General features: G+C 64.2%; 60 protein-coding genes, 1 pseudogene and 1 riboswitch (1 of these 62 cut by a window edge). Of the genes and pseudogenes, 30 read left to right on the top strand and 31 right to left on the bottom strand.

Annotated features, from left to right (window positions below; genetic code table 11):
• The 4 genes from LRP30_RS26745 to LRP30_RS26730 all read left to right on the top strand — a co-directional run.
• On the top strand, positions 1–132 hold the 3' portion of the coding sequence (locus tag LRP30_RS26745; RefSeq protein WP_128932836.1) for a PAS domain-containing protein. The gene continues 2451 nt to the left of window position 1, outside the view; only the last 132 of its 2583 coding nucleotides appear in the window; its start codon lies off the left edge, out of view; its stop codon occupies positions 130–132.
• Positions 133–687: 555 nt separating this feature from the next.
• Positions 688–1677 carry a Tim44 domain-containing protein gene (locus LRP30_RS26740; protein WP_128932838.1) on the top strand — a complete coding sequence of 330 codons (990 nt, stop codon included), beginning with the start codon at positions 688–690 and terminating at the stop codon, positions 1675–1677.
• 160 nt (positions 1678–1837) lie between these two features.
• Positions 1838–2518 (top strand): lectin, encoded by a 681-nt coding sequence (locus tag LRP30_RS26735; RefSeq protein ID WP_128932839.1) that lies wholly within the window; start codon positions 1838–1840, stop codon positions 2516–2518.
• Between the two features lie 238 nt (positions 2519–2756).
• On the top strand, positions 2757–3464 hold the full coding sequence (locus tag LRP30_RS26730; RefSeq protein WP_128932841.1) for a glutathione S-transferase: 708 nt from the start codon (positions 2757–2759) through the stop codon (positions 3462–3464).
• A 28-nt stretch (positions 3465–3492) separates the two neighbouring features.
• Here the strand turns inward: LRP30_RS26730 and LRP30_RS26725 are convergent, their stop codons facing one another.
• The 3 genes from LRP30_RS26725 to LRP30_RS26715 form a co-directional block, all read right to left on the bottom strand.
• Positions 3493–4167 carry an isoprenylcysteine carboxylmethyltransferase family protein gene (locus LRP30_RS26725; RefSeq protein WP_128956100.1) on the bottom strand — a complete coding sequence of 225 codons (675 nt, stop codon included), beginning with the start codon at positions 4165–4167 and terminating at the stop codon, positions 3493–3495.
• A gap of 117 nt (positions 4168–4284) precedes the next feature.
• A complete protein-coding gene (locus LRP30_RS26720) occupies positions 4285–4458 on the bottom strand; it encodes a hypothetical protein (RefSeq protein WP_164934497.1) in 174 nt (57 codons plus the stop codon).
• Positions 4459–4805: 347 nt separating this feature from the next.
• Positions 4806–5279, bottom strand: a complete 474-nt coding sequence (locus tag LRP30_RS26715) for a hypothetical protein (protein ID WP_128932844.1) — start codon at positions 5277–5279, stop codon at positions 4806–4808.
• A gap of 212 nt (positions 5280–5491) precedes the next feature.
• Here LRP30_RS26715 and LRP30_RS26710 point away from each other — a divergent pair, with 212 nt between their 5' ends.
• Entirely contained in the window at positions 5492–7147 is a 1656-nt protein-coding gene (locus LRP30_RS26710) for a fumarate hydratase (protein ID WP_249756689.1), read from the top strand.
• A 149-nt stretch (positions 7148–7296) separates the two neighbouring features.
• Here LRP30_RS26710 and LRP30_RS26705 read toward each other — a convergent pair whose 3' ends face one another.
• The 6 genes from LRP30_RS26705 to LRP30_RS26680 all read right to left on the bottom strand — a co-directional run bounded on the left by LRP30_RS26705 (position 7297) and on the right by LRP30_RS26680 (position 11734).
• Positions 7297–8217 (bottom strand): SH3 domain-containing protein, encoded by a 921-nt coding sequence (locus tag LRP30_RS26705; RefSeq protein ID WP_128932846.1) that lies wholly within the window; start codon positions 8215–8217, stop codon positions 7297–7299.
• A gap of 15 nt (positions 8218–8232) precedes the next feature.
• Positions 8233–8529 carry a hypothetical protein gene (locus LRP30_RS26700; protein WP_128932847.1) on the bottom strand — a complete coding sequence of 99 codons (297 nt, stop codon included), beginning with the start codon at positions 8527–8529 and terminating at the stop codon, positions 8233–8235.
• A 190-nt stretch (positions 8530–8719) separates the two neighbouring features.
• Positions 8720–9274 carry a septation protein IspZ gene (locus LRP30_RS26695; RefSeq protein WP_128932848.1) on the bottom strand — a complete coding sequence of 185 codons (555 nt, stop codon included), beginning with the start codon at positions 9272–9274 and terminating at the stop codon, positions 8720–8722.
• Positions 9275–9286: 12 nt separating this feature from the next.
• Positions 9287–9862 carry a hypothetical protein gene (locus LRP30_RS26690; RefSeq protein WP_128932849.1) on the bottom strand — a complete coding sequence of 192 codons (576 nt, stop codon included), beginning with the start codon at positions 9860–9862 and terminating at the stop codon, positions 9287–9289.
• Between the two features lie 77 nt (positions 9863–9939).
• A complete protein-coding gene (locus LRP30_RS26685) occupies positions 9940–10203 on the bottom strand; it encodes a hypothetical protein (protein WP_249756688.1) in 264 nt (87 codons plus the stop codon).
• Between the two features lie 136 nt (positions 10204–10339).
• Complete coding sequence (locus LRP30_RS26680) at positions 10340–11734, bottom strand: carotenoid oxygenase family protein (RefSeq protein ID WP_128932851.1); 1395 nt, start codon at positions 11732–11734, stop codon at positions 10340–10342.
• Positions 11735–11840: 106 nt separating this feature from the next.
• On the opposite strand from LRP30_RS26680, the gene LRP30_RS26675 reads away from it, so the two are divergent.
• Positions 11841–12569: a WHG domain-containing protein gene (locus LRP30_RS26675; protein WP_128932852.1), complete on the top strand. Its 729-nt coding sequence runs from the start codon at positions 11841–11843 to the stop codon at positions 12567–12569.
• A gap of 238 nt (positions 12570–12807) precedes the next feature.
• Positions 12808–13383: an SET domain-containing protein gene (locus LRP30_RS26670; RefSeq protein ID WP_128932853.1), complete on the top strand. Its 576-nt coding sequence runs from the start codon at positions 12808–12810 to the stop codon at positions 13381–13383.
• Between the two features lie 207 nt (positions 13384–13590).
• On the opposite strand, the gene LRP30_RS26665 is transcribed toward LRP30_RS26670, so the two are convergent.
• Positions 13591–13989: a hypothetical protein gene (locus LRP30_RS26665; RefSeq protein WP_128932854.1), complete on the bottom strand. Its 399-nt coding sequence runs from the start codon at positions 13987–13989 to the stop codon at positions 13591–13593.
• A gap of 31 nt (positions 13990–14020) precedes the next feature.
• Positions 14021–14251, bottom strand: coding sequence for a hypothetical protein (locus tag LRP30_RS26660; protein ID WP_128932855.1), 231 nt, complete (start codon positions 14249–14251; stop codon positions 14021–14023).
• Positions 14252–14352: 101 nt separating this feature from the next.
• On the opposite strand from LRP30_RS26660, the gene LRP30_RS26655 reads away from it, so the two are divergent.
• Both LRP30_RS26655 and LRP30_RS26650 read left to right on the top strand, forming a co-directional pair.
• Entirely contained in the window at positions 14353–15174 is an 822-nt protein-coding gene (locus tag LRP30_RS26655; RefSeq protein ID WP_128932856.1) for a helix-turn-helix transcriptional regulator, read from the top strand.
• 40 nt (positions 15175–15214) lie between these two features.
• Positions 15215–16039, top strand: coding sequence for a helix-turn-helix transcriptional regulator (locus tag LRP30_RS26650; RefSeq protein ID WP_128932857.1), 825 nt, complete (start codon positions 15215–15217; stop codon positions 16037–16039).
• On the opposite strand, the gene LRP30_RS26645 is transcribed toward LRP30_RS26650, so the two are convergent.
• The gene (locus LRP30_RS26645; protein ID WP_128932858.1) at positions 16027–16827 is read right to left on the bottom strand and encodes a thioesterase family protein; all 801 of its coding nucleotides are present in this window, start codon (positions 16825–16827) and stop codon (positions 16027–16029) included. The genes LRP30_RS26650 and LRP30_RS26645 overlap by 13 nt on opposite strands.
• Positions 16828–16993: 166 nt before the next feature.
• Here LRP30_RS26645 and LRP30_RS26640 point away from each other — a divergent pair, with 166 nt between their 5' ends.
• Complete coding sequence (locus LRP30_RS26640; RefSeq protein ID WP_128932859.1) at positions 16994–17659, top strand: DsbA family oxidoreductase; 666 nt, start codon at positions 16994–16996, stop codon at positions 17657–17659.
• On the opposite strand, the gene LRP30_RS26635 is transcribed toward LRP30_RS26640, so the two are convergent.
• From LRP30_RS26635 to LRP30_RS26625, 3 genes and pseudogenes are all read right to left on the bottom strand, one after another.
• Complete coding sequence (locus LRP30_RS26635) at positions 17637–18827, bottom strand: GNAT family N-acetyltransferase (protein ID WP_128956104.1); 1191 nt, start codon at positions 18825–18827, stop codon at positions 17637–17639. The genes LRP30_RS26640 and LRP30_RS26635 overlap by 23 nt on opposite strands.
• A 164-nt stretch (positions 18828–18991) precedes the next feature.
• A pseudogene (gene ccoG / locus LRP30_RS26630) lies at positions 18992–20430 on the bottom strand (cytochrome c oxidase accessory protein CcoG).
• A gap of 32 nt (positions 20431–20462) precedes the next feature.
• Positions 20463–20783, bottom strand: coding sequence for a metalloregulator ArsR/SmtB family transcription factor (locus LRP30_RS26625; RefSeq protein ID WP_128932862.1), 321 nt, complete (start codon positions 20781–20783; stop codon positions 20463–20465).
• Positions 20784–20876: 93 nt separating this feature from the next.
• On the opposite strand from LRP30_RS26625, the gene LRP30_RS26620 reads away from it, so the two are divergent.
• Genes LRP30_RS26620 through LRP30_RS26610 form a run of 3 tightly spaced genes read left to right on the top strand, consistent with a single transcriptional unit; the run spans position 20877 to position 22155 of the window.
• Positions 20877–21305 carry a YeeE/YedE family protein gene (locus LRP30_RS26620; protein WP_249756687.1) on the top strand — a complete coding sequence of 143 codons (429 nt, stop codon included), beginning with the start codon at positions 20877–20879 and terminating at the stop codon, positions 21303–21305.
• 5 nt (positions 21306–21310) lie between these two features.
• A complete protein-coding gene (locus tag LRP30_RS26615; RefSeq protein WP_128932864.1) occupies positions 21311–21778 on the top strand; it encodes a DUF6691 family protein in 468 nt (155 codons plus the stop codon).
• 20 nt (positions 21779–21798) lie between these two features.
• Entirely contained in the window at positions 21799–22155 is a 357-nt protein-coding gene (locus LRP30_RS26610) for a carboxymuconolactone decarboxylase family protein (RefSeq protein ID WP_128956106.1), read from the top strand.
• Positions 22156–22234: 79 nt separating this feature from the next.
• On the opposite strand, the gene LRP30_RS26605 is transcribed toward LRP30_RS26610, so the two are convergent.
• A complete protein-coding gene (locus LRP30_RS26605) occupies positions 22235–22567 on the bottom strand; it encodes a hypothetical protein (protein WP_128932866.1) in 333 nt (110 codons plus the stop codon).
• A gap of 110 nt (positions 22568–22677) precedes the next feature.
• Complete coding sequence (locus LRP30_RS26600) at positions 22678–23082, bottom strand: hypothetical protein (RefSeq protein ID WP_128932867.1); 405 nt, start codon at positions 23080–23082, stop codon at positions 22678–22680.
• A 153-nt stretch (positions 23083–23235) separates the two neighbouring features.
• Between LRP30_RS26600 and LRP30_RS26595 the strand changes: the two genes are divergently transcribed.
• Complete coding sequence (locus LRP30_RS26595) at positions 23236–23466, top strand: hypothetical protein (RefSeq protein ID WP_249756686.1); 231 nt, start codon at positions 23236–23238, stop codon at positions 23464–23466.
• Positions 23467–23479: 13 nt separating this feature from the next.
• Entirely contained in the window at positions 23480–25516 is a 2037-nt protein-coding gene (locus LRP30_RS26590; RefSeq protein WP_245473421.1) for a pyrroloquinoline quinone-dependent dehydrogenase, read from the top strand.
• A 44-nt stretch (positions 25517–25560) separates the two neighbouring features.
• Here the strand turns inward: LRP30_RS26590 and LRP30_RS26585 are convergent, their stop codons facing one another.
• Positions 25561–25803: a PilZ domain-containing protein gene (locus LRP30_RS26585; protein WP_128932869.1), complete on the bottom strand. Its 243-nt coding sequence runs from the start codon at positions 25801–25803 to the stop codon at positions 25561–25563.
• 177 nt (positions 25804–25980) lie between these two features.
• Here LRP30_RS26585 and LRP30_RS26580 point away from each other — a divergent pair, with 177 nt between their 5' ends.
• Complete coding sequence (locus LRP30_RS26580; RefSeq protein ID WP_164940179.1) at positions 25981–26274, top strand: HdeA family protein; 294 nt, start codon at positions 25981–25983, stop codon at positions 26272–26274.
• Positions 26275–26391: 117 nt separating this feature from the next.
• On the opposite strand, the gene LRP30_RS26575 is transcribed toward LRP30_RS26580, so the two are convergent.
• On the bottom strand, positions 26392–26856 hold the full coding sequence (locus LRP30_RS26575; protein WP_128956108.1) for a PaaI family thioesterase: 465 nt from the start codon (positions 26854–26856) through the stop codon (positions 26392–26394).
• Positions 26857–26893: 37 nt separating this feature from the next.
• Positions 26894–27103: a hypothetical protein gene (locus tag LRP30_RS26570; protein WP_164939634.1), complete on the bottom strand. Its 210-nt coding sequence runs from the start codon at positions 27101–27103 to the stop codon at positions 26894–26896.
• A gap of 123 nt (positions 27104–27226) precedes the next feature.
• Between LRP30_RS26570 and LRP30_RS26565 the strand changes: the two genes are divergently transcribed.
• Together LRP30_RS26565 and LRP30_RS26560 are read left to right on the top strand one after the other, a co-directional pair.
• Complete coding sequence (locus tag LRP30_RS26565) at positions 27227–27520, top strand: hypothetical protein (protein WP_128956109.1); 294 nt, start codon at positions 27227–27229, stop codon at positions 27518–27520.
• Between the two features lie 99 nt (positions 27521–27619).
• On the top strand, positions 27620–27874 hold the full coding sequence (locus LRP30_RS26560) for a hypothetical protein (protein WP_164940180.1): 255 nt from the start codon (positions 27620–27622) through the stop codon (positions 27872–27874).
• A gap of 97 nt (positions 27875–27971) precedes the next feature.
• Here the strand turns inward: LRP30_RS26560 and LRP30_RS26555 are convergent, their stop codons facing one another.
• Together LRP30_RS26555 and LRP30_RS26550 are read right to left on the bottom strand one after the other, a co-directional pair.
• Positions 27972–28217, bottom strand: coding sequence for a hypothetical protein (locus tag LRP30_RS26555; RefSeq protein WP_128932872.1), 246 nt, complete (start codon positions 28215–28217; stop codon positions 27972–27974).
• Between the two features lie 162 nt (positions 28218–28379).
• Entirely contained in the window at positions 28380–28568 is a 189-nt protein-coding gene (locus LRP30_RS26550; protein ID WP_091889179.1) for a hypothetical protein, read from the bottom strand.
• Positions 28569–28830: 262 nt separating this feature from the next.
• On the opposite strand from LRP30_RS26550, the gene LRP30_RS26545 reads away from it, so the two are divergent.
• Entirely contained in the window at positions 28831–29136 is a 306-nt protein-coding gene (locus LRP30_RS26545; RefSeq protein ID WP_245473427.1) for a DUF2798 domain-containing protein, read from the top strand.
• Between the two features lie 790 nt (positions 29137–29926).
• On the opposite strand, the gene LRP30_RS26540 is transcribed toward LRP30_RS26545, so the two are convergent.
• Both LRP30_RS26540 and LRP30_RS26535 read right to left on the bottom strand, forming a co-directional pair.
• Positions 29927–30094 (bottom strand): hypothetical protein, encoded by a 168-nt coding sequence (locus tag LRP30_RS26540; RefSeq protein WP_164934493.1) that lies wholly within the window; start codon positions 30092–30094, stop codon positions 29927–29929.
• Between the two features lie 578 nt (positions 30095–30672).
• Positions 30673–30864 (bottom strand): hypothetical protein, encoded by a 192-nt coding sequence (locus tag LRP30_RS26535; RefSeq protein ID WP_128938709.1) that lies wholly within the window; start codon positions 30862–30864, stop codon positions 30673–30675.
• A 374-nt stretch (positions 30865–31238) separates the two neighbouring features.
• Between LRP30_RS26535 and recA the strand changes: the two genes are divergently transcribed.
• From recA to LRP30_RS26510, 5 genes are all read left to right on the top strand, one after another.
• Positions 31239–32324 (top strand): recombinase RecA, encoded by a 1086-nt coding sequence (recA, locus tag LRP30_RS26530; protein ID WP_128932875.1) that lies wholly within the window; start codon positions 31239–31241, stop codon positions 32322–32324.
• Positions 32325–32429: 105 nt separating this feature from the next.
• On the top strand, positions 32430–32795 hold the full coding sequence (locus LRP30_RS26525; RefSeq protein WP_245473423.1) for a hypothetical protein: 366 nt from the start codon (positions 32430–32432) through the stop codon (positions 32793–32795).
• A 66-nt stretch (positions 32796–32861) separates the two neighbouring features.
• Positions 32862–33767, top strand: a complete 906-nt coding sequence (locus tag LRP30_RS26520; RefSeq protein ID WP_249756685.1) for a hypothetical protein — start codon at positions 32862–32864, stop codon at positions 33765–33767.
• A gap of 301 nt (positions 33768–34068) precedes the next feature.
• Positions 34069–34743: a hypothetical protein gene (locus tag LRP30_RS26515; RefSeq protein WP_245473424.1), complete on the top strand. Its 675-nt coding sequence runs from the start codon at positions 34069–34071 to the stop codon at positions 34741–34743.
• A gap of 19 nt (positions 34744–34762) precedes the next feature.
• A complete protein-coding gene (locus tag LRP30_RS26510; protein ID WP_245473425.1) occupies positions 34763–35041 on the top strand; it encodes a hypothetical protein in 279 nt (92 codons plus the stop codon).
• A 143-nt stretch (positions 35042–35184) separates the two neighbouring features.
• Here the strand turns inward: LRP30_RS26510 and gcvP are convergent, their stop codons facing one another.
• The 3 genes from gcvP to gcvT all read right to left on the bottom strand — a co-directional run bounded on the left by gcvP (position 35185) and on the right by gcvT (position 39741).
• Positions 35185–38052 (bottom strand): aminomethyl-transferring glycine dehydrogenase, encoded by a 2868-nt coding sequence (gene gcvP / locus LRP30_RS26505; RefSeq protein ID WP_164940191.1) that lies wholly within the window; start codon positions 38050–38052, stop codon positions 35185–35187.
• Between the two features lie 161 nt (positions 38053–38213).
• Positions 38214–38582, bottom strand: a complete 369-nt coding sequence (gene gcvH, locus LRP30_RS26500) for a glycine cleavage system protein GcvH (RefSeq protein ID WP_091889091.1) — start codon at positions 38580–38582, stop codon at positions 38214–38216.
• 10 nt (positions 38583–38592) lie between these two features.
• Positions 38593–39741, bottom strand: a complete 1149-nt coding sequence (gcvT, locus tag LRP30_RS26495) for a glycine cleavage system aminomethyltransferase GcvT (RefSeq protein WP_249756684.1) — start codon at positions 39739–39741, stop codon at positions 38593–38595.
• 165 nt (positions 39742–39906) lie between these two features.
• A riboswitch (glycine riboswitch) is annotated at positions 39907–39997 on the bottom strand.
• A 232-nt stretch (positions 39998–40229) separates the two neighbouring features.
• Between gcvT and alaS the strand changes: the two genes are divergently transcribed.
• On the top strand, positions 40230–42908 hold the full coding sequence (gene alaS / locus LRP30_RS26490; protein WP_249756683.1) for an alanine--tRNA ligase: 2679 nt from the start codon (positions 40230–40232) through the stop codon (positions 42906–42908).
• Positions 42909–42914: 6 nt separating this feature from the next.
• On the top strand, positions 42915–44147 hold the full coding sequence (locus tag LRP30_RS26485) for a cyclic nucleotide-gated ion channel (protein ID WP_249756682.1): 1233 nt from the start codon (positions 42915–42917) through the stop codon (positions 44145–44147).
• 16 nt (positions 44148–44163) lie between these two features.
• On the opposite strand, the gene LRP30_RS26480 is transcribed toward LRP30_RS26485, so the two are convergent.
• Entirely contained in the window at positions 44164–44664 is a 501-nt protein-coding gene (locus LRP30_RS26480) for a DUF3455 domain-containing protein (protein WP_249756681.1), read from the bottom strand.
• A gap of 155 nt (positions 44665–44819) precedes the next feature.
• Positions 44820–46034, bottom strand: coding sequence for an NADP-dependent isocitrate dehydrogenase (locus LRP30_RS26475; protein WP_091889082.1), 1215 nt, complete (start codon positions 46032–46034; stop codon positions 44820–44822).
• A 334-nt stretch (positions 46035–46368) separates the two neighbouring features.
• Here LRP30_RS26475 and LRP30_RS26470 point away from each other — a divergent pair, with 334 nt between their 5' ends.
• Positions 46369–47568 carry a TrmJ/YjtD family RNA methyltransferase gene (locus tag LRP30_RS26470; protein ID WP_249761836.1) on the top strand — a complete coding sequence of 400 codons (1200 nt, stop codon included), beginning with the start codon at positions 46369–46371 and terminating at the stop codon, positions 47566–47568.
• Between the two features lie 125 nt (positions 47569–47693).
• On the opposite strand, the gene LRP30_RS26465 is transcribed toward LRP30_RS26470, so the two are convergent.
• On the bottom strand, positions 47694–48353 hold the full coding sequence (locus tag LRP30_RS26465) for a TetR/AcrR family transcriptional regulator (protein ID WP_249756680.1): 660 nt from the start codon (positions 48351–48353) through the stop codon (positions 47694–47696).
• A gap of 246 nt (positions 48354–48599) precedes the next feature.
• On the opposite strand from LRP30_RS26465, the gene LRP30_RS26460 reads away from it, so the two are divergent.
• The 3 genes from LRP30_RS26460 to LRP30_RS26450 all read left to right on the top strand — a co-directional run bounded on the left by LRP30_RS26460 (position 48600) and on the right by LRP30_RS26450 (position 51277).
• Positions 48600–49142: an OsmC family protein gene (locus LRP30_RS26460; RefSeq protein ID WP_157333756.1), complete on the top strand. Its 543-nt coding sequence runs from the start codon at positions 48600–48602 to the stop codon at positions 49140–49142.
• A gap of 35 nt (positions 49143–49177) precedes the next feature.
• Positions 49178–50311 (top strand): acyl-CoA dehydrogenase family protein, encoded by a 1134-nt coding sequence (locus LRP30_RS26455; RefSeq protein WP_249756679.1) that lies wholly within the window; start codon positions 49178–49180, stop codon positions 50309–50311.
• A gap of 87 nt (positions 50312–50398) precedes the next feature.
• On the top strand, positions 50399–51277 hold the full coding sequence (locus LRP30_RS26450) for a sulfurtransferase (protein ID WP_128956123.1): 879 nt from the start codon (positions 50399–50401) through the stop codon (positions 51275–51277).
• 194 nt (positions 51278–51471) lie between these two features.
• Here LRP30_RS26450 and LRP30_RS26445 read toward each other — a convergent pair whose 3' ends face one another.
• A complete protein-coding gene (locus LRP30_RS26445) occupies positions 51472–53406 on the bottom strand; it encodes a sigma 54-interacting transcriptional regulator (RefSeq protein ID WP_128956124.1) in 1935 nt (644 codons plus the stop codon).
• Positions 53407–53447: the final 41 nt, after the last annotated feature.

Genomic DNA, 53447 nt, shown 5'->3' with positions numbered 1-53447 from the left:
GTTTCCGGCTACGCCGAGGATGCGTTCGAGAAGAGCCTCCCCGAGGGCCAGCAGTTCGACTTCCTGCCAAAACCGTTTACGCTCAGCCAGCTCGTGGCGGCGGTGAAGGAGACGATGACGAAGGCGGGGTGAGCGTTGTGCCCGAGAGATTGCACTGACGCGCGACAACCTCGGCCGTCGTCCTGGCGAAAGCCAGGACCCATACCGCGTGATCTCTCGGTTGCGCACGCTGCCAATCCCGAACGACCAGCTTTCGCCAAATTGCCTCTCGGGGTAATGGGTCCTGGCTTTCGCCAGGACGACATCGGGAGTGTATGCGCGCGACTGCTTCAACACCGTCATTGCGAGCCACCGGGTCCGCGCAAAGCGCGGCCCGATGACAGGCTCCGCGAAGCAGTCCAGACTGTCTCTTTGGAAAGAGCCTGGATTGCTTCGTCGCAAGGGCTCGTCGCAATGACGTGGTGGGAGAGCTGCGCTCGCAATGGCGAGGAAAAGCGGAAATCCCGTCGCAAAGGCGCCGGTATCCCGCGACCTCGGTTCCCCGCGCGGCCAAACCCCCGCCAAATGCGGCCAAACCCCCGCCAAATATGGGATTTTGCCACATCCCCGCGACTGAGGGCCGCAGCAATAGGTTCCGAAATCGGCTTCACTTTTCGGGAAGTCTGCCCATCTTAAGCGCACGTCCCCATGCCGGGGATTTGGGAAACGCACATGACTTTCTCGCAACGCTCCCGCAGTCTCTTCAAGACCATTGCCGTCGTGCTGGCGCTTGCGCTGCCGACTGCACTGGCGATCTCGTCCGCTGACGCCCGCGTCGGCGGCGGCTTCTCGTCGGGTTCGCGCGGCTCGCGCACCTATTCGGCGCCGCCGTCGACCACGACTGCGCCGGGCTCGGCCTCGCAGTTCAACCGCACCTACACCCAGCCGGGCGCAGGCATGAATTCGGCCGCGACCGCGCCGGCGCGCGGCGGCCTGTTCGGCCGCGGCGGCGGCTTCCTGGGCGGCCTTGCGGCCGGCTTCCTCGGCGCCGGCCTGCTCGGCATGCTGTTCGGCGGCGGCCTGTTTGGCGGCCTCGGCGGCCTGTCCTCGATCCTGGGCCTGATCATTCAGATCGCGCTGGTGGTGCTCGTGGTGCGGCTGGCGATGTCCTGGTGGCAACGCCGCCACACGCCGCAGGCGGCCTATGCCAATGCTAATGCGGGCGCAGGTCAGGGACCGCAGCCGAACTATCGCAGTGGTCTTGGTGGCTTCGGCTTCGGCGCCAACAGCGCGCCGCTCGAGATCAAGCCCGACGACTATGAGGCGTTCGAGCGCCTGCTCGGCGAAATCCAGACCGCCTGGTCGAACGAGGACGTGGCCAAGCTGCACACGCTCGCGACGCCGGAGATGGTCTCCTATTTCGAGCAGGATCTGGCCCAGAACCGTTCGCGCAACGTCGTCAACAAGGTGACCAACGTCAAGCTGTTGCAGGGCGACCTCGCGGAAGCCTGGCGTGAAGGCGAGACCGACTACGCCACGGTGGCGCTGCGCTTCGGGCTCATCGACAAGACGGTCGACCGCAACACCGGCGCAGTCGTTGCCGGTAGCGAGCAGCCGGGCGAGGCGACCGAGATCTGGACGTTCGCCCGCCGGCCGAGCACCGGCTGGGAATTGTCGGCGATCCAGCAGACCAACTGATCGCTTGCGACACGAGGAACCAAGGCGTCGTGCTCCCGCACGGCGCCTTTTTCTTTTGGGCGCCTCTTCTTTTGGGTACCCCGCATCGCCGCATCGGAATAAGCGGGCGTGCGTTGGGTTGAAATCAGGCGGCCAACGACAAGCACAACCGGAGGACAACATGATCCGCACCGAGAGATCCGTGACGATTTCAGGCCTCGCGCTCGCAATGGCCTTGCTTGCGGCGCCATCGGCGCAGGCGCAATCGGCCGACATGACATTCTTCGTGACGTCCAACGGCCCCGGCAAGGGTGCCGATCTCGGCGGCCTCGAGGGAGCCGACGCGCAATGCCAGAAGCTTGCACAAGCCGCGGGCGCCGGCACCAAGACCTGGCGCGCCTATCTCTCGACACAGGCGGCGGACGGCAAGCCGGCGGTCAACGCCCGGGATCGCATCGGCAAGGGACCGTGGCAGAACGCCAAGGGCGCGGTGATCGCCAGGGATGTTGCCGACCTGCACGGCGCGGCCAACAACCTCACCAAGCAGACCGCGCTCAGCGAGAAGGGCGAGGGGATCAATGGTGTTGGCGACCAGCCAAACCGGCATGACGTGCTCACGGGATCGCAACCAGACGGCACCGCGTTTGCCGGTCCGGACGATCGCACCTGCAAGAACTGGACATCGAGCACGCAAGGCGCCGCAATGGTCGGCCATCTCGATCGACGGGGTCTGCGCGACGACGAGCCTTCGAAATCTTGGAACAGCTCTCACCCCTCGCGCGGTCCCGACGGCGGCTGCTCGCAGGCCGATCTGAAGAGCACAGGCGGCGACGGCCTGCTGTATTGTTTCGCGGCGAATTGAGGCGCGAGCTGTCTCTTCCATCATTGGGAGGAGCGTAGCGACAAAATTGCGTAGCAATTTTGCGCTGAAGCGACGAAGCAATCCAGAATCTCTCCGCGGAGACAGTCTGGATTGCTTCGTCGCAAGGGCTCCTCGCAATGACGGAGTGTGTGGTACCGCCGCTCCGTCTCACTCCGACGGAACTTTCGGCTACGTGTTACATTGGTCCCGTCGCCCGCAACGCTCACGGACACCTCCCATGAAATACGAGCTCTATTACTGGCCCGAGATCCAGGGCCGCGGCGAATATGTGCGGCTGGCGCTGGAGGAAGCGGGCGCCGCCTACGTCGATGTCGCGCGCGGACAGCGCGGGACAGCTGCGATGATAAAGATGATGGACGCGCATGGGGGCACGCCGCCCTTCGCCCCGCCATTCCTGAAGGCGGGCAAGCTCGTCATCGGCCAGACCGCCAACATCCTGCTCTATCTCGGCGCCCGCCATGGTCTTGCGCCGAAGACCGAAGGCGGCAGGCTTTGGGTGCACCAGCTCCAGCTCACCATCACCGACCTCGTCGTCGAGATCCACGACACCCATCACCCGCTCGGGCCCTCGCTCTATTACGAGGACCAGAAGCCGCCGGCGAAGAAGCGCACCGCCGATTTCTGGAGCGAGCGCGTGCCGAAATATCTCGGCTATTTCGAGCAGCTTCTCACCGAGAGTGGCGGCACCTATGTCACGGGACGCAGACTGACCTATGTCGATCTCTCGCTGTTCCAGATCGTCGCGGGGCTCCGCTATGCCTTCCCCAAGCGCATGAAGGCGTTCGAGACAGATATCCCGGGCCTCGTCGGCCTGCACGACCGCATCGCCGCACGGCCCAACATCAAGGCCTATCTCGACAGCGACCGCCGCATTGCCTTCAACGAGCAGGGCATCTTCCGCCGCTATCGCGAACTGGATGCTTAGCCGGCTCAGACGGGAGAGTGATCTGCCCTCACCAAACGCCCGGCACCAGGCGGTAGCGCACCCGCGCCGCATAGTCGGCATAGCCTCGAAGGCCCTCGCGCAAGGTGCGCTCCTCGATAGGGATGCGGACCGCGAACAAGGCAATGAAGAGCGGTATCATCGCAAGTCCCCACCACGACCCAAGCAACAACGGCACGCCGGTGAAGAACAGGACCATGCCGCTGTACATGGGATGGCGGACATAGGCGTAGGGACCGGTCGAGATCACGTGCTGCGCGCGCTCGGTTTGCAGCTTCACCACGGGCGCGGCGAACGAGTTCTCGCGGAAGACCCACATCGTGAACAGTGTCGAGGCCAGGAACAGCACGAGGCCGAGGACCTGGAACGCAACCGGCATCTCGGAGGATTGAATGCGCCGGTCGAGGCCCATCGCGCACAGCCAGGCCAGCATCGCCACGACAAAGACCGTCATGAACATTTTGTCGGCGGCGGGCTGATCCCGTTGCAGGACCGGCCGCAGACGTTCGGCGAGCAGAGCCGGATCGATCCGGTAGAGCCACCAGCCGCAGAGCGGACCGAGCAGGGCGGAGGTGGCGAGGAGCACCCAGGCCGAAGGCCAGTGCAGCGTTCCAGCGGACGCGAACAGCAACGCGCCCATGCCGACGACGAAGATCGTGTTCTGCAACAGGAGGCGTGCGATCATGCGCAGGGTCCCGGGATGACCGCGCACGACAGTGGTCCTGCTATCCGGCAAAGATGCGGCCGGATGCGCAAAAGGCCCGATCGACCGGATCGGGCGCTTCAGCTTTGGCAAGCCTGATCAGGCGAGCTGATCGATCCGCGTGCCCTGACCCGGGGGCAGCGGCGCGGGCGGCTGCGGCTTATAGGTCGGATCGTCGTCGTTGACCTTGGCCTGATCGTCCTGCTGCTTGGTCGTGTCGTAGCTCGGAACCACGATCGCGATCGGCGGCGGCGCAACGGTGGAAACCTTCATCCGCAAATCCTCACACATGGAGACAATTGAGCCTGCCCCGCGAGGAGCGAAGTTTCCTTCAAGGCAATCGTTAAAATGCGAGGGAATGAGTTAGGTGGGATTGGGGCTGCCTTTGCAGTGTCACTGCGCCCATCTGCGTGAGACGACGAGACCTCTCCACGTCATTGCGAGGAACTCGCGACAAAATTGCGTAGCAATTTTGCGCTGATGCGACAAAAGCAATCCAGTCTGTCTCCGCGGAAAGATCCTGGATTGCTTCGCTGCGCTCGCAATGACGGAGTACGTGGCCAGCTGCGTCGCGCCACATGAGCACTGCGTCCGTAGCAAGAGCGGGGGGAGCCTCGCGCCTATTCGTCCTTGCCGCGCGTGATCGCGATGGACGCATCCGCCTTTGTGCGGGTGCATTCCATGTTGAGCCGGCGGTAGCGCATGTTGATCTTGTCGCCGCGCAGGAGGCCCATACGCTTCAGGCAACGTGTCGCGCCCGACGTGGTGTCGTCCTTCGTCACGGTGAAAACAATCGCGGCCATCGACCCCACCAGCGCATAGAACTCCGGCTTGGGCTTGCGATCGCCCTTGGCATAGAGCTCGATGGAATATTTGTCGCCACGGCAGCCGACGGACAGCTCCTTGGCCGCCGGGTGTGTCAAATACACGATGTTGGCGGCCCGGAAATTCACCTTGAGCCGATCGATCTGGTTCGCCAGCTCCTTGGCGCTGTCGTCGCAGCGGTCGGCGCGCGCGGGGGAGGTGAGGGCCACAAGGCCGGTGATGGCGGCGGCGACCAGGATCGCGCCGCGGACGTTCAAGTTCAATGTCATGATGAAAAGCCCCTTAGGGCGCGCATTCAAGCGTCGGCGGACGCGAAGCGCAAGGGTGGGAACGGGCCTTTCCACGTGCTGTGCCAATGCCTTCCCGAGCCCTAGCCACCCTCTCCCATGCGCTCCGGTCCCTTTCTTTTCTGCCGGAAATGGGCTTAGAACGCTTCTACGCTGCGGACCCGCGCGAGGCCCCAAAACCCCGAGATCGACCCATGAACGCTCCCACCGCCTTTCCCGACCAGTCAAAGCCTGTTCCGCCCTACAAGCACACTCCGCTGTTCCCGCTGGGCAAGGACGAGACGCCTTACAAGAAGATTTCGTCCGAGGGTGTCAGGGTCGAGAAGGTCCTGGGCAAGGACATGCTGGTGGTGTCGCGCGAGGCGCTGCGGGCGCTGTCGGAGGCGGCTTTCGGCGACATCAACCATTACCTGCGGCCTGGCCATCTGAAGCAGCTTCGCGCGATCCTCGAGGACGGTGAGGCGAGCCCGAACGACAAGTTCGTTGCGCTCGACTTTTTGAAGAACGCCAACATCGCCGCCGGCGGCGTGTTGCCGATGTGTCAGGACACCGGCACTGCGATCATCATGGGCAAGAAGGGCTGTAACGTCATCACCGATGGTGACGACGAGGCGGCGCTGTCGGAGGGCGCGCGCGATGCCTATCTGCGCCGCAATCTGCGCTACTCGCAGGTCGCGCCGCTCTCGATGTACGAGGAGAAGAACACCGCCAACAACATGCCGGCGCAATGCGAGATCTACGCCGAAGGCGACGACGCCTACAAGTTCATGTTCATGGCGAAGGGCGGCGGCTCCGCCAACAAGAGCTTTCTGTTCCAGGCGACGCCTTCCGTCCTGACCAAGGACCGGCTCCTCGCGTTTCTCAAGGAGAAAATACTGACGCTAGGCACCGCGGCGTGCCCGCCCTATCACCTCGCGATCGTGATCGGCGGCACCTCGGCCGAGCTGTGCATGAAGACGGTGAAGCTCGCCTCGGCGCGCTATCTCGATGCGCTGCCGACGCACGGCTCGCCCGATGGCAACGCCTTCCGCGACGTCGAGATGGAGAAGGAAATCCACAAGATGACGCAGTCGCTCGGTGTCGGCGCGCAGTTCGGCGGAAAGTATTTCTGCCACGACGTCCGCGTGATCCGCATGCCGCGCCATGGCGCCTCGCTCCCGATCGGGCTTGGCGTGTCCTGCTCGGCCGACCGCCAGGTGCTCGGCAAGATCACGAGGGACGGCATCTATCTCGAGGAGCTCGAGCACAACCCGGCGCAATATCTGCCGCAGGTCGAGCAGTCGCTCGGCGGTGAGGTCGTCAAGATCGATCTCAACCAGCCGATGAAGGACATTCTGGCCACCTTCTCGAAATATCCGATCAAGACCCGGGTCTCGATGACCGGCACCATGATCGTCGCGCGCGATAGCGCCCATGCCAAGCTGCGCGAGCGGCTGGAGAGGGGCGAGCCGCTGCCGGATTACTTCAAGAACCATCCGGTGTATTACGCCGGTCCCGCCAAGACGCCCGACCGCTACGCCTCCGGCGCGTTCGGCCCGACCACGGCGGGTCGCATGGATTCCTTCGTCGACCAGTTCCAGGCTGCCGGCGGCTCGATGGTGATGGTCGCCAAGGGCAACCGGGCGCCTGCCGTGCGCGAGGCCTGCAAGAAGTATGGCGGCTTCTATCTCGGCTCGATCGGCGGCGCCGCGGCGAACCTTGCCGAGCACTGCATCAAGAAGGTTGAGGTGCTCGAATATCCCGAGCTCGGCATGGAAGCGATCTGGCGCATCGAAGTCGTCGACTTCCCCGCCTTCATCATCATCGACGACAAGGGCAACGACTTCTTCAAGGAATTGAATTTGGGCTAGCTGCTTCATCCCCACTTGCGTGCGGGTGATCGCAGCTGTGCTTTACGAAAGATCGTCATGCCCGGGCTTGTCCCGGGCATCCACGTTCTTGGTACGGCGAACAAGACATGGATTGCCGGGACAAGCCCGGCCATGACGATGCGGAAGCTTCAACTACAATTCGTAACCTGGTTGGAGCAGAGCGAACGCCACCAGCCGCGCACACCGTCGTGGCTCTCGACGAGACCCCAATATCCGCTACAGGCAAGCAGGCGCTTCGGGCCGCCGTCACCGTCAATCGGGCCGCCGAGCTCGCGTTGCGCCGGCATCCATTTGGCGTCGACGAAGGGGGCCTGGAACAGCCCGCCCGCGCGCGTGTAGCCGTTGGCGAAATTCGCGCCGACCTTGTTGGAGGCGACCCAGCCGCGTCCGGCATAGGGCTTTGGCGCATTGCGCGGATATTTTTTCTCGTCCTCGTAATCCTTGCCCGGCGGTTTCGCGCCTTCGATCAGAAACCAGCCGTCCTTGAAACCGACGATGCGGAATTCGGTGAGCCAGCCGCCCTCGGGCGTGTTCTCGCTGCCGCCAAGCCTTGGTCGATACGGCGGCGGCAGGGTGCCGAGCACGCGCGCCCTCACCGATGGCTCGGTCCGCACGTTGAGTCCGTTCGGATCCTTGTCGATGGACCAGGCGCCGAGATCGCAGGGCTCCGTGCCCTCGGGCAGGGGTGCGCGCTTGCCCGCCAGCTCGGCGTGGAGCTTTGCATAATCGCCGTCGTCATCGGCTGCATCGGCCTCGACGCGCGGTTTCAATTCGGCCGATACCGCGCGCTTCTCGTCTGGTGTCAGCGCGACCACGAGGGTCTGGCGCGCAGCGAACACGCTGGCCGGCGACTTCGGGTCATTCGACGTCGCCGGATAGACGGCGAGGTAACCAGTCGAGGCTTCGGTGCGGTAGGCCGTGCCGGCGACATAACCCGCCGGCACCAGGGCGAGCGCGCTTGCGCGCCACACCGGTTCGGTGTCATCCGCGCGCGCCGCTTGTGTCGCGACACACAGGATCGTTGCCGCGATGAGACGGAGCACGCGCATGATTGCTGCGCGGCCTTATGTCCGCGCGCCCGTGAACGGGAAGCTGCCCATCGGGCCGATGCCCATCTCGCCGCTGATGCTGTCGCCGGAGACGGTGCCGGTGAATTCGAGCGTGAGCGGCATCGGGTTGGTGATCGAGACCTTCCAGGAGACGTTGTCGCCGCTGACGGTGCCATCGAAAATCTCGGCGGTATTACCTTCCGCGCCTTGCGTGCCCGTGAGCGCGCCGCCCGCGGCCTTCAGGCTCAGCGTCGCCTGGCGCTCGCCCATCGGCGTCGTCATGGTCAGATTCCAGTTGCCGTCAACGGCCATTCCCATCTCCCGAACAAATCCCGGCGGGCCGCGACGATCCGCGGCCAGTCCTGGGCGAGCCTATAACCCAACTCGCAGCGCCTGCCTAACGCTGCATTGGAGGCGTAGAAGCATGATCCGGAAAAGTGTGTAGCGGTTTTCCGAAAAGATCATGCTCAAACGACAACCTAAAGCGCGGTCACATCGCGCTTTAGGCGCGGGCAGCGGCGCGCCGGCGACTGGTGACGATGAGGCGCAGAACGACGTACTGCACGGCAAAAGCCAGGATCTTGGCGCCGCCTGCGACGACCGTGAGGTAGAACGCCCACAGCTTCAGATCGCCGGTCGATGCGACGGCGATCACGCCGACGCCGATCACGAACATCAGCACCGCCCAGGCATAGCCCGCAGCCGTCACATATTCCGGAACGGTCTCGACGACGATCGGCGGCATGTAGCGCAGCATCCAGCCGCGCTTGAGCATGATGAGTCCGATCGCGAAATGCGCGATCGCGGGCTTTGCCAGCATAAAGCGGGGATCATTGGTCAACAGCGTGATCGCGCCCAGCACGACCACGAGCGCGAGGCTCGCATAGGTCATGTAGTTGAGCTCTCGTCCCTTGACGCGGGCATAGATCACCTGCGCAATTGCACCGGCAATCGCCACCGACGTCGCCAGGACGACGTTGTCGGTGATGAGGTAGATGATCAGGAAGACGATGGCGGAAAGGAAGTCGGAGGCGAGGCGGGCGAATACGCTCTTCATCGTCGATCCTGTTCAGCGGGCGTTGGGCAATGCGCGGGCGGGCGCACCGTACTTGATCTCGCGATACTCGGGATACCACTTTGTGAAGTACATTGCGCTGTTGCGGGCGGCGAAGGCGACCGCAAGGCTCGACCAGAGCGGCAGTCCGGGGACGTAGAGTAGCACGAGATTGGCGGCTGCCATCAACAGCGCGGCTGCGGTCCAGGCGCCGGTTATGACGTAATTGGCGCGGAGGAAGCCGGGCATCGCCGCGGTTTCGGCCGGGACCGATTCGAGCGCATATTGCAGCGTGAAGGGACGGCGGACCAGCATCGAGCCGAGTGAGATGATGAAGATGCCGAGATCGACCGACAGCTTGACGCCGAGCGTGCCGAGCGCGGGATCGAGCAGCGCGAGATAGAGGCCGATTGCGGCGAACACGATCGCCGAGCCCGTGGCCAGGATCTTCACCGAGCGGCCGCGCATGACATCGATTGCGACCGTGGCGAGGCAAATTGCAGCGGCCGCAAACACGCTGATCGTGGCGGAGGTCACCAGCATCAGCAACGCGAAGGCGCCGTAGGGCGCGAGGATCAGGAAAATCGCCATGAGCCGCCTCGATCGGGTCAAATCTTTACAGTGTAAAGATAAGTAATCGACGGCGAAGGTCGGGTCAAGCGAAATCTTTACAATGTCAAAATGACGTAAGCGACCTCTAAAAGATGAAGTCCTGCAACGACTTGGTCGGAGGCTTCGCCAGCCAATTCCGCCCAGGGCAGCCGCGACAGGATCGGCAGCGCGGAGGCGATCAAAAGGCCGATGGTGAGCAAGATGCCGCCGTTGAAGAAGGTAAGGCTGCTTCGCCGCAGCCGGATCGTCTGCAATGTGAATGCGGCGCAGGCCAGGGCCAGGACGGCGAGGCAGTCCGCGGTGATCGAGGGTATGTGCATGTGGAATCTCTTTGGTGACACATCCGCGCTGTCATTCCGGGGCGACGCGAAGCGTCGGAATCCATTGAGCGGCAGAACACGCGGCGAAATGGATTCCGGGCGCGCTAACGCGCGCCCCGGAATGACGAGGTGAGAACTACGCCCCCACCCAATTGCCGTGAAAGCCGTCGGGCACGCGGTGGCCGAGCTGCACCAGCGCGACGGGACCGGCCTCGACATCGGTGGCGTTGAACACGGCGAGGTCGCTGCGGTTCTCCCGCGCGCGCCAGACCACCGCGAGCAGCCAACCGTCGCCCTCGGCGGCATCCTTCGACCCCTCGACGAACACCGGCTCGGAGATGGTGTCGCCGGCCGGCAGTAGATAATGGCCGAGCCGTTTGCCGTTGCCGTCGACATGGACGACGCCCGAGAGCGCGCCGAACATCGGCAGCCTCGGATTGGCGCAGGCGTACCAGCCGTGGCGGCTCCTCAGCCCGGCGCGGCGATCGTCGATGCGGGGGAATTCGCCGGTGAGATCGTCGAGATAGGTTTGCTGGAAGCGGTCGGTATTGCCCGAGAGATCGAACGTCCAGCGGCAGTGGCGGGCGCGTGACTTCTCTGGATCCGTCGGCCGGCCGTCGGGATGCGGAAACAGCGGCGCCTCCTCGAACTGCATGACGTCGGCGATAATGCGGTGATCGTCTTCCCACGCATTCATGACGTGGAAGACGTAGCAGGCCTCAGCTCGAAACCAGACGATGTCCTTTGCCGTGCCGTTGCGCTTCATCACGCCGACATAGGCGCCTTTGTCCGGCTCCCAGGCATAGGGCGGCCGTCCACTCATCGCGCGCTCCACGCTGCCGGTGATGGGAAGGATCGGAAACAACACATGGTTCGCGGTGACGATGAAGTCATGCACCATGCTGGCATAGGGCGCTTCGAAACGCTCGAAGCGCGTCGCCTTGCCCGACGCATCGATCGATCCGTAGGAGAGGGCAGGCGTCAACGGTCCGGCGGCATTGTAGCCGAAGAACACCAGTTCGCCTGTGATGGGATCGATCTTCGGATGCGCGGTAAAGCTGCCGGCGACGCGGCCCTGGTAGTTGTGATAGCCGCGCGTTGCCAGCGTGCCAGGCTCGATCTCGGTCGGCAGATGCGCTTCTTCCAGCGCCAGCAGCTTGCCGGCATGGAAGATGATGTTGGTGTTGGCGACGCCGCCATCGGTGAGGTTGGCCGGGGCATCGGGCAGCTTGCGGCCGAAGCCGCCGAACAAGGCGCGGCCGGCGTCGTGCTCGGCCATCCATTTCGGGGTGCGGACCCAGCGATTGCGGTAGCTGGCGCGTCCGTTCTCGAGGTGGAAGGCGTGCAGCATGCCGTCGCCCACGAACCAGTGCGCACCGGGCGAAGAGAACTGCGGATTGGGGCCGTTGCGATAGAGCGTGCCGTTCAGCTCGCGCGGCAGTTCGCCGATGATGTTGAGGAATGGCGCGTCGGCCTCGAACGGGATCGGCGCGATGTTGTTGCGGCGCTCAATGACGGCGTCCTGCTGCACGGCGAATCCTTCCCTATCTTTACATCGTAAAGATTGGATAACGCTAATTGCCGTTCCGGTCAAGCGAAATCTTTACACTGTCAATATTGCGCTCTATAGCTTGTCCATGGGCAAGAGCGAAACCAGGGTCGCGCACGGCGTGCGCCCCCCGAAGAAGACACCATCGGCCTCGCGTGCGTCTCCGCGTCCCCCGCGGCGCCCGGCGGTGGCGAAGACCGAGACACCCTATCACCACGGCGCCTTGCGCGAGGCGTTGCTCCAGGCCGCCGAACGGGTGCTGGAGCGTGATGGGCTTGCCGGCCTGACATTGCGGGCGGTGGCGCGCGAGGCGGGCGTCTCGCATGCCGCGCCGACCCATCATTTCGGCGACCTCACCGGGCTGCTCAGCGAGCTTGCGGCCGTGGGCTTCCGCCAGTTCAACGCCGCGATGGCCTCGTCCTGCGATGCTGCCACCACGCCGCTAGAGCGCGCGCTGGCGCGGCCGAAGGCCTATGTCGCTTATGCGCAGGCCCATCCCGGCATGTACGGAATCATGTTCCGCACCGAACGGCTCGATTATTCGAGGCCCTCGCTGCATGAGGCCGCCGAGGCCTCCTTCGCCGGGCTTGCCAATGCGATCGGCATGATGCGGCAGGAGCAGATCAGCGAAGACGCGCTGACGCTGAACCAGGGCGCCGCGATCGCCCGCGCCTGGTCGATGGTGCACGGCTTCACCACGCTGCTGCTCGACGGGCGGCTCAAGGATATTTTGGAGCGGCTGCCCGAGGGCACGACGGCCGAACGGCTACTCGAGGCGATGCTGACGGCGCCTGTGACCACCAAACTTCCAGTGTAGCGGGCTGTGGAGCCGCAGAAGAGCCTAAATCGCGATGGGATTAGGATGAATCGTCATCGCGGTGAGGATGGGATCATGATGGCGGCTCGATGTAGCTGGAACTTCGTAGCATCAGACGCCTTGATTGTGGGCAAGGCTCAAAAGCGCCATCAGGCACCTGACAGCGGCGCGGAATCGTTCTAGAAGAGCGGCTTCGCTTGGGTCATCCGGCCTCGTTCGCGTCCATTTTCTCTTGATCATGCCAGCCATCTCTTCGAACAAACCCTATCGCGTCGGCCGCTCCAAAACCGGGCTCGGCCTTTTCGCCACCAAGCCGATCAAGAAGGGAACCCGGATCATCCGCTATTTCGGGCCGATCCTGGATTCGCGGATTCCGGCGCACGACGAGATCGAGAACAAATATCTGTTCGAGCTCAACGGCCGCTGGACCATCGACGGATCGGTGCGCAAGAACTTCGCCCGCTACATCAATCATTCCTGCCGGCCCAACGCCGAGTCCGATGTTCGCCCGCGCGAGCGCAAGGTCTTCATCCGCGCCATCAAGAACATCGAGCCGGGCGACGAGATCAACTACGACTACGGCACCGACTATTTCAAAGCCTATCTGAAGCCGATCGGCTGCAAGTGCGACTCCTGCGAGAAGAAGCGCAAGAAGCTGCGCGCCGAGGCGCGGGCCGAACGCGCCAAGGTGAAGGCGCGAGCCGAGCGCAAGGCCACGAAGGCGGGCGCCAGGAGTCCGAAAAGCAAGGCCGCGAAAAAGAAGAAGCTCAACGGCCACGCCATCGGCAAGGCGAACGGCCGCGCGCGGGCCTGAGCTTGGGCCTTCAACTCAGCTGTCATGCCCCCGGCTTGCCGCCTTCGCTAAAGCTTCGGCGGCCGAGCACCCTTGTGGCCCCGGCGTAGCCTTGGCGGAGCCGGGACCGGGGCATCCAGTACACGCCGCGGCGTCTCCGTATCCATTTACTGTCTCTGGAATACTGGGCGCCCGGTCAAGCCGGGCGACGACAGCATGTATGTGGCCTCACGCCGCCACCGCACTCGCGCTCCTTCGCAGCCCCACATATTGCAGCTCGGCGAACACGCCGGTCGCAATCGCCTGCGCCACGACCATAAGCTCGCCCGCGAGATTCGGCGACACCGCGCTCGAAAGCAGCAGCGCGATGCTGCCGGCTGTCCAGGCCGCGTTACCGATCACGACCAGCAGCACCAGCGCCTTGGATACGGATGCACGCGCGGCGAGCCAGCCGACCAGCGCGCTGTAGGCGATCAGGAACAGGCCGGTCTCACGCAGCAGCGCTTCCGGCAGGTTGAACAGCGAGGCGAACGCGCCTGCGCCGAAGGTGAAACCGAGCGCGGCGACGCTGCTGAAGAGGGCATCGGCGAGCAGTGCACGGCGCAGGAAAGTGGATGCTTCGATCATCGTGGTTCTCCTTGGTTGAGGTCGGGGGAAATCACCGCAATCCGCGCCACCAAGCGCGGACAATGCGGGCGAGGCGGAACGGGCACAGGCTCCTGCCGACGCCGTGCTCGAAAGCGATGACCTGCGCGACGACATAGTCGCCGGTCGAATGCACCAGCGGCTCCGGCATGTTGAGGCTGCGCGCCAGCATCCGGGTTGCGAAGGCCATGGCCCAGGGCAAGACGTGTTCTGCGATGGTCCGGTAGAGCAGCAGCGCGATCATGGTCATCTCCTGTTTCGACCGAGGATGCGCACGTCCGCGCGCCAATTCGATTACCTCGCGGGTAATGGAAGGGCCGAAATCGGCGTGCTAGGTTTTCGATCATGAACGCACATGCATCCACGGCACGCGCCGAACACAGCCAGCCGGTCCATATCGGCGACCATTTGCGCGAATGGCGGCAGCGCCGTCGCATGAGCCAGCTCGATCTCGCCGGCGAGGCCGAGGTCTCGGCGCGGCACTTGAGCTTCGTCGAGACCGGCCGCGCAGCGCCCTCGCGCGACATGGTGCTCAGGCTCGCCGAGCGTCTCGACGTGCCCTTGCGTGAACGCAACGTGCTGCTGGTCGCGGCCGGCTATGCGCCGGCCTTCCCGCAGCGCACCCTGGAGGATCCTGCCTTGAAATCAGCGCGCCAGGCGATCGACCTCGTTCTCAAGGCGCATGAGCCCAATCCGGCCGTGGCGGTGGACCGGCATTGGAACCTGGTGTCGGCCAATCGCATGGTGGCGCCGCTGCTCGACGGCATCCCGCAGCGCCTGCTCGGCCAGCCCTTCAACGTGCTGCGGCTCGCGTTCCATCCGGAGGCGCTGGCGCCGCGCACGGTCAATCTCGCGGAATGGTGCGGGCATCTGCTCGAGCGGCTGCACCGGCAATGCGAGGCGACGGCCGACCCTGAGTTGATCAAGCTCTACAATGATCTGAAGAGCTACCCCATCCCGGCGCGCGCGGCGCCGCTGTCGAGCGACAATGTCGCAATTCCCTTCAAGCTGCGCCACCAGGGCGAGATCCTGAGCTTCTTCTCCACCACCATGGTGTTCGGCACGCCCGTCGACATCACATTGTCGGAGCTGGCGCTGGAGACCTTCTTCCCGGCGGACGAGCGCACCGCCGAACGGCTGAAGCAGATGGCGGCTAGCCTTTCCTAGCGGCGTTTACAGGGCGCAGCTGCGCTCGCATAATCCGCAGATGGACACACGTTCCTCCCGACCCTTGCGGCCGGCCAATCCGGTCGGGGATCTCCTGCGCGCCTGGCGCACACGCCGTGCGTTGAGCCAGGCGGAGCTGGCGTTCGAGGCCGGCATTTCGGTCAAGCATCTGAGCTATGTCGAGACCGGCAAGGCGGCTGCCAGCCGGGACATCCTGCTGCAACTCGCCTCCGCCCTCGATTTGTCGCTGCGTGACCGCAACGCGCTGCTCGAGGCCGGCGGTTTCGCGCGGCAATATGGCGAGCGAGATCTTGCGGCGCCGGAGCTTGCTGATGCGCGACGTGCCATCGATCTCCTGCTGCGGCGGCACGAGCCGTTCCCCGCGATCGTGACCGATCGGCGCTGGAACGTGAAGCAGGCCAATCGCGCCGCCTCACGCCTGATGACCATGCTGCTCGGGCCCGAGCGCATGCAGCGGCCGCTCAACCATATGCGCATGTTCCTTGCGCCAAACGAGCTCAGGCCGTTCGTCGAGAACTGGCCGGGCGTGGCGGCGGCACTGTTGTCGCGCGCGCGTCATGAAGCCATGGCCGCGCCGCTCGATGAGGCCGTGCAATCGACCTGGCGCGAGTTGATGCGCTTGCCGGAGCTTCCTGCGCCTCAGTTCGAGGACTACGCCGTGCCGGGGCCGCTCTGCGAGGTGCGCCTGCGCAGGGGCGAAGTCGCAATCGGCCTGATCGGTGCGGTTCTGACGCTCGGCACGCCACAGGACGTGACGCTTCAGGAGCTCCGCGTCGAGATGTTCATGCCGGCGGATGCCGCGTCCGAGGCCACCCTGGTCACGCTTGCATCTCAGGACGCCTGAGCTTGCACGGCGTCACGCCGCTCGAAGCTCATGGCCTGCATCACCTCGGCGAACGGACCGTTGCGGTCGCTCAACGTCGCCGTGGTGAGGCCCGCGCCATTGGCGCCGACGCGCGTGGCGGCACGGATCAGGATCCATTCGCCCTCGGGCGGCCGAAAGAAATAGAGGCTGATCTCGGGATTGATGAAGGTCCAGTCGTGCATGTCGACGATCTGCGCGACGCCGCTGGAAAAATCCGCGGCCTGCACGGCCTGGAGCATCGGAGTGTTGGGCTCGCCTTCGACCAACGCCGCGTCGAGCCGCATCCAGGCGGCCGCGGGACCCGGCTTTTCCAGCGCACCCTCGATCAGCCGCACCGACACGTTCTGGAAATAGCGGCTCCATTTCTGCGCGAAGGCCGGCGGCGGACTGCCTGCCTCGGGTGCCTTGTCGAGCGTTGCGGGCCCGGCGAAAGGATCGGCCGGCGATTCTCCACTCTGCGCTGTCAGCAGCGCCGTGCAGCGGCCGATCTCGGTCTCGCCGTCCATTAGCCGCACCTGCGCGGTCTTGGCCTTGCGGCCGTCGCGCAGCAATTCGGCGATCGTCCTGAAGGCGCGCAGGCCCGCCGGTCGCCAGAGGTCGAAGGTCAGGCGCCGTACCGCAAAGCCTGATTCGGTCGCGAACCGCTCGACTTCACGGGCCATGAGGGCGGTGGTGGCGCTACCCTGCAACATGTCCGGCGACCACGGACCGCCGGCATGCTCGGTGGCCCGGAAATGATGACCTTCCGGCCTGAAAATGGCTGTCATTGCAGTCTCCCGCTGGTCCGATCCTGGCCGCGAGTATCGGGGCGGGGCGCACCTTTCACAATAACCGCAGAGGTGAAGTCGTGAGCTATGCGGGACGGGCGCCTTGCGCGGCCCCGGGCTCGGCTTATCTTCCGACGGACCCGTAGAATGCCCGAAGGAGGCGCCCATGAGCACGCTGAAACCGCTCCAGATCGACGTCGTCTCCGACGTGGTGTGCCCTTGGTGCTATATCGGCAAGCACCGGATCGAGAGCGCGTTGGCGCTCGTGCCCGATGTTCCGGTCAAGCTCAATTTTCGCCCGTTCTTCCTCAATCCCTGGGTGCCGCGCGAGGGCATCAGCCGTGAGGATTATCTCACTAAGAAATTCGGCTCGGTCGAGGCCTACAAGGGCATTGCCGGGCGGGTCGTCGCAGCTGCGAGCGAGGAGGGCCTCGTCTACCGGCCCGAGATGGTGGCGCGTCAGCCCAACACGACCGACTGCCATCGCCTGATCCTCTGGGCCGAGGCAATCGGCAAGGCGCCCGAGATGAAGCAGCGCCTGATGGAGCTCTATTTCCGCGACGGCGGCGATCTCACCGACGTGAACGTGCTGGCGCAGGCAGCCGCTGACATCGGTCTCGACGCCGACGATGTGCGCAAGCGCCTTGCCACCGACGAGGACGTCGCGCGCGTTTCGGCGGACGCGCAGGAGGCCGCCGAGAAAGGCATCTCCGGCGTGCCGACCTATGTGTTCGCACAGAAATACGCCGTCTCCGGCGCGCAGGATCCCAACTTGCTCGCCCGCGCGATCCGCCAGGTCTCGGCGGAGATCAACGCGCAGGCGGCGGAGTAGCTTTCCCTTTGCGGAGCCGATGGACCACGCGTCGCGCGGCCTGATGCGCGACGTTGAGCCCGGTCAGCGCAGCATGAATGAGCGCGACGGCCGGATCATTCCGCCGCAGCGGGATCAGCACGTCACCGATTGCGAAGCGTCCTCGCCAGATCGGATTGATCATGGGGTGATCGGCGCACGCCATGGAATCCGCGCTGGCGATGGCGGGATCGGCGCAGAGATGGCGGGTGAGGTCGAGCGTGAGCTGCACGCCGGGCGAATATTTCGCAAAGCGCTCGTCGATGCCGAGCTTGAAGAAGAAGGCGCGGTCCTGATGGCGCAGCACAATGCCGGCGGCGACCGGTATCGTTCCAGCGCGTAGCGTGATGATCTCGCATTGCGCGGTTTCCGCCAGCGTCGCGACGGCGCGGCGGATGAAGCTCGCATCGCCCGCATGCTGGATCAGCGCGGTGCCGCGCTCGCCCTTCCAGCCGCTGGCCTCGAGTTGCAGGAACGTTTCGAGCGCCGGTCCGATCTCGTTGCGCCCTCGCGCGACCTCGAACGCGACGGGGCCGGTTTCTTCGAGCCGATGGCGCTGGCGCCGCAGCTCCTTGAGCTTCCTGGCACCGAGTGCCTCGCGCAAGAGCGTCTCGCCGTCATGCGTCGCATCGAGGCTGGCGCGGATGTAGGAGCTGAGCAGGCGCGGCTTCAGGCCATCACGATTCAGAACCTGATTGAGAGCGGTCATCGCAGCGCCGTCGAGCGCGACGTCATTCAGCACGAGCGCATGGGCTCCGGCCTCGCGCGCCTGCTGCAACAGACGCGTGGCGGCCTCGATTGGGGCGTCACGGTCGATCAGCGGGCTGCACAGCGTGCCATAGGGATGCGCGCTCACCAGCGCGGGCAGGGGAATTTTCCAGGCGCGCCAGAGCGAGATCACCGGCATCAGCCCGATCAGTCGCGTCGAAGATGCGTCGAGTGCGGCAAGCGCTGAGGCCTCGGTGCGGCCGCGCGCGGTCGCGCTGACGGCAAGCTCCCAGCCCGGCAGGTAATAGCCGTTCGGTTCGATCGTGCGTTGCGCGAGCGCACGCCATTGACCGGGGTCGATGGAGGTGAGCGGAACGCGCGCGCGTGCGGCATCCCATGTCGATGCCGGATTGATCGCTGTCTCCTGCGCGATGTCGACCACGTCCAGTCGTCCCCGTTCACGCGGTCCAAGGCCGCGTTACGGCGATGCTTAGCGCAAAGATTGGAAAATACCGTTGGGACGCTGCCTCAATTCGAGCGGTAGCGTTAACGTCTCGTTGAGCATCTGAGCGGTGGCGAGCCGTCGGGTGCGTTGCCGGAGGCTTGCTACTGGTCACCCGGGACGAAATGGTCGCGGGCGCTTGCCCGTCCGCCCCCGGCGGTGTCCGAGATCGTGATGTCGATGTCGCGGGACGTCTGTGGCAAATGTGCCGGGCCGACCTGCACGGATAAGCGCACCTCCCGGGTTTGATCCTGGCCGACCGCGACGACCGGCTTGCCGTCCGGCCCGGCCTCGATGCCGGCGACGCGACTGGTCGCGCCGGGCAGTCCGGAGATCTCGAGCACAAACGATCGTTCTGCGCCCTTGTTGAGGATGCGCACGATATAGTCGTTGCGCACCCCGCCATCCGAGAGCTGGACGAAGAGGGGATTGCGCTCGTGCAGCACGTTGACGTCCATGGTCGCGCGGGTCGCGAGTGCGTAGAGCATGATGCTGCCGACGATTGCGATTGCTGCCGCGTAGATCAGCGTGCGCGGGCGGATGATGCGATAGATCGGCGGCTTGCCGTCGCGCCGGCGCTGCATGTTGATGTCGGTGTCGTAGCCGATCAGGCCGGCGGGCCGACCGATCTCGCGCATGATGTTGTCGCAGGCATCGATGACAGGCCGCACTGGATGCAGCCGAGCTGGATTCCGTGGCGGATATCCACGCCTGTCGGGCAGACATTGATGCACTGGTGGCAGTCGACACAGTCGCCGGCGACGTCGCCATGGGCGCGGGCGACTTCCGCCTTCTTCACCGACATGCGCGGCTCGCCGCGGTCTCGGCGATAGGTGACGTTCAGCGCCCATTCGTCGGTTAGCGCCGCCTGGATGCGGGGCCACGGGCACATGTAGATGCACATCTGCTCGCGAGCATGGCCTGCGAAGACATAGGTTGTGGCAGTCAGGATGCCGATCCAGAGATAGGCGATGAATGGCGCCTGGAACGTCGCGAGCTCCTTCACCAGCGTCGGCGCATCGGCGAAATAGAGCACCCAGGCGCCGCCGGTCCACCAGGCGATCATGATCCAGAGGAAGTGCTTCAGGGCAACTTTTCGGATGTGATCGAATGTCCAGCCGCGCTTGTCGCCCTGCATGCGCTCGCGCCGGTCGCCCTCGATCCAGCGCTCCACTGCGTAGAACAAGTCGGTCCACACCGTCTGCGGACACATGTAGCCGCACCACAGCCGGCCTGCGACCGCGTTCATCAGGAACAGCGTCATCGCCGCGATGATCAGCAGACCGGTGAAATAGTAGACTTCCTGCGGCCACAGCTCGATGAAGAAAAAATAGAATCGGCGATGCGGGAAGTCGATCAGCACGGCCTGATCCGGCAGGCCGGGGCCGCGATTCCAGCGTACGAACGGCAGCAGATAATAGGTGCCGAGCGTGACGCAGAGGATCGCCCATTTAATGCGGCGGAAGGGCCCGCGAACCGACTGCGGATAGACCTTCTTGCGCTTCTCGTAGAGAGGTCCCTCGATGAAAGTATCGTCGGTCATGCCGCGCTCCCGGCGTTATTGCCAGCGAAGATCTATTCCGGTGCGCAGAAGAGGCGGTACAGAGTCTCCAGCACCGAGCGGACCTCCTGGCTCGCGATGCTGTAGTATATCGTCTGACCCTCCCGTCTGGGTTTGACCAGGCTCAATGCACGCATCTTTCCGAGATGCTGGGATAGTGCCGCCGACGACAGGCCCGCGATGTCGGCGAGCTCGCCGACGGACTTTTCGCCATCCAGCATGTTGCAGAGAACCAGGAGCCGTTTTGGGTTACCCATGGCGGCGAGGAGGCGGGAGGCCTCCTCGGCCTTCTCCTCCAGAGCGAGCAATTCTTGATTCCGGGGCTTGCGCTTCATGGATGCTATATATATTAGTATATTCGAAAATAAGAAATAACTAAATCGTTTGTGCGAGGGTTCCTGAAGGTGCTCTCGCTGCGGAGGGTTCTGATGGTTTCTACATCATTTACGCCGATCGCCTCCCTCGTCGGCGGTGCACTGATCGGGTTGTCCGCCGTTCTGCTGATGTGGGCGAACGGACGCATCGCCGGCGTGAGCGGCATCGCGGCACGGCTGTTTCCGCCTTACGAGGACGGCGAGTTCGCTGGCCGGCTCGCCTTAGTCGCCGGTCTCGTCGCCGCACCCATGCTGGTCCTGTTTGTCACCGGAAGTCTTCCGGCGCAGACGATCGCGGCCGGGCCGGCCGTTTTGATCGTCGGCGGGTTGCTTACCGGTTTCGGTTCAGTGTGGGGCAGTGGCTGCACCTCCGGCCATGGCGTCTGCGGCCTGTCGCGGCTCTCGGCGCGCTCACTGGTTGCGACCATCACCTTCATGGCGACCGGCGTTGCGACAGTCTTCGTGATGCGGCACTGGACCTGACGCCGATGGCTATCCTGGTTCAATTCGTCGTCGGCCTGATCTTCGGTCTCGGCCTCATCGTGTCCGGCATGTCGAACCCGGCCAAGGTTCTGAACTTCCTCGACATCGGCGGCATTTCGGCGGGAACGTGGGATGCGAGCCTTGCCTTCGTGATGGCCGGTGCGATCGCGGTGACCTTCATCGGCTTCAACCGCGTCCTGAGGCGTGCGCGTCCGTTCTTCGCTGAACGGTTTTATCTTCCCACGCGAAGGGACATCGATCCCAGGATCATCGCAGGTCCCGCGATCTTCGGCATCGGCTGGGGACTGGCAGGCTTCTGTCCGGGACCGGCGCTGACCGCGCTCGGTTTTGGATCGGTGTCCGCCGTGATCTTTGTCGCGGCGATGAGTGCCGGCATGGTGCTGGCGCGCTTCATCGCCCGCTTGCCGTCGCTGACGCGCTTCGTCACGCCTGCCGATCCGCTCGAAACCTGAAGTAACCCGGAGTGTAAATCATGGACAAGAATTATCCCGAGATCACCCGGCAAATCTCGGCCAACATGCGCAAGCTCCGGAGCGACATTCCCGAGACCATGAAGGGATTTGCCGCACTCGCTCAGGCGGCCACGCACGACGGCGCGCTCGACAAGAAGACGAAGGAGCTGATCGCGCTGGCGCTTGGCGTCGCTGCGCATTGCGACGGCTGCATCGGCTTTCACGCCGAAGCGCTCGTCAAGCTCGGCGCGACGCGCCAGGAGATCGAGGAGACGCTCGGCATGGCGGTCTATATGGGCGGCGGTCCGTCGCTGATGTACGCTGCGGACGCGATCGCGGCCTACGAGCAGTTTCAGCAGCAATCGGTTGTCGCCTAGTTGCGGTCATTCGATACGATCATGCGAACGGGACCGGGCGACTTGTCTCGTCCGGTCCCGGCCATCAAGACTTTATCGATTACCAGCGGTCGTCGACACCGACGCCAACGCTGACGCCAGGTGCGCGAATGCCGACGCCGGCGCGCGGGCCGTCATCCCAATCGCGATGGTAGGTCCGACGTTCATAATAGCGTTCGCGCGGCATGTAGTCATAGGAATCTCGCACGATCACACGCGAACCGCTGCGCGTGCGATAGCAGCGGCCGGCGTCGTCGCAGACAAGTCGTACCTGCTGGACGAGATCCGGATTGGTGTACTCGCTGCTCGTGTAGATGTCGGAAGCCTTCGCACTCGATGCGGCTGCCAAAGCACCAACGCCCGCCAACAGCGCAACAGTCAACGTCCTCATCATGTCCTCCTCGAAACTGCCCTCGGCGGTAACAAGAAAGGGAGGCCGTGTTCGTTCCCGTCGGCGATGCTGGTTTTTCCCCGGAACCGCAGCTTCGTTAGAGCGATTTGTTCCTAAATCGGCTGGTAAGTCTCGGTCCCACAGATGTCGTCGGCTTCCGCACGCCGGCGGTCGACGACCCTTCCACCGGTGATGGTCACGATGTAGGTCTGGGCGCCCAGCGACGTACCGGTCGCGGAGGTGAGCTGCGCGCGGACGCAGGCCGTCCAGCCCGGTCCTCGGACCTCGCGATGGGGCGGGGCGACGTGCACCTCACGCGGATAGGACGTGTTCAGGAAGACCACGTCGATCTGCTCGCGCACCACGCGCTTGACGTCGGGGGCCGGCTCGGGTGGCGGTTGCTCGGCTTCCTTCATGCGCATGAACTCGGGCACCGGCGCGCGGCTGTCGGCAAAGCCGCAGGCACCGAGTGCGAGCGCGCCGGCGAGCAGCGCCGCATGAGCAATGATCCGCAACATACCTGAAGGTCCCCCCTGCGCGCCAACACATAGGCACGAATGCGATCAGGCGAAGTCCCGCCCGATCAAGATTTGCTAAGTCTTGGAACCCGCGGCATTTGCTATTACGCGATTGCAGGCTAGCTTGTACCCCAGGCGAGGGGGATTGCATTCATGAGGATTCTGGTGATAGCGGCCGCGGTGCTGGCGCTGGCGGGAAGCGTGGCTCAGGCGCAGATGAGCCCCGGCAGCAAGCGCCATGGCAACGACGCCAAGGCGGACAACAAGCCCAAGGTCGACGAAAAGGCCTACAAGGTCGCGCTCGAGCGCATTCCCGAGCCCAAGGAAAAATACGATCCGTGGGGTGGGGCCCGCCCCAGCGAACCTGCCAAGAAGTCGAAATAGAACGAGGCGGGCGTTGCGGATCCACCTGCGCGTTGCTGCCGCATTCGTTACGCTCCTGTCGTTTGCCGCGCCGCCGTCTTTCGCCTGGGAGAGCTGGGGCGGCGATCCCGGCGGTTCGCGCTTCTCGCCATTGCGGGAGATCTCGCCGGGCAATGTCGGCCAGCTCGTCCGCGCCTTCGAATATCACACCGGCGATCTCACGGCACGCTCGCCCGAGCTGATGCGGCGAACCAAATTCCAGGCGACGCCGCTGTTCGTCGAAGGCAGCCTGATCTTCTGCACGCCCTTCAACGAGGTCATCGCGCTCGATCCCGGCACGGGCGCGCAGAAATGGCGCTATGATCCGAAGATCGCGATCAACCAGCGCCCCGCCAATCGCTATGTCTGCCGCGGCGTCACCTATTGGGTCGACGATACGGCACCGCCGGATGCCGCCTGCCGCGCGCGCATCTTCATGGGCACGAACGACGTCCGCCTGATCGCGCTCGATGCGAAGACAGGCGTTCCCTGTACCGGTTTTGGCAATGGCGGGGAGATCAAGCTCGATATCGGAATGGCCCTGGAATGGCCGGGCGAATTCCAGATCACCTCGCCGCCGGCGGTCGGCCGCGGTGTCGTCGTAGTCGGATCTGCGATCGGCGACAACCGCCGTGTCGACGCGCCGAGCGGCGTGGTGCGAGCGTTCGATGCGCGCAGCGGCCAGCCACGCTGGACCTTCGAGCCGCTCGAGCGCGAAGGCATCGAAGCCGGTCACGCCAATGTCTGGGCGCCGATGTCGGTCGATGACGCGCGCGGACTCGTATTCCTGCCGACGTCGTCGCCCTCGCCGGATTTCTGGGGCGGCAAGCGGCCGGGCAACAACGAGCACGCCAATTCGGTGGTCGCGCTGCACATCGAGACCGGCGAACTCGTATGGGCCTTTCAGATCGTGCATCACGATGTCTGGGACTACGATCTGGCGGCGCAACCGACGCTGGCGCGCCTCGACACGGGCGAGGGCCAGCGCGACGTCGTGATCCAGCCGACCAAGCAGGGTTTTGTCTTCGTGCTCGATCGCGACACCGGCAAGCCGGTCTGGCCCGTTGAGGAGCGCGCCGTGCCGCAGGACGGCGCGGAAGGGGAAAGATTGTCGCCGACCCAGCCGTTCCCGACGCACGTGCCCGCGCTGACGTCGCAGACGATCTCGACCGATGATGCGCTCGCGCTATTGCCTGCGCTGCGTCGCTCGTCCTGCGAGCGGCAATTCGCGGAGGCGCACAATGAGGGCCTGTTCACGCCGCCTTCGAGGCAGGGCACGCTGTTGTTTCCATTCACCGGTGGCGGGGTGAACTGGGGCAGTGCGGCCTTCGATCCGGTCAGCCAGATCCTCTACGCCAACACCAGCCGCGCCGTGCATCGCGTCAAGCTGATCCCGCGCGCGGAAGCTGTCGGGTTCAATCCGCCGCCCGGTCATGATTTCGGCCAGCAGCGTGGCACGCCGTTCGCGATGACGCGCGCGGTGGTGATGTCGCCGCTCGGTTTGCTCTGCAACAAGCCGCCCTGGGGCGAGATGGTCGCGGTCGATCTGAAGGCCGGAAAAGTCCTCTGGCGTTCGACGGTCGGCACCACCGAGGATCTTGCACCGCTCGGCGTGCCGCTGCCGTGGGGCGCGCCGCTCGTCAACGGGCTCGCGGTCACCGCAGGCGGGCTCGTCTTCACCGGAGCGATGGACGCCTATTTGCGCGCCTTCGATGCGCGGAGCGGCAGGGAGCTGTGGCAGGGCCGGTTGCCGGTCCCGGGTGTCGCCAATCCCATGACCTATCTCTGGCAGGGCGAGCAATATGTCGCGATCGGCGCCGGCGGCCACTCCGAGGCAGGCACTTCGATCGGCGACAGCGTCGTTGCGTTTCGCCTGGCGCGGCCCGGCGAGGCACCATCGCTATGGTCGCGCACCATCGATCGTCCCGGCGGACGATTTCTTGCGGCGTCCTCAGTGATCGCGCTCGCGGTCGTCGCGTTTGCGATTGCAAGCCTGCGCTGGCGTCGCCGCCGTCGTATCGCGCGATCATGATCGTGTTGTGGATGCGATGCGAACGATCGTTCACATCGCGCGCGCTATTGCACGAAAGCAAGGCCGACGCGTTTGTCGCTGCGCCACACGGGGCGGCAAGTCCGCACGAAATTGTCGCACGAAATCGATAACTTGAAGCTCTGCGGCAGCGTTGTGGGGGCGTCGAGATCGACGGCAGCGCCGCCGGTCGATATGTTTCTCACCGTGCATGCGATTCCGCTATTTTCAAAGGTGATCCTGCCCCCCTTGAAAACGCGGTGACGCTGCGTTGCACGCCTCTCAATCATCTGCGTTCATCCACAATGACCATTGTGAAATAGCGCATAGAAATTACCTTGAAATCAACTCAATACTGGCGCTACTTGCACAGCGCTTCAGACTTCGTTTACCACGTTGACGCGGACGATCTCTCCGCCGACTTTCCTGACAAGCCCTTTATGGCGTTCGCGCCGATGAAGATACTGATGAAGACCATGCTTTCGATTCTGTTCGCTGCAGCGCTCTCGCTGTCGTCCATGCCCGCCCACGCCATCAAGTGGGACCTCTCGACCATGAGCTGCAAGCAATTCCTCGAGAGTGGCGAAGACAACATCCAAGTCGTACTGACCTGGATGGACGGCTGGTACAAGGGCGACAAGGACAACGCGATCATCGACACCGACGTGTTCATCGAGAACGCCAAGAAGTTCGGCGCCTATTGCGGAAAAAATCCGAACGTCAGCATCGTGACCGCGGCCGACGAGGTGCTCGGCAAGTAACCTCGCGTGCGTGATGGCCGAAGCGCGATCGTAATCGCGTTTGCTGTCTCGACATGACTCCATTGAGAGCCGCGGTGCGCCTGGCGCTACCGCGGCTCTCTTCTTTTCGTAGCACGGTCACCCCGGCAGCATCGCGAACGCGCTCGACACCATCGCAATCGGCTTGTTGTCGGAGGCCGAGAGCAGCGTGACGCGGCCAAAGCTCATGGTGCGCCCGAGCCGCACCACGCGCGCGTCCGCCAGCACGTCCGAGGAGGAGGCTGCGCGCATGAAATGCGTGGTCTGGTCGACCGTGGTCATCGGACGATAGCCGCGGTTGGCGGCGAGGATCGCGATCACCATCGCGGTGTCGGCGAGCGCCATCAGCGCCTGGCCGCAGACCACGCCGCCGTTCCGGCACAGCCGTTCCGAAAACGGCATGCGCAGCAGGGCACCCGGCTGCCAGTCCGGCGCATCCGCTGGCTGTGCGTGCTCGATGCGCTCGATCGAGAGGTCGAGATCCTGGACCCAGGGCGCAAAGACCTCGCCGAGGATGCGTTTGGCGTCAGTGATGCCGAACTCGGCGTCTGGCTGCGTTTGCATTGCTGTCGTTCCCTCCATTATGGCCGGATGTTTCGCCTCATTCTGCGCGCATCGGCGCGGCAAAGTCACCCGGTCTGGCGCCGGTCTCTTCGGCTTGAAAATGCCCGACTTCGCCCGATATGATGGCGCGCTTGGGTACGGGTGGATGATGTTGCGTCGATGTGTCCTGGTCTTTTGTCTGGCTGCGCTCGGCCTTGCGCTGAACGGGTGCACCAAATGCGGCCCGATCTGGGACGACTGGCTGCATGCGCCGAAATCGTGCAGATCGGACCGGCTCTAGCGGCCAGGCGGCGCTGAGGTCGCGGTCGGCCGCGACAAGGATGACGAGGCGCGGGCGATCCGCGCTTCATGGATGATCAAGGAGTGGATGATGAAGCTTTTCCGTTTGGCCGCGGTGCTGGCCGTGCTGGCGGGACCGGCCTACGCGCAAATGCCCAATCTCAATTTGCTGCAGGAAGGCCCGGGCAAGACCCCCGAGGAGAAGGCCGCGGACGCCGAGCGTGAAAAGGCCTACAAGGAAACGCTGAAGAAGATTCCGGACTCCAAGGCGTCCAACGATCCCTGGGGCGGCATGCGCGCCGATCCGCCGAAACAATCGGCGGCGCCGAAGGCCTCGGCCGCGACCAGCGCGTCGAAGAAGAAATCCGGCACAGCCGCCAATTGACCTGCCACCGCCCGGGGGCGGGCCTCCGGGTGGGACTCCTCTTTGCCCTGCCGGCCTCCTACATCTCGCAAGAGAGTATTGCGTAGAGGAGGACGGGACATGGCCGATCGTCCGCGGGATCTCGCCGAACGGATGGCGCGCCGGCGCAAGATGGGCGGCAAGCCGGATCATGCGACCGGCGACGGCTATCTGCGCGAGACCTTCACGCTGCCGCGCGCAGCGGCACGGGCAAGGGCGGAGGCCTTCTTCGCCCGCTACCCCAAGGCCGGCTATATGAGCGCGGTCGAGACCTGGCGCGAATTGCCCGGTGGCGACATCGAATTCACCATGCGGCGGTTGCCCAGCGCGGATTAGAGCATGATCCGGAAAAGTGTGCAGCGGATTTCCGGAAAGATCATGCTCAAACAAGAGCCTAAAGGGTGATGACGATTCGTCCTAATCGCATCGCGCTTTAGGGTCTCACCTTTTCGATCGTTTCTGCGACGATGCGGATCCGGAATACGGGCTCCTTGGCCTCGTCCAGCAGCTCCATGTGCCATTCGGAATTTTGCTGGAGCTTGCGGGCGATGCCGGCGGCCATGTCGGCGCAGACGCTGGTCATCTCCTTCCAGGCCGAATCGCGATCGTCAAATTCGCTTGCCTGGTCCGCGCAGCCGGAATAACGGCCGTTCCGGATTCGAAAGAAGTAGAGCGGCATGGCTGGCACCGATCACGCGTGACGGCCCAACCCCAAGGCCACGGGCGCGTAGTGCAATCCCAAACCTCGATCAGATCAATTCCGGGCGGCTACGGGATAAATCCCCTGGGGCGCTGCGCCGCCGCTGATCTCACCCAGACGGGCGGGTTCAGGCCGTCTTGCTCAGGCCGTCTTGCGCTCGATGGCCTTCAGCTCGCGGTCGATACGCAGCTGCACCCGCCGGATCGCCAAGAGGTCGATCTTCGTCTCAGTTCTGCCGGTCTTGATTTGGTCGCCGATTCGGAACTGCCACTGCCAAATTCCCGGAACGGCCGTCTTGGCGACGGTGAACTCGACGCCCCTGTGATTCATGGTCACCTCCCACGATTCACCTTCCATGCCCGTAACATGTTGGGCGTCATCATATGCCCGCGACAAGTGAAATCTGTCGATAAGTCCCGGACCGTTGACGGAAACCGCGAGGGCGCGCATTCCGAAGCAAACGAGGTCGGATTCGGCGCCGCTTGCGCGCCGCCCCGGAACTCTGTTCATGGTCGGAGAACCACGGAGCAATCCGCGCGCGACGGCATGGGCCTTGCTTGGCCCGATGACGGCAAGCAACCATGGGCGCCTCATGCTCGGCATTCCCCGCCGCTACTCTCACTTCGTCTTCGGCATTATCCAGTCTGGACTGACCTCGCTGATCGCGGCAGGCATCGCCAGCCTTCCCGCAGGCAGCGCGATGGTCTTCCTCGGGCACTGGATGGTGTCGTGGCTGATCGCGTGGGCCGCGATGCTGCCGATCGTGCTGCTGGCGGCGCCCGCGATCCGCGCCGTCTCGCTGTGGCTGACGCGGGAGGAGCGGGACCTGCGAACCGGTAGCTATGAAAAAACCCCGCCTGGGGAGAGCCAAGCGGGGCAAAGAGTTGTTGGAGGCTGAGGTGCTGGGCTGCAACACCATAGCCAAGAGACCCTAACTGGTTCGACTTACGTCAGCCTGACAGGGGACCAAAGCGGAGCGGGGGCCGGCGTCCCGTTCGTCGCGCCGCGTTCGTCCATGCCCGCAAACAGAAAACCCCGCTCGCGGGGAGCGGGGTCGTCGGCTGGGTATGGAGACCCGGTGTTGGTCCACCGGGCACGACGAGACTAGGCGATCAGGCTTACACGCGCCTGACGGTGTCTGTGCAAGTCGCGATCGCGCGGGCCGCAGACTGGCCTCGCGCCCGTCCCAATTTCGACATCCGGCCGCACAACTGGCGACACACGGGTCGGCAAGATTCCACACCGTCCGGCGCAGCCATGGGGGAAACGTGGCGCGGCGGCAACGGGGTGGCATCATGGATAACGTAGAGCGGTCTTTCGCCGCCGCGACGGCGGCTGGCTTCGTCGTGCTGGTGATCGGCCTCGTGCTGCTGGCGCTGCTGTAAGGCGGCATCAAGCGCAGGTGCGGGGAGGCGGCCGGAGCTCCGCGCCGGCGCGCTTCGCCGATGGTGAATGGGCACCAAATCTTTCAAAAAGGAGGAAAACAACCCCATGCACAGTAGGCTGTGAGGCGATTTCGTCATTCCATCAATGGCTTACTGGAAGTATTTAGATACCATAATCACGCGGGATGCTCAGCCAAGGGTATCCCGGCGCGCGATGCTAGATTCCCGCGCGGTCAACGGCGGCCGCTCGCGGCGGTCAGGTTCTGCAACGTGCCCGGGCGCTACCGCTCGCCGTCGTGGGCCTTAGTGGACCTTGATCTCGCCGAGAGGCAACCGCAGCTCGGCGGCGCGCTCGTCACGGTCCTTCTTGCGAAACTCGTTTTCCTTGCGCTCGAACTTGATCATCTCCTCCTGCGCGGCCTCCAGGAGGTGGTTGCGCCTGATGGCGCCGTGGTGTGTGTCTTCAGTCATGCCAGGGGTCCCCAGAGTTGCGGTCCCATCCCGAAGAAGGCCACAGACCGCGAAAAGGTTCGGTGCCTCAGGATTAAGGATTTATGACGGCGCTTGGGCCCTGCGTCTTTGATGCGCGCCAGCTTCGGACGAGGATCCCATCGTGGCAGAGCAGACGCTCACAGCGTTCATGCCGAGGGCAAATGCGCGTGCACGTCTGAATCAGGACGCGCGCGCCGACGAAAGCGACGATCGCGCTCACCCGATCTCGCAGGAATGATTCCAAGCATGGCGTGAAACGAAAGAGGCCGCCGAGGCGGCCCTCGGCGGCTTCATCTGCTGGCATGCTAGAGCATGATCCGGACCCGAAGGGCCGCGTTGGCGCAAAGCGTGCAGCGGTTTTTCCTCGCGACAAAGGTGGACCGCGTTTGCGCGGAGATCATGCTCAAACAATAATCGAAAGCGCGATGACGATGCTTCGTCATCTCATCGCGCTGCTAGAGCATGATCCGGAAAAGTGTGCAGCGGTTTTCCGAAAAGATCATGCTCAACCAATAACCTAAAGCGCGATGACGATGCTTCGTCATACTTATCGCGCTTTAGTGGCAGGGCTTGCCAAGCATCTGCGCGTACCGGCTGTGGCAACCGTCGTGCAATTGCGATTTCTTCGTAATTTTTGCACCGACTTTCGGAGCGCCCGATGAGATCGGAGTGTTCGATGTCTGCGCTTGCGTCGAGGCCGAGCCGACGAAGATGGCCAGGGCCACAACGATCTTGAGAACCGATTTCATCACGCCTCCTGGATTAAAGGGTACGAAATATAACGCTACGTATATTAGCGTTACAAAACGTAGCATTTCAAGCCGCGAAACGCCAATTAGGACAGTGCTACGAACGGTAGTTGCCCGGAATCCACTTGGCATCTGGACACCGGTACGGTGCCTCCCGCCGGGGCTGGAATTTCATCCCGAAACGAGATTGCAACCGGCAAAGGGGTCGCTGAAGGGCGGCCCCTTTTCGATTCAGGCACGAGCAAGGGGATTGGGACAGCCGCAAAGAACATATTGCGAACCGAGAACAAATGGGGTACATTATTTTTATCGCCGGCCCGCCCTCTCAATCGTTTGTCCCCCTAGCGAATCCTCGCCATAAGGAGCACGACCCAATGTCCGCCACTGCCCTGCGTATCGTCGAAGGATCTTCCATGGACAAGAGTAAAGCCCTGGCTGCCGCGCTCTCTCAGATCGAGCGCCAGTTCGGCAAGGGATCGGTGATGAAGCTCGGCAAGAGCGACCGCTCCATGGACATCGAGGCGGTGTCCTCGGGCTCGCTCGGGCTCGATATCGCGCTCGGCATCGGCGGCCTGCCCAAGGGACGCATCGTCGAGATCTACGGGCCGGAATCGTCGGGCAAGACCACGCTGGCGCTGCATACGGTGGCGGAAGCGCAGAAGAAGGGCGGCATCTGCGCCTTCATCGATGCCGAGCACGCGCTCGATCCGGTCTATGCCCGCAAGCTCGGCGTCAACATTGACGAGCTGCTGATCTCGCAGCCCGACACCGGCGAGCAGGCGTTGGAAATTTGCGACACCTTGGTGCGCTCCGGCGCGGTCGACGTGCTGGTGGTCGATTCGGTTGCAGCGCTGGTGCCGAAGGCCGAGCTCGAGGGCGAAATGGGCGATGCGCTGCCGGGCCTGCAAGCCCGCCTGATGAGCCAGGCGCTGCGCAAGCTCACGGCCTCCATCAACAAGTCCAACACGATGGTGATCTTCATCAACCAGATCCGCATGAAGATCGGTGTGATGTACGGTTCGCCCGAGACTACGACCGGCGGCAACGCGCTGAAATTCTACGCCTCCGTCCGCCTCGACATCCGCCGCATCGGCGCGATCAAGGAGCGCGACGAAGTCGTCGGCAACACCACGCGCGTGAAGGTGGTGAAGAACAAGCTGGCGCCGCCGTTCAAGCAGGTCGAGTTCGACATCATGTATGGCGAGGGCGTCTCCAAGATGGGCGAGATCCTCGATCTCGGCGTCAAGGCCGGCATCGTCGAGAAGTCCGGCGCCTGGTTCTCCTATGACAGCCAGCGCCTCGGCCAGGGCCGCGAGAACGCCAAGGCGTTCTTGAAGGGCAACCCCGACATCACCGCCAAGATCGAGACCTCGATCCGCCAGAACTCCGGCCTGATCGCCGAGCAGATTCTCGCCGGCACCCCGGAGCGCGACGCCGACGGCGAGGAGCCGGCGGAGTAAGCCTTAAAGCAGTAGAGATTTCGCGAGGAGCGGGCGCTGAGGACGTTGAGTTGCCGACGTCTTCGGTGCCCGTTTCGTTTTGGGGTGGGGTGGGATGCGTCCGCGATGAAGCGTCTGATCTTGACCAGTTCGTCCGGATTTGGGCTCGCCAAATCGGGATTGGCCGAAATTGTCGTTGCGTTTTCTTTTCAGTGGGGACCCTTGCCTTCACCTGAAATGCTTGCGGCCTATTTTGCGGCGCGTTCGGAGACGCTTTCACCCGGTGATCACTGGTCCGACTGGGGCATCCGCTGGCCTAGTGCCATCCGAAACCGCAAGGATTTGTCCCTTATCGAGTTCTGCGAACCCTACGATGCGATCGAACTCTGGTTCGACCCGAGTCCCGAAGATCAGTTGCAACTGATTTGGTTGCTCGATCACCTCAGATCTCATTCCGGGCCGGCGCAAAACGCCTTGTGGCGGACGATCTGATCGTGATGAGGGGCGATCGCCTGTGGCGGTACGGCCTCGGTTTGACGAAACCGTGAGGCTGCGAGGATGACGCGGCTCATCGTGACAACAGATTCATCCGCTGCCGGCGCTCTGCTACGCGCGGACCTTGCCGATCTCGTCATCGCGATCGAGCGCCGGCTCATCTGGGGGCCGCTGCCGTCCGATGAGGAATTGGGGGCTTTCTTTGCGCCGCGCACGACGCAGCCTTGCGGTCTTCATTGGTTGGACAACACGCCGTCCTGGCGTCTCGAAGGGTCGGGAGTGAAAGACCGTGGACTGATCGAGCTGCTGTCGGAATGCGACTCGGCCGAATTGTGGATGGGGCCAGAGCCGAATGCGCAATTGATTCTGCTCTGGTTGCTCGACCATTGCGGCAATGAAAGAGCGGCGGTTTCCAAACTCGTGATACGTCAGCTGGACATTGCCGTTGGTCGTGTCGATCTGGAGCGGCTTGCCAAGCTGAACCCGCCGATTGTTGAGCTCACGCCCGATCACCTTGAAATCGCAGCTCGTGCGTGGCGGGCCTATCGTGCGCCGACGCCGCAGGATTGGTTCGGCCTTCTCAAAACGGATTTGAGTTTGCTTCCGCAGCTTGAGCGGGGCGCCGTTGACCTGCTCGAAGAGCTTCCGAGCGTTGCCACTGGTCTCGGAGCCACTGAGATGCGGATTCTTGGGTTGATCGCACCAGGCAACGTGCAGCCCTTCGATGCCTTCCCAGGCCATCAGAAGCCCAACGAGCGTCGCGTATTCGACTACTGGGAAGTGGGCGCGCTGCTTGATGGGCTCGCGCGATGTCCGGTGCCGGCCGTAGCAGGGCTGGACGAGGGGCCATTCTCGCTCGACATGCATGACGATGCTCTCCGTCACGCACGATACAAGCAATCCCGCTTGTCGCTTACAGATCTGGGGAAGGCGGTGCTGGCAGGCGATGAGGAATTTCTGCCGCCATAATCCGATCGCGCGCTGGTGGGGCGGCACGCTTGTCACCACCGAACGGCTCTGGCGGTGGGATCGCGAAAGCCGCTTATTGGTCCCGCCGGTTTAATGCGTATCGCTCAGAGTGTTGGGTAATCAATTTAAGACGCGATCGTGTCTCGTTTTTGGAGTAGGACGCCGGGGCTATGAAGCGTGTGATCTTGACCAGTTCGTCCGGCGTTGGTCTCACCTATGCCGGTCGTGCTGACATGGTCGTCGTCCCCTTGATCTTTCGGCAAAAGTGCCCCTGTATTACGTATCAATTTGAGATGCGATCGTGTCACATCTGATCCTGGCCACGAACGATCTTGCGGCAAACACGCTTCGCCAATCGGGTGCGGCGAACATCGCGCTCGGATTCTGTCTACGCTTCGTCTCGGGGAAATTACCTTCCGAGGAGCAACTTTTGATGGGGCTGGAGCGGCGATCGGAAAAGCACCGTAATCCAGGCGATCATTGGCTCGACGACGTTTGTCGCGGCTCGCTGGAAGGTTTCGGCACGCGCGATATCGGTTTCTTTGAGCTGTGTGCGAAGTTCGACTCAATCGAAGTATGGGTCGATCCCCTGCCCAATGATCAGCTTGTGCTCGTCTGGCTGCTCGACCTTCTTCGCCCCTACAAGGAGATCACGACGAAGCTGAGCTTGGTGCATACGGATGACATTGTTGCGAACTATGCTCCGCAATCGGTCGCAAAATGGAAGCTGCCGGCCTTCAAGGTGGTCGACAATCATTTGATGACGGCAAGCCGCGCCTGGCGGGCCTATCGGGCGTCGACGCCAGAACCCTGTTTCGATCTGCTGATGACGGATCTGATGATCCTGCCGAGACTTCGATCGGCGCTCATTGCGATGCTTGAAGAGCTTCCGGACAGGTTGACGGGGCTCGGAGCCAGCGAAATGGACATGCTGGACTTTGTGAACGACGGGCACCGGGCCAAAGCGCGTCTGTGAGGCGAGGTGGCTTCGTGATGTGCTCGAAGATGGCGAAGCGAGCGATGCTTTGATCGAACTGGCGCAACATTCGGCACCGCCCGTCCTGCTGGGCGATCCGTCGTTCGACAATGAGGCCCGCTACCGCGGCGAGAGCGAGTGGAAGGTCACGCTGACTGAACTTGGACGTTCACTTGTCGCGCGCGAAGACGACATGTGGCATCACAACACGATCAAACGTTGGTGGGGCGGTACCGAACTGACCAACGAACGGCTCTGGCGCTGGGACGCCGAGACCCGCTCGTTGATCGCGCCGTAAGTGCCGTAGGGTGGGCAAAGGCGCGCAAGCGCCGTGCCCACCATGTTTCAATAAAGGCAAGGTGGTGGGCACGCTTCCGCCTTCGCTCTTCGAGCTACGGCGGACAAGCCGCTTTGCCCACCCTACGAGACCTCCGTCGCGTCTTACTCCGCCGCTTCCGCGTAATCGCTCACCGGCGGGCAGGAGCATACGAGGTTGCGGTCGCCGTAGACATTGTCGACGCGCCCGACCGGGCTCCAATATTTGTCGGTACGCGAGACGCCGTCGGGGAAGCAGCCCTCGGCACGGGTATAGGCGCGATTCCACGCATCATCCGCGATGTCGTGCACGGTGTGCGGAGCGTGGCGCAAGGGCGAGGCCTCGATTTTGAAGCGACCAGCTTCGACCTCGGCGATTTCTTTCCGGATCGCGATCATGGCGTCGCAGAACCGGTCCAGCTCGGCCTTCGATTCCGATTCGGTCGGCTCGATCATCAGCGTGCCCGGCACCGGGAAGCTCATGGTCGGCGCGTGGAAGCCGTAATCGATCAGGCGTTTTGCGATGTCGTCCACCGTGACGCCCGACGTCGTCTTCAGCGGACGGGGGTCGACGATGCATTCATGGGCGACGCGGCCCTTGGCGTTCTTGTAGAGCACCGGGAAGTGCGGATCGAGGCGCGCTGCGATGTAATTGGCGTTGAGGATCGCGATCTCGGTCGCACGCTTCAGGCCTTCACCGCCCATCATCAAGATGTAGATGTAGGAGATGGTGAGGATCGAGGCCGAGCCGAACGGCGCGGCCGAGACCGGGCCGACCGGGGCGTCCGCCTTTGTTGCGGGATGGCCGGGGAGGAACGGGGCGAGATGCGCTCTTACGCCGATCGGGCCCATGCCGGGGCCGCCGCCGCCATGCGGAATGCAGAAGGTCTTGTGCAAATTGAGGTGGCTGACGTCGGCGCCGTAATCGCCGGGCCTGCTAAGGCCGACCTGTGCGTTGAGGTTGGCGCCGTCGAGGTACACCTGGCCGCCATGGCCGTGCACGATGTCGCAGATCTCGCTGATGTGCTCCTCGAACACGCCATGGGTCGAGGGATAGGTGATCATGACAGCGGCGAGATCGTCCGAATGCTTTTCCGCCTTGGCGCGGAGATCGTTGACATCGACGTCGCCGTTCTTCTCGCAAGCGACCACCACCACGTCCATCCCGACCATCGCGGCCGAAGCTGGGTTGGTGCCATGGGCGGAGGAGGGGATCAGGCAGATCTTGCGCTGGCTCTGTCCGCGCGACGCGTGATAGCCACGGATTGCGAGCAGGCCGGCATATTCGCCCTGCGCGCCCGAATTCGGCTGCAGCGAGATCGCGTCATAGCCGGTGATGTCGCACAGCCACTTTTCAAGCCGCGCGAACAGTGCGTGATAGCCGGCGGCCTGCTCGCGCGGAACGAACGGATGCAGCGTCGCAAACTCCGGCCAGGTCAGCGGCATCATCTCGGTGGTCGCGTTCAGCTTCATGGTGCAGGAGCCAAGCGGAATCATGGCGCGGTCGAGCGCGAGGTCGCGATCACTGAGCTTGCGCATGTAGCGCAGCATCTCGGTCTCCGAGCGATGCGCGTGGAACACCGGATGGGTGAGGAACGCGGTGGTGCGCTTCAACTCGTCCGGCAGCGCCTCGCGCGTCTCGGCGTCGATCTCGGCATAGGCGAGGTTGCCGCCGAAGGCGCGCCAGACCGCTTCCACCGTTGCAGGCGTCGTGGTCTCGTCGAGCGCGATGCGCAAGCCGCTATCGCCGATTCCAAGATTGATCTTTTCGGCAGCGGCGCGCGCGACGATCTCGGCGCGCTTGGCGCCGGCATCGACGCTGAGCGTGTCGAAGAAGCTGTCCGACTGGAGCGCAAAGCCGAGCTTGCGCAGGCCGCTCGCGAGCACCGCGGCGCGGCGGTGCACGTTGCGCGCGATCTGCATCAAGCCCTCGGGGCCATGATAGATCGCATACATCGAGGCGATCACGGCGAGCAACACCTGCGCGGTGCAGATGTTGGAGGTCGCCTTCTCGCGGCGGATGTGCTGCTCGCGAGTTTGCAGCGCCAGGCGATAGGCCGGTGCACCGCGCGAATCCACGGAGAGGCCGACAATGCGGCCGGGCAGCGAGCGCTTGAGCGCATCGCGCACCGCCATATAGGCCGCGTGCGGTCCGCCATAGCCCATCGGCACGCCAAAGCGCTGCGCGGAGCCGATTGCGATGTCGGCGCCCAGCTCGCCGGGCGAGGCGAGCAGCGTCAGTGCCAGCAGGTCAGCGGCAATGATCGCCAGCGCGCCCTTGGCCTTCAGCGCCGCGATCGCGGGCCGCAAGTTCCGCACCGCGCCCGAAGAGCCCGGATATTGCAGCAGCGCACCAAGCACGTCGCTCTTAGCGAGATCGGTGACGGGGTCGCCGACGATCAAATTCCAGCCCAGCGGCTCGGCGCGGGTGCGCATCACCGCGAGCGTCTGCGGATGCACGTCTTTGTCGACGAAGAACGCCTTTGCCTTCACCTGCGAGTGCCGCTCGGCCAGCGCCATGGCTTCGGCCGCCGCGGTCGCCTCATCCAGCAGCGAAGCGTTGGCAACGTCGAGACCGGTGAGATCGCAGATCATGGTCTGGAAGTTGAGCAGCGCTTCCAGGCGGCCCTGGCTGATCTCGGGCTGGTAGGGCGTATACGCCGTGTACCAGGCCGGATTTTCGAGGATGTTGCGCTGGATCACCGCGGGCAGGATCGTGCCGGAATAGCCTTGGCCGATCAGCGAGGTGAAGACCTGGTTCTGCCGCGCCAGCTCGGCCATATGCGCAATCGCCTCTGTTTCGCTCAATGGCTTGCCGAGATCGAGCGGGGCGGCCTGCCGGATCGAGGCCGGCAGCGTCTCCGCCATCAGCGCTTCGACGCTCTTGGCGCTGACCGCCTCGAGCATCGCGGTGACGTCGCCTGCCGAGGGGCCGATGTGGCGGCGAACGAAGCTGGTTGCGATGTCGCCATTGGATTTGCGGTGCGCGGTCATCATTGGGTCCTCGCTTTAATCATCTGACGCCGTCATGCCCCGCGAAGGCGGGGCATCCAGTAGTCACCGGCAGCGGGAATTGAACCGAGAAGCTGCGGCGTACTGGATCGTCCGCCTTCGCGGACGATGACATCGAGAATGAGGTTACAGTTCGCTTCATCTCACGCCGTATGGGCCTTGTACGCAGCTTCATCCATGAGGCCGCCGAGCTCGCTTTTGTCGGCGATCTTGATCTTGAAGAACCAGGCCGCGCCCTGCGCATCCGAGTTCACCAGCGCCGGCTCGGCGGCGAGTGCGGGGTTGATCTCGAGCACCTCCCCCGAGACCGGGGCATAGACGTCGGAGGCGGCCTTGACGGATTCCACGACGGCGGCAGCTTCCGCCTTCTTCAGCACGCGGCCGAGCTTGGGCAGTTCGACGAACACGACGTCGCCGAGCTGCTGCTGCGCGTAGTCGGTGATGCCGACGGTGGCGACGTCGCCCTCGATGGCGAGCCATTCATGGTCGGAGGTGTACAGCGTCGTGGTCATTGTCGAATCCTCAGCGTTTGTAGGTGTTTTTGACGAAGGGCATGGCGGCGACCTGCAAAGGCAGGCGCTGGCCGCGCACTTCGGCGAACAGCTTGGTGCCGGGCGCGCTCTGGCTCGTGGGCACGTAGCCCATCGCCACCGGCGCGTTCAGGCTCGGGCCGAAGCCGCCCGATGTGACCTTTCCGATCGGCTCGCCCGCCGTCGCATCCGCAAACAGCAGCGCGCCCTCGCGCACCGGCGCGCGCCCCTCGGCGCGCAGGCCGACGCGGCGGCGGTTGGCGCCTTTATCGAAATGAGCGAGGATCGCATCAGCGCCGGGGAAGCCGCCGGGGCGCATCCCGCCGGTGCGGCGGCTCTTTTGCACCGACCATTCCAGCGCGGCCTCGACCGGCGTGGTCGTGGTGTCGATGTCGTGGCCGTAGAGGCAGAGGCCGGCCTCGAGCCGCAGGCTGTCGCGGGCGCCAAGCCCGATCGGCATCACGTCGGGGTTTTCGAGCAGCGTCTTGGCGAGACGCTCGGCATCGCCAGCGGGAACAGAAATCTCGAACCCGTCCTCGCCGGTATAGCCCGAGCGCGAGACGAAACAGGGCAGGCCGGCGACCTCGTGAGGGCCGGCGTCCATGAATGTCATGGAGGGCGCCGCTGCACACAATTTCGCCAGCGCCGATTCCGCCTTCGGGCCCTGGAGCGCGATCAGCGCGCGGTCGGCAAGCGAATCGATGACGCAGTCGCCGGAGAGATGCGCGCGCAGATGCGCCTCGTCCGCGTCCTTGCAGGCGGCGTTGACGACCAGGAACAGGTGATCGCCGAAATTGGCGACCATCAGGTCGTCGAGGATACCGCCATCCGCATTGGTGAACTGGGCATAGCGCTGCCGGCCCGGTGCAATCGCAAGGATATCCTGCGGCACCAGCCGTTCCAGCGCGCGGGCGGCGTCCTCGACCCTGCCGGACTTCGGCCGAAGTGCGATCTGGCCCATGTGGGAGACGTCGAACAGGCCGGCAGAGGCGCGGGTATGGAGATGTTCCTTCAGGACGCCCGCGGGGTATTGCACGGGCATGTCATAGCCCGCGAACGGCACCATCTTGCCGCCAAGCGACACATGAATGTCGTAAAGGGGCGTTCGTCTGAGGGGGGCGTGGTCGTCGGGTGGAAGCATCACAGGGGCCCTCGGCGGTTCCCCGGGGGAGATTCCCCGGGAGCAACCAGTCGAAGCCCCATCTGTCGCTGTGCCTGAGAGTATTATCCCGTCGGCGGACGCTATCCGGGCCACCCCTTCTCAGAGAAGGTATTTGCCCGTCGGCGCCTCTTTCCAGATGTCGTCAAAGCCACGCGGTCCTTTTGCCTGAGAGTTTCCGGGGCGGTTGCTCCTTCGGCGCCGGCTGCCTAAAGCCGATCTCTCCCGACGTGGCCGTACGATATAGATAGGTAAAGACCACAGAGCGGCCAAGCCTGTCAACGCGGCGGCTTCGGCTTTCAACCGGGATTGCTACGGGATTGCGCGGCGGCAACCCACTGATCTGCTTGCACAGTTTCTGGACAGCGAAGCTGGCCTTGTCTAAAAGCGCTTTGGCCCGCAGATATCAGCCTTAACGTCCGGTTTTTATGGCGAGAAGTGCGGGTCCAAGCACACCCGATTGGATGAACATGAGCGGCGTCAACGAGATCAGGTCGACCTTTCTGAACTTCTTTGCCGAGAACGGCCACGAGATCGTGCCGTCCTCGCCACTGGTGCCGCGCAACGACCCGACCCTGATGTTCACCAATGCCGGCATGGTGCAGTTCAAGAACGTCTTCACCGGCGTCGAGAAGCGGCCCTATCAGCGCGCCACCACGTCGCAGAAATGCGTGCGCGCCGGAGGCAAGCACAACGATCTCGACAATGTCGGCTACACCGCGCGCCATCTCACCTTCTTCGAGATGCTCGGCAACTTCTCGTTCGGCGACTATTTCAAGGAGCGCGCGATCGAACTCGCCTGGAAGCTGATCACTGCCGAGTTCGGGCTGAAGAAGGACAAGCTGCTCGTCACGGTCTATCACACCGACGACGAGGCGGCCGGCCTGTGGAAGAAGATCGCCGGCTTCTCCGACGACCGCATCATCCGGATTCCGACCTCGGACAATTTCTGGGCGATGGGCGACACCGGCCCGTGCGGCCCGTGCTCGGAGATCTTCATCGACCGCGGCGAGCACATCTGGGGCGGGCCTCCGGGCTCGCCGGAAGAGGATGGCGACCGCTTCCTCGAATTCTGGAATCTCGTGTTCATGCAGTACGAGCAGGTGACGAAGGAAGAGCGCGTAGGCTTGCCGCGTCCCTCGATCGACACCGGCATGGGCCTGGAGCGCATGGCCTGCATCCTCCAGGGCGTCGAGAGCGTGTTCGAGACCGACCTGTTCCGCAATCTGATCGATGCGACGGCCTCCGCGCTCGGCGCCGGCCCGACCAAGCAGAACGCCGCCTCGTTCCGCGTCATCGCCGACCATTTGCGCTCCTCGGCCTTCCTCGTCTCCGACGGCGTGCTGCCCTCGAACGAAGGCCGCGGCTATGTGCTGCGCCGGATCATGCGCCGCGCGATGCGCCATGCGCAGCTGCTTGGCGCGAAAGAGCCGCTGATGCACCGCTTGGTTTGGGCGCTGGTGCGCGAGATGGGCCAGGCCTACCCCGAGCTGATGCGCGCGGAGAATTTGATCGAGGAAACGCTGCGGCTGGAAGAGACCCGCTTCCGCAAAACTCTCGCGCGGGGCCTTGCCATCCTCGACGAAAAGAGTGCGGGCCTGAAGAAGGGCGACATGTTCGATGGCGACGTCGCCTTCACACTCTACGACACCTACGGCTTCCCGCTGGACCTGACGCAGGACGCGCTGAAGTCGCGCGGCATCGGCGTCGACCAGGCGGCCTTCTCCGATGCAATGGAGCGCCAGAAGTCCAAGGCGCGCGAGTCGTGGAAGGGGTCGGGCGAAGCGGCTTCCGAGGCGATCTGGTTCCCGCTGCGCGAGAAGCTGGGTGCGACCGAATTCCTCGGCTACGAGACCGAAAGCGCCGAAGGCGTGGTCGCGGCGCTGGTCAAGGACGGCAAGGAGGCAGACAGCCTCAAGGCCGGCGAGACCGGTGCGCTGGTGCTGAACCAGACGCCGTTCTACGCGGAATCCGGCGGCCAGGTCGGCGATACCGGCGTGCTGCTCGGGGAGGGCGGCATCAAGGTCCGCATCACCGACACGCAGAAGAAGCTTGGCGATCTCTTCGTCCACATCGGCACGGTCGAGAGCGGCGAAGTGAAGCTCGGCACCGCGCTCCAGCTCGAGGTCGATCATGGGCGTCGTTCTTCGATCCGCGCCCATCACTCGGCGACGCATCTCATCCACGAGGCGCTGCGTCAGGTGCTCGGCGATCACATCGCGCAGCGCGGCTCGCTGGTCGCGCCCGACCGCCTGCGCTTCGACTTCGTGCATCCGAAGCCGATCACGGCGGAGGAGCTGTCCCGCATCGAGGACATCGCCAACGACGTGGTGCTGGAGAACGACGAGGTCACCACGCGTATCATGGGTGTCGATGAAGCCCGTGAGGCGGGGGCGCGCGCCCTGTTCGGCGAGAAATATGGCGACGAGGTCCGCGTCGTTTCCATGGGCAGGACCGCGCGCGAGCGCGGCGCCAACGCGCTCGGCTGGTCGGTCGAGCTCTGCGGCGGCACCCATGTGAGGCGCACCGGCGACATCGGCCTGATCACGCTCACGAGCGAGAGCGCGGTCGCCTCCGGCGTTCGCCGCATCGAGGCGCTGACCGGCAATTATGCGCGCAAGCACGCCAATGACACCATGGCGCTGGCCAAGACCGCGGCGAACGAGCTGCGCACGTCCATCGACGACGTGCCGGCGCGCATCACGGCGCTGATGGAGGAGCGCAAGAAGCTCGAGCGCGAGCTCTCCGACGCGCGCAAGAAGCTGGCAATGGGCGGCGGTGCGTCGTCCAGCAACGGCGCGGCGGCAGGCGTGCGCGAAGCCGGCGGCGTCAAGCTGATGGCGCGTGCCGTCGAGGGCATCGAGATGAAGGATCTCAAGAGCCTTGCGGACGACGGCAAGAAGCAGATCGGCTCCGGCGTCGTCGCCATCGTCGGCGTCACCGAGGACGGCAAGGCCGGCGTCGTGGTCGGCGTCACGCAGGATCTCACCGCGCGCTTCAACGCCGTGAATTTGGTGCGCATCGCCTCCGAAGCGCTCGGCGGCAAGGGCGGCGGCGGCCGGCCCGACATGGCCCAGGCCGGCGGCCCTGACGGCGCCAATGCGGCCGCGGCGCTCTCGGCGATCGAAAAAGCGATGGCAGGCGCTTAAAGCCCCATGTCCCCCGTTCCGCGAGGACGTGGGCTTCGCGATCCCGATTTGAGGGATCGCCTCTTCGAATTGCTGGAGCACGATCCGCTCGCCTATTCGGTCGGGTCGCGCTTCATCCAGGTGATCATCGGCGTCATCGTGATCAACGTGGCGGCGATGATCCTCGCCTCGGTGCCTGAGCTGGACGCGCAATTCGGCACGCTGTTCGCAGGCATCACCATCCTGTCCGTGATCGTGTTCGCGCTGGAATATGCGGCGCGGCTGTGGACCGTGGCCGGCCACACGCAGCGCAAGGCGTCCGCGCTGTCCGACCGGCTCGGCTACGCCTTCTCCGCGCTCGGTATCATCGACCTCATGGCGTTCCTCCCCGCAGCGATCGTGCTGGCCACGGGCCGGCATGCGACGCTGGCAGCTCTCGGCGTACTGCCGTTCTTCAAGCTGATCCGCTATTCGCCGGCGATGCGCTCGCTGCTTGCCGCCGTGCATGCCGAGCGGCGCGCGCTGATCGGCTGCATCGTCATCCTGGTCGGCGTGGTCTTGACCTTTGCTTCGCTGCTCTACGCCATCGAGCGCGACGTGCAGCCGGACAAGCTCGGCACCATCCCGCAGGCGATGTGGTGGGCGATCGTGACGCTCGGCACCGTCGGCTATGGCGATGTCGTGCCGGTGACGCCGCTCGGCAAGTTTGTCTCCACCTTCGCCATCGTCAGCGGCTTCGCCATGATCGCGCTGCCGGTCGCGATCATCTCCACCGCCTTTGCCGAAGAGGTGAAGCGGCGCGATTTCGTCGTCACCTGGGGCATGCTGGCGCGGGTGCCGCTATTCTCGCATTTGTCGGCCGCCGAGATCGCCGACATCATGCGGCTGCTCAGGGCACGCACCATCGAGCAGGGCGAGATCCTGGTGCGGCGGGGCGATGTCGCCTCCTCGATGTATTTCATCACCGCCGGCGAGGTCGAGATCGCGCTGCCGAGCCAGGAGGTGCGGCTTGCCGACGGCACCTTCTTTGGCGAGATCGCGCTCTTGCACAAAACAAAACGCAGCGGCACGGTGACGGCGACGCGCAAGACCAGGCTGCTCGTGCTCGACGCCCAGGATTTCCACGCGCTGATCGCGCGCATGCCGACGCTGGCCGCCCACGTCCACAACACTGCGAAAGCGAGGCTCGCCGACACCGGCGATCTCGCCGCGGCGGAGCTGGCGCAGGCGGAGAAGGAAGATGGGGGCAAGGCGCGCTGACGAGGTCCGCCGCGGGTTAGCCCTTCTTCAGGAAAACATACTCGGCGGAGTAGGGCACGCTCCTGAACTCGCCAGCCCTGTCGCAAGCGCCGTCGAGCTTGCCGCCACGGGTGTTGATGCGCTGGACCGTGGTCACGTGCGTCAGCACGCCGCTGCCGCGGTGAGCGGTCACTTCCAGCTTCAGCCAGGGGATATCACTCGCCGTTGCGCCCGGCGCATTGCCGATGGCCTTGCCGACCACCGCGCTGCCGTCGGCATGCTCCCAGTTCGGGCCGGCATAGTGGCGGCCGATGGTCTTGCCGTCCGCGAGAAGCGTCGCGATCGGCTCGCGGAAGGTCCAGGCGAGCTTGCCGTCGGTGCCGGCCTTGCACTCATAGACCTGCGCGCCCTCGGCGTGCACGCTGAGCACGACGCTCTCGCCCGGTGCGGCGATGGCCGCCGGAAGAGGCTCGGCGGCGAGCGCGGACGTGCTGGTCAGCGCGAAGGCCACGAATGCAAGGCTCTTGAGGGACGGCATGATGCTACTTTGGGTGCATGTGTCGTCATTGCGAGGAGCTCGCGACAAAATTGCGGAGCAATTTTGCGCTGATGCGACGAAGCAATCCAGACTGTTTCCCCGGAGAGATTCTGGATTGCTTCGCTACGCTCGCAATGACGCGTGGAGTTGGCAGCTTACGCCGCCAGCGCCTTGGTCAGGTTCTCGGCGACCTTGTCGAGGAAGCCGGTGGTCGAGAGCCAGCGCTGGTCGGCGCCGACCAGGAGCGCAAGGTCCTTGGTCATGTAGCCGGCCTCGACGGTGTCGACGCAGACCTTCTCAAGCGTGTTTGCGAACTTGGCGAGCTCGGCATTGTTGTCGAGCTTGGCGCGATGCGACAGGCCACGCGTCCAGGCGAAGATCGACGCGATCGAGTTGGTCGAGGTCTCCTTGCCCTTCTGGTGCTCGCGGTAGTGGCGGGTCACCGTGCCGTGGGCAGCCTCGGCTTCGACCGTCTTGCCGTCCGGGGTGAGCAGCACCGAAGTCATCAGGCCGAGCGAGCCGTAGCCCTGCGCGACCGTGTCGGACTGCACGTCGCCGTCGTAGTTCTTACAGGCCCAGACATAGCCGCCGGACCATTTCAGCGCCGAGGCCACCATGTCGTCGATCAGGCGGTGCTCGTAGGTCAGGCCCTTGGCGTCGAACTCCTTCTTGAACTCGCGGTCGAAGATGTCCTGGAAGATGTCCTTGAAGCGGCCGTCATAGACCTTCAGGATCGTATTCTTGGTCGACAGATAGACCGGATAACCGCGCAGCAGGCCGTAATTGAAGGAGGCGCGGGCGAAGTCGATGATGGAGTCGTCGAGATTGTACATTCCCATCGCGACGCCGGCATCGGGGGCCTTGAACACTTCCTTCTCGATCACGGTGCCGTCCTCGCCGACGAACTTCATCGACAGGGTGCCCTTGCCGGGGAACTTGAAATCGGTGGCGCGGTACTGGTCGCCATAGGCGTGGCGGCCGATGATGATCGGCTTGGTCCAGCCGGGAACCAGGCGCGGCACGTTCTTGCAGATGATCGGCTCGCGGAAGATGCAGCCGCCGAGGATGTTGCGGATGGTGCCGTTCGGCGACTTCCACATCTGCTTGAGGTTGAACTCCTTCACCCGGGCTTCATCCGGGGTGATGGTGGCGCACTTGACGCCGACGCCGACCTTCTTGATGGCCTCGGCGGCGTCGATGGTGACCTGATCGTTGGTGTGGTCGCGGTGCTCCATGCCCAGGTCGAAATAGAGCAGCTCGACATCCAGGAACGGAGTGATCAGCTTGTCCTTGATGTACTGCCAGATGATCCGGGTCATCTCGTCGCCATCGAGTTCGACGACGGGATTGGATACCTTGATTTTTGCCATGATCGGGGAAGCCTCTTGGGAACGGCGCTTGTGGTGCGCCATGGGAATATCCGGCGCCTCTTAGCACCGCCGCGCGGCGGGCGAAAGCCAAGGGATTATGCACTTTTAGCTCATCCAGCTTCCGCAGACGGGCAGCGGCAGCCCGCCCTCGGCCGGGCCCGGGTCATGTTCCAGGCGAGATTCAAAAGTCGAATCCAACCCGTTATTTCCCTTGAGAATTTTGTCAGGACAGGCAAACGACAGGCGGCGGTGCGGCCGGCCCGGTGGGCCGGCTTGAATCAACTCCTGAAGTGGCCTCTGCAAGGCCTTGAGAGCCAGTGTGAAAGCGAAGCAGATGTCGGGGACTGACAAGAGCAAGGCGGGGCTTTCTCTCGACGGTCCCATCGTGATCCTGGTCGAGCCGCAGCTCGGGGAAAACATCGGGATGGCCGCCCGCGCCATGGGCAATTTTGCCCTGAGCCGGCTTCGCATCGTCAATCCCCGCGACGGCTGGCCCAACATCGCGGCCCAGCGCGCCGCCGCCGGCGCCGATCACATTCTGGAAAAGGTCGAGTTGTTCGAGACGGTCGAGCAGGCGGTCGCCGACCTCGACCTGTTGTTCGCCGCCACCGCCCGCGCCCACGACCAGGCCAAGCCGGTGGTCGGGCCGGAAGCCGCCGTCGCCGAGATCTCGGGGCACATCGCCACCGGGGGCAAGGCCGGTATCCTGTTCGGCCGGGAGCGCTGGGGCCTGACCAACGAGGAGGTCGGGCTCTCCAACCGCATCATCACCTTCCCGGTCAATCCGGGCTTTGCCTCGCTCAACCTCGCGCAGGCCGTGCTGCTGGTCGGCTACGAATGGTTCAAACGAGCCACATCCGGCGAGCTGCCGCACGCCATGCCGGAGCGGTCCGAGCGCGCCTCGCAGCACCAGATGCAGGCCTTCTTCGACAACCTCGTGCGCGAGCTCGACAAGGTCGAATTCCTGCGCCCCGCCGAGAAACGCGACACCATGCTGGTCAACCTGCGCAACATCTTCAGCCGGATGGAGCCGACCAAGCAGGACATGCACACGCTCCACGGCGTGGTGATGGCGATCGCGGAAGGGCGCAAGGGCCCGGCCAAGGGCGGCGTGCTCGACGGCGAGCAGGCCACGCGCCTGCGCGCGCTCTTGGCCGAGCATGGGCAGGGCGGCGGCGTGCCCGACAGCGGCTCCACCGTGCGCGGCCTCGCCCGCCTGCTCCGCCGCAACCCGACCGATGCCGAGCGCCTGCTCTGGCATGCCCTGACCCGCGACCGCCGCTTCGCAGGTGGGTTCAAGCGCCAGACCCCCGTGGGGCGGCACATCCCGGATTTCGTCTCATTCCCGCACCGGATCGCGATCGAGCTGGTCAACCCGGGCGAGGGGGAGACCATCGCCGCCGACCGTGCGTCGCGGCGTGCGTGGCTCGAAGCGCGGGATTATCGTGTGCTGGAGATCCGGGCGGCGGACGTCGAGCGCGATCTGGAGGCGGAGCTGGTGCGGCTTGCTGGGATGATGGCGCAGAGCGCGTAGGTCTCGTCGCGCATCGGTCTTGTAGGGTGGGCAAAGCGCAGCGTGCCTACCATGTCGATCAACGCAGCTGAGACAGAATGGTGGGCACGGCGCTGCGTGCCTTTGCCCACCCTACGAATTTGGACCTACACTGCCTCTAGCTGGTCCGCCGCGCGCTTCTTCTTCGCCTTCGCCTGGCTGAGCAGGGGACCTGCCGCAAGCGCGGCGGTATCGGCAACGCCCGGATCGCGCGAGATCATGGCCGCGACGATGGCGCCGTCGATGATGAGGCCGAGCTGATGTGCGAGCACCGCGGGCTCGCTGGAGCCGAGCTCGCCGGCGAGTTTCTCGATGTGGCCGAGCACGATCTTCTTGTGCTTCAGCGCGATGCTGCGGAACTGCTTGGAGTCCTTGTCATGCTCGCCGACGGCGTTGATGAAGGGGCAGCCGTAGAAGCGTTCTTCGGCGAACCAGCTCTTCAGCGCGGGGAAGATGCGCGTCAGTTTCGCCTGCGCGTCGCCGCCGCCTTGCTCCATCGCGCCAATGAACCATTCGCGCCACTGCTTGCCTTCGCTCTCCAGCACCGCGTTGACGAGGTTGGTCTTGGAGCCGAACAATTTATAGAGCGTGGTCTTCGCGGTGCCGGCTTCCTCGATGATCGCATCGATGCCGGTGGCGTTGATGCCGTTCTTGCAGAACAGATGGGTCGCGGCGCTCAGCAAACGCCCGCGCGCGGACTCGTCGTCGCCTGCGCCAGCACCGGCGTGCGGCGAATTCGATCTTTTCTTCGATGACGTCTTAGCCATGGACTCGAACTTACCCGCAGCTGCGCCGCATCAGCAAGCCGCATCTGTTCCGCGCCGAAAAGATTCGCATGCGCAAGCGCATCTGCTTCGCCTTTAAGCAAGCTGCGGCTGATCAATCCGCAGGCAGGACACCTAAGCGGCTCCAATGCTTCGCGTTTTGTTTTCGGCTTGCTCTGGCACGCTCCATGCAGGGAAACAGACCGTTCGGTATCCTGCCGATTTCCACTTCTGCCAGGGAGAAGACTGATGACTGCCGTCGTTCAGAAGACAGTGCTGACGGGGTGCCTCGCGCCCATCGACAAGAATGGGCTCGAGCAACTGATCGCGAGCGGCAAGGCCAATCCGAAGGTCGTCAAGACCTTGAAGTGCAAGACGGTCGCGGAGGGAAAATTCCGCCACGCCAACTACATCCGCAATTTGCCGCCCTACATCGTCGACGAGCCGCCGGGGCTGCTGGGCGACGACACCGCGCCAAACCCGTCGGAAGCCTCGCTCGCCGCGCTCGGCTCCTGCCTTGCGGTCGGATTACACGCCAATGCCGTGCACCGCGGCTGGATCGTCAACAAGCTCGAGCTGGAGCTCGAAGGCGACCTCAACATCACCGCGGTCTGGGGCACCGGCGACACCTCCGACAAGCCGGTCGGCTTCACCGATGTCCGCGTCAAGGTCGACATGGAGTGCGAGGGCATCTCGCCGGACGAGATCAATGCGCTGGTCGCCCATGTGAAGAAATGGTCGCCAGTCGCCAACACCTTCACCCGCCCGGTCAATCTCGAGGTCGGCATCTAGCAGACGGCAATCAGGACAAGGTGCGGGAGACGATCATGGGTTCACTGGCTTTATCGCGGGCCGACATTTTGGATCATCCCGCACCGTCCATTGCAGGAGAGGTGGCGCGGATCGCGCGGGAGCAGCTCGCGCCGCTCGCTGCCGGCATCGACGCCGGCACGGTCTATCCGGCCGAGGTGCTGCGCAAGTTCGGCGCGGTCGGCGCTTGGGGCAGTCACGTCCCGCACGAAGGCCCCGCGGATCTGCGCTGCGCCATCCAGGCGATGGCTGTCATCGGCGAGGTCTGCGGCGCCACCGCCTTCATGGCCTGGTGCCAGAACACGCTGGTCTGGTACGCCGCGAACTCAACAAATCTGAAGCTGGCAAAACGCTTCGGCGATGCCTTCTCCACCGGCCGCGTACTCGGCGGCACCGGGCTCTCCAACCCGATGAAGAGCTTCTTCGGCATCGAGAAGCTCAAGCTGAAAGGGCGCAAGGTCGAGGGTGGCTACATCGTGCGCGGCGCGCTGCCTTGGGTCTCCAATCTCGGTCCTGACCATTATTTCGGCACGATCTTCGAACGCGAGGACGATCAGGGCATCGCAAAAGGCGAGCCTGGCACGGTGATGTTTCTGGCCGACTGCTCGGACCCAGCGATCACGCTGACGCCGTGCAAGCCGTTCCTCGCTATGGACGGCACCGGCACCTATGGCGTCCAGTTCCGCGACGTCTTCGTGCCGGACGAGCTGATCCTGGCCGATCCCGCGGGTCCCTTCGTCAAGAAGATCCGCGCTGGCTTCATCCTGCTTCAGGCCGGCATGGCGCTCGGCGTGATCAAGGACTGCATCAATATCATGGACGAAGTCGACAGCCCCCTTGGCCATATCAACCGCTATCTGCCGCAGCAGCCGGTGCATTTTCGCGATCTCGCCGCCGAGCTCGAGACCGAAACGATGGCGCTGGCGCGTGATCCCTACAACGAGGAGGAGACCTACTGGCGCAAGGTGATCGCACTCAGGCTTCGTGCCGGCGAAGCCAGCGTCGCGGCGGCGCATGCGGCGATGCTGCATTGTGGTGCACGCGGTTATCTCAAAAGCCACCGCGCTCAGCGGCGACTGCGCGAGGCCTATTTCGTCGCGATCGTCACGCCTGCCACCAAGCAATTACGCAAGATGCTCGCCGATTCCTGATCTTCACGAGTCCACCCGAAGACTACTGCCAAGACGACTGCCAAGACCGCCACCAAGACCCCACCAACCTCAACGGAGAGGCTGCCAATGACGGACGTTCTGATCTCTGCCAGCGAACTTGCCGATCTCTTGAAGACCGAGCCCTGTGTTGTCATCGACACCCGCAATCCCGACGCCTACGGCGCCGGGCACCTCCCCAATGCCGTGAACGTGCACGACATATTCACCTATCTTGCGACCTCGACGCCCGAGGGCATCAACGAGCTCAAGACCAAATTTGCCGACGCCTTTGGTGCCGCCGGTCTCTCCGGAACGGAGACAGCGGTGGTCTATGAGCAGTCGATGAACTCCGGTTTCGGCCAGTCCTGCCGCGGCTATTATCTCCTCACCATGCTCGGCTATCCCAGGGTGAAGGTGCTGCATGGCGGTTTCGATGCCTGGGCAGCAGCCGGATTGCCGGTCACCAAGGACGTGCCGACGCCGGCGAAGGCATCGTTCACGATCGTGCCTGAGGCGGGCGAGATCCTGATCGACGCCAAGACCATGCTCGGGGCCATCGGCAAGCCCGGCATTGCCATCCTCGACGTGCGCGATGTCGATGAGTGGATCGGCGACAGCTCGTCCCCATACGGCAAGGATTTCTGTCCACGCAAGGGCCGCATCCCCGGCGCGGTCTGGCTGGAATGGTATCGCATGATGAAGCCGACCGCTGAGGGCCCGCGCTTCAAGTCCAAGGACGAGATTCTGGCCGAATGCGCCACTGTCGGCATTTCGCAGACGACGCCGGTCTATCTCTACTGTTTCAAGGGCGCGCGCGCCTCGAACACGTTCCTGGCGCTGAAGAATGCCGGCGTGAAGGACGTGCGGATGTACTTTGGCTCCTGGAACGAATGGTCGCGCGATCCGTCGCTGCCGATCGAGCAGGGATTGCCTGTTGCGTCGGAGGTCACGACCAAGGCGGCGTGATAGCGTGCCGCTGCCGTAAGGCTCGGTCCGACCTCTCCCCGACGGGGAGAGGTCGGATTGCGCAGCAATCCGGGTGAGGGGGCGTTGCCTTTGGTGAGACCGTAAGCCCTCACCCGGATCGCACCTCTCGGTGCGATCCGACCTCTCCCTACGGGAGAGGCGAACCGAGGCGCGCGACCGTGCTTCGCCACATTCTAGCCGTTGAGACCCGCCCGTGGACGAGGCGCGATTCCCAGCGCCTTGATCCGCGAGGCCAGCGTGGTCGGCTTGATATCGAGCATCTCGGCCGCGCCGCCGGGGCCGAAGACTTTCCCTGCGCAGGCTTCGAGCGCCGCCAAAATGTTGGCGCGCTCGTGATCGCGCATTTCCGATGACGTCATGACCGCGGGGCGCACATCGGCTTTCGGGCGTGCAGCGCCGCTCGGAGCTTGCGTGCCGGAGGGGTCGGGCAGATCGATGCGCAGCCGCCCGTTCTGAGACAGAATTGCGGCGCGCTCGATCACGTTCTGCAATTCGCGGACATTGCCGGGCCAGTCGTAGCGGGTCAGCCGCCGCGCATCGCCTTCGGACAGACGCAGGTTCGACTTCAACGCCTTGCTCTCGCGCGTCAGGAAATGCTGGGCCAGCAGCGGAATGTCCTCGCGTCGTTCGCGCAAGGGGACGGTCTCGATCGGGAATACGTTGAGACGGAAATAGAGATCCTCGCGAAACCGACCGCGTTGCACCTCCTGCTTGAGATCGCGGTTGGTCGCGGCAATGACGCGCACGTCGACCGCGCGCGTGCGCTCCTGGCCGACGCGCTCGAAATTGCCTTCCTGCAAGACGCGCAGCAGCTTACCCTGGAGTTCGAGCGGAATCTCGCCGACCTCGTCCAGAAACAACGTGCCGCCGTCGGCAAGCTCGAACCGGCCGATGCGGTCGCGCGTTGCGCCGGTGAAGGCGCCGCGGACATGACCGAAGAACTCGCTCTCGAACAATTCGCGCGGGATCGCGGCGCAGTTGACGCGGATCAGCGGCCGGTCGCTGCGACCCGAGGCTTCGTGGATGGCGCGCGCGATCAGCTCCTTGCCGGTGCCTGATGCCCCGGTGATCATCACCGCCGCGGTGGTCGGGGCCACCAGCTTGACCTGGCGCAGCGTCTTCTGGATCGCCTCGCTCTGGCCGATGATGCCGCGGGGATTGGTCTCGATGCGGATTTCTTCCTGGAGATAGGCGTTTTCGAGCTCGAGACGCTCGCGCAGGCGGTCGACCTCGGCAAGCGCGGCATGCAGCTTCTCGTCGGCCTCGCGGCGCTGGCTGACATCGCGAAACACCACGACCGCGCCGACCACCACGCCGCGGTCGCGGATCGGAGTGGAGGTGTATTCGACCCAGGCCGGCGAGCCGTCCTTGCGCCAAAACACCTCGCCGTCGACCTGATGCACGGCACCGTCGCGGAACGCCGCATAGATCGGGCAGTCGTGGTTGTGATAGTGCCGGCCATCATGGTGGGTATGGTGCACGATCGGATGGATTTCCTTGCCGACCAGCTCCTCGGCGGTCCACCCGAGCATCCGCTCCGCCGCAGGGTTGACGAAGGTGGTCTTGCCCTCGGCGTTGACGCCATAGATGCCTTCGCCGGCCGCGCGCAGGATCAGCTGGTTCTCGCGCTCGATGTCCTGGAACACGCGTTCGACCCGCTGCCAGGTCGAGATGCCGCCGCGCATGTGGTCTTCGGCAGCAGCGTCGACGTTGCGCCGGCGGCGCGCTTCGAGATCGGTGAGGGTGAGCAGCACCAGCGTGCGGCCGTCATGGGGCAGGATGCAGCCGGCATATTCGAGCCTGAGATTTTGGCCGGCGGCATGGCGCGGGGTGAGCGCCGTGGTCCAGTAGGCGCCCTTGTGCAGCACGGCCTGGGTGAACACGGTCAGCGCCGGGAGCTGGCCGGCATGAAGGGTGCTGGCCCTGGTCTGCCGCAACAGCGTGCGGTCGTAGCCGAGCAGGGTGCAGGCCGCCGGATTGGCGTCGATGATCTGATCGCGGGAGGGATCGACCAGCAGCGTCGCCTCCACTGAGGACTCAAACGCCGCGGTGCGCAGATCGATGGATTCGGCCGCATCGTCGCGGCCGGGCATTGGCGTCATTGCCATTACGAAATCTCGTCATTTGACTACGAGTTTTCGTTTATCAC

The sequence above is a fragment of the Bradyrhizobium sp. C-145 genome (assembly GCF_023375135.1).
Lineage (GTDB): Bacteria > Pseudomonadota > Alphaproteobacteria > Rhizobiales > Xanthobacteraceae > Bradyrhizobium > Bradyrhizobium zhanjiangense.
This window is presented reverse-complemented; position numbering and strand designations above follow the sequence as displayed.

What these genes read in the sequence shown, in the direction of transcription:
- LRP30_RS26665 (WP_128932854.1), bottom strand. Translation starts at nt 13,989, where the DNA reads ATGATCGAAGCATCCACTTTCCTGCGCCGTGCACTGCTCGCCGATGCC.
- LRP30_RS26660 (WP_128932855.1), bottom strand. Translation starts at nt 14,251, where the DNA reads ATGATCGCGCTGCTGCTCTACCGGACCATCGCAGAACACGTCTTGCCC.
- LRP30_RS26475 (WP_091889082.1), bottom strand. Translation starts at nt 46,034, where the DNA reads ATGGCAAAAATCAAGGTATCCAATCCCGTCGTCGAACTCGATGGCGAC.
- LRP30_RS26520 (WP_249756685.1), top strand. Translation starts at nt 32,862, where the DNA reads ATGACGCGGCTCATCGTGACAACAGATTCATCCGCTGCCGGCGCTCTG.
- LRP30_RS26465 (WP_249756680.1), bottom strand. Translation starts at nt 48,353, where the DNA reads ATGGCTAAGACGTCATCGAAGAAAAGATCGAATTCGCCGCACGCCGGT.
- LRP30_RS26450 (WP_128956123.1), top strand. Translation starts at nt 50,399, where the DNA reads ATGACGGACGTTCTGATCTCTGCCAGCGAACTTGCCGATCTCTTGAAG.
- LRP30_RS26695 (WP_128932848.1), bottom strand. Translation starts at nt 9,274, where the DNA reads ATGAAGAGCGTATTCGCCCGCCTCGCCTCCGACTTCCTTTCCGCCATC.
- LRP30_RS26730 (WP_128932841.1), top strand. Translation starts at nt 2,757, where the DNA reads ATGAAATACGAGCTCTATTACTGGCCCGAGATCCAGGGCCGCGGCGAA.
- LRP30_RS26460 (WP_157333756.1), top strand. Translation starts at nt 48,600, where the DNA reads ATGACTGCCGTCGTTCAGAAGACAGTGCTGACGGGGTGCCTCGCGCCC.
- LRP30_RS26565 (WP_128956109.1), top strand. Translation starts at nt 27,227, where the DNA reads ATGAAGCTTTTCCGTTTGGCCGCGGTGCTGGCCGTGCTGGCGGGACCG.
- LRP30_RS26535 (WP_128938709.1), bottom strand. Translation starts at nt 30,864, where the DNA reads ATGAAATCGGTTCTCAAGATCGTTGTGGCCCTGGCCATCTTCGTCGGC.
- LRP30_RS26670 (WP_128932853.1), top strand. Translation starts at nt 12,808, where the DNA reads ATGCCAGCCATCTCTTCGAACAAACCCTATCGCGTCGGCCGCTCCAAA.
- LRP30_RS26655 (WP_128932856.1), top strand. Translation starts at nt 14,353, where the DNA reads ATGAACGCACATGCATCCACGGCACGCGCCGAACACAGCCAGCCGGTC.
- LRP30_RS26650 (WP_128932857.1), top strand. Translation starts at nt 15,215, where the DNA reads ATGGACACACGTTCCTCCCGACCCTTGCGGCCGGCCAATCCGGTCGGG.
- LRP30_RS26550 (WP_091889179.1), bottom strand. Translation starts at nt 28,568, where the DNA reads ATGAATCACAGGGGCGTCGAGTTCACCGTCGCCAAGACGGCCGTTCCG.
- LRP30_RS26560 (WP_164940180.1), top strand. Translation starts at nt 27,620, where the DNA reads ATGGCCGATCGTCCGCGGGATCTCGCCGAACGGATGGCGCGCCGGCGC.
- LRP30_RS26710 (WP_249756689.1), top strand. Translation starts at nt 5,492, where the DNA reads ATGAACGCTCCCACCGCCTTTCCCGACCAGTCAAAGCCTGTTCCGCCC.
- LRP30_RS26545 (WP_245473427.1), top strand. Translation starts at nt 28,831, where the DNA reads ATGCTCGGCATTCCCCGCCGCTACTCTCACTTCGTCTTCGGCATTATC.
- LRP30_RS26700 (WP_128932847.1), bottom strand. Translation starts at nt 8,529, where the DNA reads ATGGCCGTTGACGGCAACTGGAATCTGACCATGACGACGCCGATGGGC.
- alaS (WP_249756683.1), top strand. Translation starts at nt 40,230, where the DNA reads ATGAGCGGCGTCAACGAGATCAGGTCGACCTTTCTGAACTTCTTTGCC.
- LRP30_RS26555 (WP_128932872.1), bottom strand. Translation starts at nt 28,217, where the DNA reads ATGCCGCTCTACTTCTTTCGAATCCGGAACGGCCGTTATTCCGGCTGC.
- LRP30_RS26600 (WP_128932867.1), bottom strand. Translation starts at nt 23,082, where the DNA reads ATGTTGCGGATCATTGCTCATGCGGCGCTGCTCGCCGGCGCGCTCGCA.
- LRP30_RS26685 (WP_249756688.1), bottom strand. Translation starts at nt 10,203, where the DNA reads ATGCACATACCCTCGATCACCGCGGACTGCCTCGCCGTCCTGGCCCTG.
- LRP30_RS26725 (WP_128956100.1), bottom strand. Translation starts at nt 4,167, where the DNA reads ATGATCGCACGCCTCCTGTTGCAGAACACGATCTTCGTCGTCGGCATG.
- LRP30_RS26715 (WP_128932844.1), bottom strand. Translation starts at nt 5,279, where the DNA reads ATGACATTGAACTTGAACGTCCGCGGCGCGATCCTGGTCGCCGCCGCC.
- LRP30_RS26735 (WP_128932839.1), top strand. Translation starts at nt 1,838, where the DNA reads ATGATCCGCACCGAGAGATCCGTGACGATTTCAGGCCTCGCGCTCGCA.
- LRP30_RS26610 (WP_128956106.1), top strand. Translation starts at nt 21,799, where the DNA reads ATGGACAAGAATTATCCCGAGATCACCCGGCAAATCTCGGCCAACATG.
- LRP30_RS26640 (WP_128932859.1), top strand. Translation starts at nt 16,994, where the DNA reads ATGAGCACGCTGAAACCGCTCCAGATCGACGTCGTCTCCGACGTGGTG.
- LRP30_RS26485 (WP_249756682.1), top strand. Translation starts at nt 42,915, where the DNA reads ATGTCCCCCGTTCCGCGAGGACGTGGGCTTCGCGATCCCGATTTGAGG.
- recA (WP_128932875.1), top strand. Translation starts at nt 31,239, where the DNA reads ATGTCCGCCACTGCCCTGCGTATCGTCGAAGGATCTTCCATGGACAAG.
- LRP30_RS26690 (WP_128932849.1), bottom strand. Translation starts at nt 9,862, where the DNA reads ATGGCGATTTTCCTGATCCTCGCGCCCTACGGCGCCTTCGCGTTGCTG.
- LRP30_RS26595 (WP_249756686.1), top strand. Translation starts at nt 23,236, where the DNA reads ATGAGGATTCTGGTGATAGCGGCCGCGGTGCTGGCGCTGGCGGGAAGC.
- LRP30_RS26570 (WP_164939634.1), bottom strand. Translation starts at nt 27,103, where the DNA reads ATGCAGCCAGTCGTCCCAGATCGGGCCGCATTTGGTGCACCCGTTCAG.
- LRP30_RS26540 (WP_164934493.1), bottom strand. Translation starts at nt 30,094, where the DNA reads ATGACTGAAGACACACACCACGGCGCCATCAGGCGCAACCACCTCCTG.
- LRP30_RS26645 (WP_128932858.1), bottom strand. Translation starts at nt 16,827, where the DNA reads ATGACAGCCATTTTCAGGCCGGAAGGTCATCATTTCCGGGCCACCGAG.
- LRP30_RS26705 (WP_128932846.1), bottom strand. Translation starts at nt 8,217, where the DNA reads ATGCGCGTGCTCCGTCTCATCGCGGCAACGATCCTGTGTGTCGCGACA.
- LRP30_RS26605 (WP_128932866.1), bottom strand. Translation starts at nt 22,567, where the DNA reads ATGATGAGGACGTTGACTGTTGCGCTGTTGGCGGGCGTTGGTGCTTTG.
- LRP30_RS26455 (WP_249756679.1), top strand. Translation starts at nt 49,178, where the DNA reads ATGGGTTCACTGGCTTTATCGCGGGCCGACATTTTGGATCATCCCGCA.
- LRP30_RS26675 (WP_128932852.1), top strand. Translation starts at nt 11,841, where the DNA reads ATGGGCAAGAGCGAAACCAGGGTCGCGCACGGCGTGCGCCCCCCGAAG.
- LRP30_RS26445 (WP_128956124.1), bottom strand. Translation starts at nt 53,406, where the DNA reads ATGGCAATGACGCCAATGCCCGGCCGCGACGATGCGGCCGAATCCATC.
- LRP30_RS26615 (WP_128932864.1), top strand. Translation starts at nt 21,311, where the DNA reads ATGGCTATCCTGGTTCAATTCGTCGTCGGCCTGATCTTCGGTCTCGGC.
- LRP30_RS26720 (WP_164934497.1), bottom strand. Translation starts at nt 4,458, where the DNA reads ATGAAGGTTTCCACCGTTGCGCCGCCGCCGATCGCGATCGTGGTTCCG.
- LRP30_RS26585 (WP_128932869.1), bottom strand. Translation starts at nt 25,803, where the DNA reads ATGATTGAGAGGCGTGCAACGCAGCGTCACCGCGTTTTCAAGGGGGGC.
- LRP30_RS26620 (WP_249756687.1), top strand. Translation starts at nt 20,877, where the DNA reads ATGGTTTCTACATCATTTACGCCGATCGCCTCCCTCGTCGGCGGTGCA.
- LRP30_RS26740 (WP_128932838.1), top strand. Translation starts at nt 688, where the DNA reads ATGCCGGGGATTTGGGAAACGCACATGACTTTCTCGCAACGCTCCCGC.
- LRP30_RS26625 (WP_128932862.1), bottom strand. Translation starts at nt 20,783, where the DNA reads ATGAAGCGCAAGCCCCGGAATCAAGAATTGCTCGCTCTGGAGGAGAAG.
- LRP30_RS26580 (WP_164940179.1), top strand. Translation starts at nt 25,981, where the DNA reads ATGAAGACCATGCTTTCGATTCTGTTCGCTGCAGCGCTCTCGCTGTCG.
- LRP30_RS26525 (WP_245473423.1), top strand. Translation starts at nt 32,430, where the DNA reads ATGAAGCGTCTGATCTTGACCAGTTCGTCCGGATTTGGGCTCGCCAAA.
- gcvP (WP_164940191.1), bottom strand. Translation starts at nt 38,052, where the DNA reads ATGACCGCGCACCGCAAATCCAATGGCGACATCGCAACCAGCTTCGTT.
- gcvH (WP_091889091.1), bottom strand. Translation starts at nt 38,582, where the DNA reads ATGACCACGACGCTGTACACCTCCGACCATGAATGGCTCGCCATCGAG.
- LRP30_RS26470 (WP_249761836.1), top strand. Translation starts at nt 46,369, where the DNA reads ATGTCGGGGACTGACAAGAGCAAGGCGGGGCTTTCTCTCGACGGTCCC.
- LRP30_RS26480 (WP_249756681.1), bottom strand. Translation starts at nt 44,664, where the DNA reads ATGCCGTCCCTCAAGAGCCTTGCATTCGTGGCCTTCGCGCTGACCAGC.
- gcvT (WP_249756684.1), bottom strand. Translation starts at nt 39,741, where the DNA reads ATGCTTCCACCCGACGACCACGCCCCCCTCAGACGAACGCCCCTTTAC.
- LRP30_RS26575 (WP_128956108.1), bottom strand. Translation starts at nt 26,856, where the DNA reads ATGCAAACGCAGCCAGACGCCGAGTTCGGCATCACTGACGCCAAACGC.